The sequence below is a fragment of the Candidatus Symbiobacter mobilis CR genome, assembly GCF_000477435.1.
Classification (GTDB): Bacteria; Pseudomonadota; Gammaproteobacteria; order Burkholderiales; family Burkholderiaceae_C; genus Rhodoferax; species Rhodoferax mobilis.
The window spans coordinates 804999-860613 of the sequence record NC_022576.1 but is presented as its reverse complement, the minus strand read 5'-3'; the positions used below and the strand labels follow the sequence as shown (position 1 = coordinate 860613).

Below are 55615 nucleotides of genomic sequence, written 5' to 3'. Positions count from 1 at the left end.
GCGGCACGTTCGGTAGACGAAGCGGCTGCGCCATAAGGCTTGTTCGGGGTTTTTGGTGTCGGTCGCCAGATCGACGAGCCGTAGCAAGGAATAAAGATAGCCGTGGGACAAGTCGTAGTCTTGGCTCAGTCGATCCAATTCCTGCTGCATGGCTTGCACCTTGGGCCAGTCTGGCCAGCGCACACGTTGGCCAAACAGCACCATGGCGTTTTTGCGTTGGGCAGGGTCGGCCAGTCCGTTGCCTTTGGCGGTATCCAAAGCGTCCTCCGCCTGTTCGGCCAGCGCGTGGATCGGGATTCCCGGTTTGTTCATCACCATCCCTGCGGAAAACGTGATGCGGGGGTTGCGCGCCATGGCTATCTGAAATTGCTCTGCCATGCGTGCGGCCAGCTTTTGCGTGCTGCGCCACGGGCCGATCAGAAAAAAGTCGTCTCCCCCGGCAAAGACGGTGTACGTGTTGGGGAATTCCGTGGCGCATACCGCAGGCAGCCATACGGCAAAAAAGGCGTTCATCTGGCGCGATAGCGCAGCCGTTTTGGCAAAGCTGGGGCGCTGCAATCCTTGCTGAAACAGCGAGCCAAGGTTGTCCACGTCGCCTTTGAGCGTCATCAACGCCACTTGTCCGCGCCAACGGCCTTCGTTGTCGCAAAGTCGATCCTCGCTGGCGATGTGGTGGAAAGTCTTGGGCATTCCGGGGTGCCAGTCGGCGTCGTCTGCGGCCTCGCGTTCGGGGTATTTGTCGGAAAGGGCCGAATCCTGGTCGGTGTATCGGGGAACGTAGGCGTTGACGTTGCGGCGGGCGTAGCCGTTCCACAGCGTTTCCCCCATGCTTTGCGCAAGGCTGAAATCCCAGCAGCGGAGCAAAGTGCCCTCCCGCGCCCAGGGGCCGAATTTGCCGCTGACGTCTTCGCTGCTGGTGAAAAGCACGCGGTAGCCGAATACGGGTACTTCCAAGGCGGTCAGCGCCCCGTCTTCGCGAACCGGGGCCGATTCGGGAACGACGAGCAGGCGTTCTTCCCGGGTCAGCCGCGTGCCGAGCGCGATTTGGTCGCGGGAGAGGGCGGCGCTGCCCTGGTCTGTATCGGCAGGCAATTTGCCGTGGTAGACGCAGGCCCCGTGTGGATACGTCACGTCCAGCACCGGGCCGGCATGGCCCAGCAGGTCGAAGCGCCGGAGCTTGACGCTTTCCAGGCTGCGGAATAGGGCTTCCATCAGCTTGGCAAAACGCCCTTGCAGCAGGTCGTTGCCACTGGCGCTTTGCACGGCCAGCCCCAGCCCGGCCATGCCCAGGGTGTGTTGCAGAAACCATTGGTCGAGTTCTGCGCGAACCGCTGCGATGCGCGCCCGCACGGGTTCCGTGTTCGGGGCGACGATCAGAAACTTGCCTGCGGCGTTGACGATCTGGCTCGTCGAAGGCAACGACAGGGCTTCGAGCACCTTGAGCGCGGCCAGTTCCGTGAACACAGACACCTGAAAAGACCGCCCGCGCAGCAGCTTGGCCGCTTCCTTCTGCGTTTCGCTACCTTGGGAGAAAACGAAGTCCTGGATGCCGAAAAAGTCCCCCTGGATCAGCAGGAATTTCTTCTCGTCCCCATCCTTGCGGTCTTTCATTCTTGCGATGGCTTCCGCGCCCGTTTGCCCGTGGGCTTCGTGCCATTGCCAGAGGGCAGTGGCCAACGCGGCGGTGGCTTTGCAGTGGTCGTAGAGCGAGACTTCCGGCTTCGCGCCAAAGGCCGTTGCGGAGGGAATGGCTTGCGTATAGGCTAGCCATGCGGTATCGAAGTGGTCGAGCCACAACGGCCATTGCGACCGGTGCGATGCTGGAATTTTTTGCAGCGCGGCAAGGAATGCCTGCCACAACGCCCGGTATTCGGCCTGTGCCTTGGCATCGTCGCCGGGTTCGCAATCCTGCCTTTTTGCGGGGAACAGGGCCGATGCAGACATCGGCGCGAGCGGGTAGCGCCATTCGAGGCTGGCTTTCGTCGTGCTGGATGGTTTCCAGATTTGTTCCCACAACGAGAGCATGCGAGCCTGGTAGTAGTTCCGGCCTGTTTGGGCATCGGGGTCTTCTTCTTTGGCGCGGTTGTATTGCTCGAATTCCTCGCGCTCGAAGCCGCTGGCCATGCGGTCTGCCGTGGCGATGATCCATTGCAGAAAGGTTTCCGGCTTGTGGTGGGCGGCAGCGGCGTTGATCAGCGAATCGGGGTCGATGTTCTGCCCCTCCGTCGCCTGGAGTTGTGCCCGGTTGACGAAAGGCGACATCTCGCCTTGGATCAACTCGGGTGCCATCGGTTCGATCTGGTCCAAAGCAAACCCGGTGTACGCCGCGTGTTTGTGCGAGTGGTAGCCGTTCTTGCCCCCAGGGTGGTCGCTATGGAAAGGACAAAACTGCGTGATGTGCGCTTGCAGGGCATCAGCGGGCACGTCGATGCGTGCGCGTTCTGCGAACTTGCCCAGGTCATGCAGCAAGGCGGCAAATGCCACCCGGCATGAGGCTGCCAGTAGGTATTGCGGGCGTTGTGGGTGTTGTGGGTCTTGCGGTGTCATCGTGTGCATGGTGTTCATCGAAGTTCTCCAGTAGTTCCAAAATTCCGTCAGCCCGCATGGGCGCTTTCGCCGACATCCGCCGCATTGCATTCCTCGTCTGGCGGCATCACGCGCAACGCATACCCCCCCAGCCCCATCGTCGCGTTCTTGCCGACATGCAACCATTGCCCCAGCCATAGCCAAGGTGCAATCCGCGCAAGGGTGTCGGCATCGCCGAGGAGCGTCCAGCGGCCCATCACGCCGCCCAGGGTCATTTCCTGCTGCTGTCTGCCGGAATAGCGCGTCCAGTCGAACCAGCGCATATCGCGCTCTTCGTCAAGCTGGCTGCCCAGGTGGGCGATGTTTCGGGCTGCGTCGCCCCAGCCGGAAAGGCGGGCGTGGAATTCCAGCAGCAAGGCGGCGCGGCGCGCAACGGCTGCGATGAGGGCGCGGGCGGTCAATTCGCCCACGCCCAGCGGACGGCCCTGGTGTTGCAAGCGCAATGGCGTATGCAGGGTCAGCGCCAGCGAGGTGGGCTGCGCCGCACCGGGGGTGGGCCAGGGCAGGGTGGCAGGATGGTCCGCAACCGTGGGGTGGTCTGCCTGCCAGACGGGGTGCGGCTGGGCAGCTTGGTCGATCCACTCCACTTTGTCGAGATGGACAGGCGCCCGCGCTTTGGTCAGCCCACCGGCCAGCGCGCGTTGCCATGCAACGATCACCAGCGCAAGCTGGTCGATCGCATGGCCGACGAGCACCGTATGAAAAACCAGTTCCTCCTCCGGCTGGAGCAGCCGTGCGCCGGGCGCGGGCGGTTCGATCACATAGGGGTTGGGAATCTGGCTGAAATCCTGCAAGCCATGCGCGCCTTTGGGTGGGGCGGGGGCTTCAAAGATGCGGCTATAGGGGCAGGTTTGCCGTAGCGGGCAGCCAGGGCAGGTGGGTTGGCGCGTCATACACGCCAGTTTGCGCAACGCGGCGCCAAACTGGCCGCGCAACAGGGAACCGGCATAGTCCGGCAGCGTCAAAGGCTGTAAGGCATGGGCGGTGAAACGGTAGCGGGCAATGGGTAGGTGCTGCATGGCGTTGAGCAAGAAAGTACACGCCACGGCAGTCTAGGCACACTTTGGGGCCTTGACAGAAGCGGCAGGCTTGCCGATGCACGATTTTTTGTGCCAGGGCGTGCGATTGGGGTGAGGAAATACGGAAATCAAGTACCCCCTCGGGTAACCTGCCACTGGGCCATCGAATGCAGCAGGGACATTGATCTATCAGGCTCCTAGTGCGGAAAACCAAAATGCCGACTTCGGTCACTTTCTATAATTCGTGAGGGATGGGGTAATCGTGATAGTCATGCTGACAGTTGGCTGTTTCGTGCAAGCGCTGTAACCATTGTCACCATGGATTTATAAAGGAGCGCAATGATCAATATGTGGCCAATCAATTAGTACCCGCTTTCGGATAGGCAGAAACACTTCAGTGAAAGGATTGTTTGTGTTTCAATTTTCAATCTTTATAAGAAACAGGTGAACGCAAATGCCAAAAAAATCGATTCTTCATACATTGCTTGCAACGTCGGTCTTGGTGTCTGGCTCGAATGCTATTGCTTCAGAGGGATTGGAGATATTGGAGTTCAAGGGGTTCGGTACCGTGGCCGCAACACGTACAGACTCCGCTGACAACGGCTACAAGGCAACCCCTCAACCCGCTAGCTTGGCCCGTGGAAATTCCTGGTCTCTGCAAAATGATTCCTTAATTGGTGTGCAACTCGATATTGCTCCTCACAATGATTTGTCTGGCACTGTACAAGTGATTGGCAGAAATCGGGAACAGGGAGATTTTGAAGCAGACTTTGAATGGGCATTTATCAAATACAAAATCGACAATAATTGGCGGGTTCGTGTTGGCCGGGTGTTGACTCCCGCATTTATGGATTCTGAGTACCGCTTTGTGGGTTATGCAAATATCTATGCTAGGCCGGATCCGAATATTTATACCGTTTATCCATTGTCAACCCATGACGGACTGGATGTGACGTACCGACGCAATCTCGACGCAGGGGGTACGCTTACCGCCAGTTTCTATGGCGGAAAAGCCGAGCTGGAAGGGCCAGGTAATATCATATTCGAAGCGTCTCGTTTGACTGGGTTTTCTTTGAGGTACGAAAAAGACAATTTCATGGTCAGGGTATCCAATACACAGACCAATATGATTATGAGCGGTTCAGGTGCCGCAATGTTTCCGCCTTTTCTTGCGGCTGCGCAGACGGCAGTTACACAAGGTTGCACAAGCTGCATCAATGCTGTCAATGCAATCCGTAATGGCATTGAGGATACCGGTTTGGGTATCAGTAATATCGGATTTCGCTATAGCTTTGACGATTACACAGCATGGGGAGAGTACATAAAAGTACATCAAAATGAGATATTGAATCCGGTTGATGAGTCTTATTTGCTTGGTTTATCAAAAAGCATCGAAAAATGGACACCATACATCACTTATAGCGACAACAAGACAACATCGAATGCCAGCAAAATTGATCTGAGTGACATCATGAAGATTACGATACCCCCAATCAAGGGTGCCATGTTGGCTTATAACAGCCCTGCCATATTCTCCAAGAATAATGGACGACATACGTTTGCACTAGGGACCAGATACGATATTGCGAAGAACACCGCTATATTCATAGAGTGGGCTGAAATCAGCTTGGATGACAACGTGGATTCTTCTCCTCTTCCGTATCCGCGTCTTAGCCCTCAAGGGCAACCCCGTGACGGCAAATTCCATCTGTACACATTGTCTCTCTCCTTCGTATTCTGAAAGGCACAGCGATGAAAACACTGATAAAAGCGATGTTTACCGTCGTCATGGTCGGGTGCTCGGCCGTGTCCATGGGTCAGGTGGCTGTCGTGGTGGGCGCCAATAGTGCCGTCACAGCCGTCAATACTGAACAGGTTGCTGGACTATTCCTTGGCAAGTCAGATCATTTGCCAGGCGTTCGCTCAGGGTTATTGCTGGATCAACCTGAATCCAGTCCAACGCGAGAACTGTTTTATACCAAAGTGACAGGTAAATCGACCGCACAGGTTAGGGCAGCATGGTCACGTCTGGTGTTTTCCGGCCAGGCCGTTCCGCCCAAGGTGGTAGCCAATTCCGAAGCCGTCAAAAAGATGGTGACTACCAACCCCAATGCTTTGGGCTATATCGAAAAATCCGCAGTGGATGCAACGGTAAAGGTCGTGTTGACGGTTGATTGAACCGATACCGTGCTGTGTGGGGAAACATCCCTACCTTAGCGCTACCCCCTTGCCATTGCATCCTGCACCCGCAGCGCGGGCAGGGGGGAGCGATACCACCAAGCGATGCCTGCTGCTGCAAATGGAGCGGGGTGCGCAGGGTGAGCGTCAAGTGAGCGTCAAAGTAGGCACACTTTGGGGCCTTGAAAGAAGCGGCAGGCTTGCCGATGCACGATTTTTTGCACGATGTTTTGCGCAAGGGCGTGCGGTTTTTGCGGGTGGCTATGGCTTGTTTTCCGCATCACCGCACCACGGGCTGGGGTAATCCATCGGCTATATTCCTTCGGCTTTACTGCAGCGGCTTGCCACCCATGGCTATCGATGATTGGTGGCAATCCGCCCCACAGGCAGACACCCCCTTTTCCACCTCACCCCAACATCCTCCACGACAACCCGGCCTGCAGGCCGGGGTCACGGCTTACCGCCTTGTAGGGCGGGGTTTCCAACCGGTGTTAGTTTTTCGATGAATACGGTCAAGGAAGAACTGCTTGCAGCCCTGCGACGGGCCTTGGATACCCTCTCCCCCGGCGCGGGGGAGGCCACCTACCTGGAATCTCCCAAGATTGCAGAACATGGGGATTACGCCACGACGGCTGCGATGCAGCTTGCCAAACCGTTGCGCCGCGCCCCCCGCGCCATTGCCGAAACCCTGCGCGCTGCCTTGTTGGCAGACCCCGCATTCCAGCGATGGGTGGCGTCGGTCGAGATTGCCGGGGCCGGGTTCCTGAATCTGCGTCTGCATCCCGCTGCCAAGCAACAGGTGGTGCGCGCCATCCTCAAACAGGGCGCTGCTTTTGGCGCACGCCCCCCTTGCGGACAGCGGCTGATGGTCGAGTTCGTATCCGCCAACCCCACCGGGCCGCTGCATGTGGGCCATGCGCGGCAGGCTGCGTTGGGGGATGCGCTCTGCAATCTGTACGCCACGCAAGGGTGGCAGGTGCATCGCGAGTTCTACTACAACGATGCCGGCGCGCAGATCGAAGCCTTGGCCCGGAGCACCCAGCTTCGCGCCCAGGGTGTACGCCCTGGCGATGAGCGCTGGCCCCTTGATACGGATCACCATAGCGACCCCCTCGCAACCAAAGACCTCTACCGTGGCGAGTACATCGCCGATATTGCGAGGGACTTTCTCGACCGCAAAACAGTCACGTCTGGCGATGTGGAATGCACGGCTTCGGGCGATGTCGACAACCTCGGAGATATGCGCCGTTTTGCCGTGGCGTACCTGCGGCGCGAGCAAGACCTGGATTTGCAAGCCTTTGGCGTGCGCTTCGATCATTACTTTCTGGAAAGCAGCCTCTACAGCACGGGCCAGGTCGCCCAGACCGTCGAACGATTGCAGCGTGCCGGGGCCACCTACGAACAGGATGGGGCGCTGTGGCTCCAGACGACGCAGTACGGCGACGACAAAGATCGCGTCATGCGCAAGCGGGATGGGAGCTATACCTACTTCGTCCCGGACGTGGCGTACCACATCAACAAGTGGAACCGGGGGTTCCAGAAGGTCATCAACATCCAGGGTACCGACCACTTCGGCACCATCGCCCGGGTGCGTGCAGGGCTGCAAGCTGCTGGAGTCGGCATCCCCCAAGGCTTTCCAGACTATGTGCTGCACACGATGGTCAAGGTCATCCGTGGAGGGCAGGAAGTCAAGATCAGCAAGCGTGCGGGCAGTTACGTCACCTTGCGCGATCTCGTCGAATGGACGAGCGCGGACGCCGTGCGGTTCTTCCTGCTCAGCCGCAAACCGGATACGCCGTATGTGTTCGACGTGGATTTGGCGATTGCGCAAAACAACGACAACCCTGTGTACTACGTCCAGTACGCCCATGCGCGGATCAGTTCCGTGCTGGCAGGGTGGGGTGGTGACGTCAATGTCTTGGCTACTGCCGATCTGGCGGCCCTCGACACCCCACCAGCATTGACGCTGCTGCAATGCCTGGCTGGCTACCCGGACATGCTGCGCGGCGCGGCGGAACACTTCGCGCCGCATGACGTCGTGTTCTACCTACGTGACTTGGCAGCCACGTACCACAGCTACTACGACGCCGAGCGCATCCTCATCGACGACGATACGGTGCGCCATGCTCGCCTGGCGCTCGTCGCGGCCACGGCGCAGGTGCTGCGCAATGGGCTGGCGGTGCTGGGGGTGGGCGCCCCTAGCCGGATGTAAGCGGTACTGGCATAGCGGGTAACACGATTTTCGACAGGACTATGGATATGCTGGATATGCATCGGTATTCCCCAAGGCACAGCGGCGGAACCTTGCTCGGGTTCGTATTCGGGCTTGTCGTGGGCCTGGGGGTGGCGCTTGCCGTGGCGGTGTACGTCACCAAGGCACCCATTTCTTTCGTCAACAAGGTCTCGGCTCCCAGTGCCGAACCCGATGTCGTCGAGGCCGAGAAAAACCGCAACTGGGATCCCAACGCTCCCTTGCATGGCAAGAAACCCCAGCGCTCGGCGGCAGGTGCGGTGGCAGCTTCAGAGAGCCAGGGTGATGTTGCTGCTGTGGTGGCAACGGTGGTTCCCTCCCCCGCCAAGGCCCAGCGTGGGGCAGTCGAACCTACTGCAGCAGATCCACTGGGGGACTTTGCCCACATCCACGCTGCCCGGGAACCCCAAAACGCCCAAGTTGCCAAAGTCGCCCCAGTCGCCCCAGTCACCAAGGTGGACACTCCAGCGCAGCCCACGCAGGCCAGTGCATCGAAACCCGCGACGCTGTTCACCTATTTCGTGCAATTGGGGGCGTACCGCACCGAAGACGAAGCAGAAAACCAGCGGGCCAAGTTGTCGCTAGATGGCCTCGAAACCCAGGTGTCCCATCGGGATCAGGGTGGCAAAACGGTGTACCGAGTTCGTATGGGGCCGTACGATGATCGCGAACAGGCAGAACGGGTGAAGTCCGATCTCGAAGCCCGTGGGATGGACACTGCATTGGTTCGGGTACAGCATTAGGGCCACCGGGGCGCCCAAGGTGGCAGAGATACTGGGCCATGACACCGGCACAGCGCCGATATTGCGGGATAGTGAGGCAATCATGACTGCACGCAGACAATTCATCGCAGGTTCCGCTGCATTGGCGGCATCGCTGCTCTCTCCTGCCGTTCGTGCGGTAGAACCAGAGCCTATCGAGGGCGTGCATTACGTCCGCATCGACCCTCCGGCGCCGGTGGGGATAGCCGCTCCCACCATCGAGGTGGTGGAATTTTTCTCGTACGGATGCACGCATTGCTTTGCGCTGGATCCGACGGTATCGCAATGGGCGCGTACCTTGCCATCCGATGTGCGCTTCGTCCGCGTCCCCGTTGCCTTCCGGGACGATTTCGTGCCACAGCAACGGCTGTATTACGCGCTGGAATCCCTGGGGCTGCTGGATTCACTGCATGAGAAGGTGTTTGCCGCCATCCACCGGGAAAGGCTGGCGCTGGCGCGGGGCACGGCCATCGAGAGCTGGGTTGCTGCGCAGGGCGTCGATGCGCAAGTGTTTGCGAAGCACTTCCATTCCTTTGACGTTGCCACGCGGGCCAGCCAGGCGTACCAGTTGCAAATGGCGTACCGCGTCGAAGGGGTGCCTTCCCTCGGCGTTGCCGGGCGCTTCTATACCGATGGGCAATTGGCTCGATCCAACGTGCGTATGCTGCGCGTTGCGGACTTTTTGATTGCACAGACCCGCCGTCAGCCTGCCCATCAGCCTGACTAACTTTCATGCCAGTTTTGCCACCCCAAATGATGAAATACGCCTGGGAGCGCGGGTGTCCCACCCGCCAAATGCGGGCAAGATGCCCGCGCTCCCAAGAGTGGCGCTATGATTTTTGAGGTATTTCACGTTAATGCTCTCAACGTCGCGAATGTCGCAAACTACGCTCCAGCGCATCCGCAAGCTTTGCCGCTTAGGGGGGTATGCGTTCCTGCTGGCCGGGTTGGCGCCGATGGCCGGGTTGCCTGCGCTGGCTGCGCCGCCCCAGCAGGCAGAACCGGCGCCTGTAGCAGCTCGTGGCAGCGACGATCGTCGCGATGCAACGCTCCCCCGCCAGACACAACCGCTCCACATTGAAGCCCAAAGCCTGCGCTACGACGAACGGCAGCGGCGCAGCGTTTTCTCCGGTTCCGTCGTCATGACCCAAGGTCTGATCGTGCTGCGTGCCGACCGCATGGAGTTTCACGAGGACGCCCAAGGTCAGGTGCATGGCACGATGCATGGTCTCGATGGCAAGGTGGCTTCGTTCCGGCAGCACCGCGAAGGGGGCGACGAATTCGTCGAAGGCGAAGCGCAAACCATCACCTACGACGCCGTAACGACAACGGTGACGCTACGGCAGCGAGCACGCCTGCGCAAGTACCGTGGCGCCGTGTTGAGCGATGCCTTTGAAGCACAGATGATCGTCTACGACGGGGAGGCAGATCGCTTCGAACTGGTTGGGCAGCCCGCCGCTGGCCCTGCATCTGCCGTCGGATCGGGCCACGGAACCCGGGTGCGCGCCATGATCTCCCCCCGTGCTTCGGCGCCCGCCACGCCCACCCAAGCCCCCATCCTGCTGCGCAGTAGCACCGGCATCGACGCGCCGGGCCTGTAGCCACTAGCTATGGAACACACAGCTAGCGAGATGGACAGGGCAGGCGCCCATGATGCTACGCAACGTGATTCCCAGCCTTGCCGGGGACGCTTGCAGGCAGAGCATCTGCAAAAGTCCTACGGCAGCCGCAAGGCGGTGCGTGATGTGTCCTTGACGGTCTGCGAGGGCGAAGTCGTGGGCCTGTTAGGCCCCAATGGGGCGGGGAAGACGACGTCGTTTTACATGATCGTCGGGCTGGTGCGAGCCAGCGCCGGGTCCATCCGTATTGATGGGGTGTCGATCGAACGCTTGCCCATCCACCGCCGCGCGCGGCTGGGGTTGAGTTATTTGCCCCAGGAGGCATCGATCTTTCGTCGGCTCGACGTGGGGGACAACATCCGTGCGGTGCTCGAATTGCAGCACGATGCAAAGGGGCAGCCGTTCGATGATGCGACGATTGCACAGCGACTGGGCGCGTTGCTGCATGATTTGCGCATCGAACACCTCGTCGATACCCCGGCGATGGCACTGTCTGGCGGGGAACGGCGGCGCGTGGAAATTGCCCGTGCGCTGGCCACCCAGCCCCGGTTCATCCTGCTTGACGAACCCTTCGCGGGGGTCGATCCGATCGCCGTCATCGAGATACAACGTATCATCCAACTCCTCAAAAGCCGGGGAATTGGCGTGCTCATCACCGATCACAACGTGCGAGAAACGCTGGGGATTTGTGACCACGCCTACATCATCAGCGAAGGCTGCGTACTGGCGCAAGGAACCCCGACCCAGATCGTCGACGATGTCGAGGTGCGCCGCGTGTACCTGGGTGAACACTTCAAGATGTAAATGCAGCAAGGGCTTTCCCTGCGGGTGTCGCAGCATCTTGCGCTCACGCCCCAGTTGCAGCAGTCGATCCGCTTGTTACAGCTTTCGACTGCGGAGCTGGAGCAAGAGGTCGGGCAGATGCTCGAAAGCAACCCTTTCCTGGAACAGGCTGCCTCGGACGAAGCAGAGCCTGCCTCCGAGGGCGAAGCAGGGTCCCGCTCGGGTTCCAGCCAAGATGTACAGGGAACCGAGGCTCTGCCCGACGCACCCCCCAGCGATACACCAGACATTCGCCGGGACGAAGACAACGCGCTTTCCGGCACTTCCGAAGAACTGGACTGGGGAGAGGGCGCTTCCGTCGCGGTCGAAGACGGGGATTGGGGGGCTGCGGTGCATTCTGGCGACGGCGACACCGAAGCCGGGGAATGGGCCGCCAGCCTGCCCACCTTGCGGGATCATCTGCACGAGCAAGTGCTGCGGTTGCGCATCGGGGATGCAGACCGTGCAGCGCTGGGTTTTTTGATCGATTCGCTCGACGACAACGGCTACCTGGAAGACGATCCCGACGTGCTTGCGCAATCCCTAAGCCAGGGGGATGCCGATGTGGCAGAGGCACTGCGCCACCATTTCACGGTCGCATGGAACTTGTTGCGCCACCTTGATCCCATCGGCGTTGGGGCGCGCAACTTGGCGGAATGCTTGCGCTGGCAGTTGGAGGCTTTGTGGGAAGAACCCGATGAGCCGGATCGATCGGTCGTCAACGTGGCGTTGCGGTTGTGTACACAACCACTGGAATGGCTGGCGCGCAAGGATCTCAAGCGTCTTGTTGCCACAAGCCAGGCCGGGGAAGATGCCGTGCGCGCAGCCTTGGCACTTATCGCCAAGCTGGAACCCCAGCCGGGGCGGCGTTTTGCCGATGTGCGCCGAGCAGCGATCATTCCCGATGTGATCGTCGTTCGCAAAATGGCGGAGGGAACGGTTGCGGGGTCGATCCGTTTTGAAGTGCAGCTCAACCCGGAAGTCGTGCCGCAATTGCGCATCCATTCCTTGTATGCCCAGGCATTGCGCAGCCACAGGACGGGGGTTCGGGACGATGGCGGCGTGCGCGGCCTGGAAAAATGCCTGCAAGAAGCACGCTGGTTCGTCAAGAACGTGCAGCAGCGTTTCGAGACGATCTTGCGCGTTAGCCGGGCCATCGTCGAACACCAGAAAGGGTTCTTGTTGCACGGGGAGCTGGCCATGCGCCCGCTGATCTTGCGCGATATTGCCGATGAACTGGGCCTGCACGAGTCGACGATCAGCCGGGTGACCAATGCCAAATACATCGCCACCCCCCAGGGCACCTTCGAGCTGAAGCACTTTTTCGGCTCCGGGCTGGGAACCCAATCGGGGAGTAGCGCTTCGAGCACGGCCGTGCGTGCGCTCATCAAGCAATGGATTGCCGAAGAAAACCCCGCCGCACCGTTGAGTGACGGCCAAATTGCCGATCAATTGCAGGAACGGGGCATTGCCTGCGCACGCCGCACGGTCGCGAAGTACCGCGAAGGGCTACACATTCCCCCAGCGCCGCAGCGCAAGCCTTGGTAGAACTGCAGGGGCGACGGCAGTCGCGATGGCTGGGTTGCGCGCAACCCAGGTAGCTCAACCCAGACGGGCTTGGGCCTGGGCAGACGGATGGCTGGCCGTGCCGGTGTTTTCCAGCCAATGGCGTACCCGCGCCGCATCGCCGATCCGCGACAGTTTGCCTGCGGAATCCAGGAACACCATGATCAATGCCCGCCCGGCGACTCTCACTTGCATGACCAGGCATTGGCCTGCTTCGGCGATGTACCCGGTCTTTTGGAGTCCGATGTTCCAGGAAGGGTTTTTGACCAGGCGATTCGTGTTGTGGTACTCCAGCACGCGGTTCCCCACTTCCACATAGTGGCGGGGGGACGTGGTGAGCTGCCGCAGTAGCGGCTGCTGGTGCGCGTTATCGACGAGCTTGACCAGGTCATGCGCGCTGGATTGGTTCCGGCTGGAGAGACCCGTAGGTTCGACGAAGCTGGTGTCACGCATGCCCAGTCGCTGCGCTTTTTCGTTCATCTTGACTACGAAAGCGGGGACACCACCGGGGGTAGTACGCGCCAGCGCGTGGGCCGCACGGTTCTCGCTGGACATCAACGCCAGGTGCAGCAGCTCGCCCCGGGTGAGTTCCGCGCCCACCACGAGCCGGGAAGACGTACCTTTTACCGTATCGTTATCTTCTTCGGTAATGGTGATTCGTTCTTGCATGGGCAAGTGGGCATCAAGCAGCACCAGTGCAGTCATCAGCTTGGTCAGCGATGCAATGGGCAATACCGCTGCATCGTTTTTGCGCAGCAGGACTTCATTCGTGTGCTGGTCAACGACCAGAGCGACCGAGGACTTCAGCTCGGGCACCATCGAGTCCACGACGGCATCGGTCACGGTCACCAAGTGCGCTGTGTCTGGAGGGGGGGCGGCTGCGGGGGCCACCGGCAGTGCAGGCGCCGCCAGCGCGGGAACCTGGGGTGTCGTCAGGGTGGCTGGCTTGGGCTGGGCCATTCCCTTGCGGGCGGCTGCGGCAACCATGGGAGCGCGGGCAGCAGCGGGACGACGCACTGATGTATGCACCGACGTCTGTACCGCAGGCCGCAACACGGCGGCTGCCTGCGGCACCCGTGCCCGCTTGGCCACGAGGGGTTTTTTGGACGCCGCCACCGCAACGCGAACAGCATGGTTGGGCTTGTTCTGGGCTTGGGCGAGGGTTTTTTTTGCCGTCTTTGGGCCTATTTGTTTGCGTGTCTGTGGAGTACTCGTCTGTGGAGTACCGGCCAGTTTTTTCCCAGCCAGTTTTTTGCCTGCAAGATTGCGTGCCTTGGTTTGGGCCAATGCCTGGGCTTTGGCTTTAGCCTTGGTTCCTGCCGTAGCTTTGGCTTGGGGTTGCGCCTTAGCCTTCTTTGCCTTGGCAGTGCCCGGGGCAGGCACGGCAGACTTGCTGGCGGACTTGTGAGCAGGGCGCGCAGAGGGGTTTGCAGCCAGGGCAAAACCCTGCGTGCCACAAACCAGCCCCAGGATGAGCAACCAAACCCGGAAGCAGCGGCTCCACGATCGCGCGAAAGTGTTGGTCATTGCCGTATCCCATACAGAGTGTTCCCAGATTGTAGCGGTAACTTTATCCCAATAAAAACAGCTACTTAGCTGCAATTTCTCGCGCAATGCTTCAAGCTCGCTCTGCGCCCTTCACACTTGCGCGCCGATGTGTTCCGCCTGCCCCACGAGTTTGTTGAGCGCGCACAAATAGGCCTTGGCCGATGCCACGACGATGTCGGGGTCGGCGCCCACGCCGTTGACGATGCGCCCGCTGCGTTGCAGTCGCACAGTCACTTCCCCCTGGCTTTCTGTCGATCCGCTGATGGCATTGACGCTGTAGAGCACCATCTCCGCCCCGCTTTGGGCGTGGACTTCGATGGCCTTGAGGCTGGCATCGACGGGGCCATTGCCCTGCGCGGTCGCAGTCACTTCCTTTCCGGCCATGGCCAACACCACGGTGGCTTCGGGCGTTTCTCCCATTTCGCTGTGCTGTGACAGCGCGACGAGGGCAAAGTGCTCGGGATGCTTGGCTGCGTTTTCCTCCGTCACCAGCGCGAGGATGTCTTCGTCAAAAATTTCGCTTTTGCGGTCGGCCAAATCCTTGAATTTGGCGAAGGCTGCGTTGATGTCCAACTCGCTGTCGAGCTGTACGCCCAATTCGTGCAAGCGCTGTTTGAAAGCGTTGCGCCCACTGAGTTTGCCGAGAACGATTTTGTTGGCAGACCAGCCCACGTCTTCGGCGCGCATGATCTCGTAGGTGTCGCGCGCTTTCATGATGCCGTCCTGGTGGATCCCCGATGCGTGCGCAAAGGCATTGGCGCCAACGATGGCCTTGTTGGGCTGGACGACGAACCCCGTGGTCTGGCTGACCAGACGGCTGGTGGCGAGGATTTGCGTGGTATCGATGCGCGTGCGGATGCCAAAGTAGTCGGCGCGGGTACGCACGGCCATCACTACCTCTTCCAGGCTGCAATTGCCTGCGCGTTCACCCAACCCGTTGATCGTGCATTCCACCTGCCGGGCACCGCCGATCTTGACCCCGGCAAGAGAATTGGCTACAGCCATGCCCAAGTCGTTGTGGCAATGCACGGACCAAATGGCCCGGTCTGCATTCGGAACCCGTTCGCGCAAGCGGCGCAGAAAGTTGCCATACAGCTCTGGAATGGCGTAGCCGACGGTATCGGGGATGTTGATCGTCGTGGCCCCTTCGGCAATCGCCAGTTCGATGACCCTGCAGAGGAAATCTTCTTCGCTGCGGTAGGCGTCTTCGGCGCTGAATTCGACGTCGTTGACGAGTTGCCGGGCCAAGCGCACGGCAATCTTCGTCTGGTCGAGCACCTGTTCGGGGGTCATCCGCAGTTTCTTCTCCATGTGCAATGGGGAGGTTGCGATGAAGGTGTGGATACGTCCATGGGCTGCGGGTTCCAGGGCTTCTGCAGCAGCGCGGATGTCGCGTTCATTGGCGCGTGCGAGCGAACAGACTGTCGAATCCTTGATCGTGGACGCTATCGAACGAATCGCTTCGAAATCCCCACGGGAACTCGCGGCAAAGCCGGCTTCGATGACATCGACTTTCAAGCGTTCGAGCTGGCGGGCAATGCGCAGTTTTTCTTCGCGCGTCATCGATGCGCCGGGGGATTGTTCTCCGTCACGCAAGGTCGTATCAAAAATCACCAAGGTATCTGTGGAGGCCACAAAGGCTTCAGAGGCTGGGGCTACGGAAGAATCGGCGGTCGTGTTATCCATGAAAGTCTCCTTAAAAAAGGTGTGGCACGAAAGGGAAAGAATGAAAAAAGCCCGTAGCACTATCGGTGCATACGGGCCTGGAGGGGAACGGAACGGAAACTACAAAAAGCCTATGCTTTGCTTAGGTTTTGGCGAATCGGCGTTCCCAATACCACAATGGGGAAATGCGGGAAACAATACATTCCGGCATTCCAGCATTCCCTATCGGCCCGAGGAATTGGGGCGGACATAGTCGAAAAGCGTGTGACATGAATTCAATGTACCACATGCACAGCAAAAAGCCTATTCGCGCATAGGCTCAACGGTGCAATCCGCGTTCTTCGGGTTCCTCGGTCGATACGCTGATGATGCTCGTCGGCAGGTCGCGCATCCTCCGGTACACATGCAAGGCATAACCACTAAGCCCATACACGACAAACATGCCAAACAGCACGACGGCAGGAGCCAGATTGACAACGGCGATGGCGATCGTCATGACGACCAGCGCAATGAAGGGCACGCTACGCTTGAGCTGCAAATCCTTGAAGCTGTAAAAGGGGACGTTGGTCACCATCGTCAACCCTGCATACAGGCAGACGAAGAACATGAGCCACGCAACCCGGCTGCCGGACACTTCCAAGTCTGTCATCACCCATACAAAACCCACAACAAGCGCAGCGGCGGCAGGGGAAGGCAGCCCCTGAAAGTACCGGGTATCGACCACACTGGTATTGACGTTGAATCGAGCCAGGCGCAATGCAGCGCAGGCACAGTAGACAAAGGCGGCAATCCACCCCCAACGGCCAATGCCCTGGAGCGCCCACACATAGGCAATCAGCGCCGGGGCGGCACCGAAAGAGACCATGTCAGAGAGCGAGTCCATTTGCTCGCCAAAGGCGCTTTGGGTATGGGTCAACCGGGCAACGCGCCCATCGAGGCTATCGAACACCATCGCGCAAAAAATCCCCGCTGCGGACAGCTCGAAACGCCCGTTGATCGCCATGACCACGGCGTAAAACCCGCCGAACAGCGCAGCCAACGTCAACAAATTGGGCAGCAGGTAGATGCCTTTGCGCCGTTGCCCTGTTGGGGCGGGTCTGGCACGCATTCTGGCGGGAACGCCCCAGCGGTTCATGGGGCGGGCCTCGTGAAGGCCAACATACGTTCGATGGGAATGCGAGCGCGTTCGGCCAGACCGGGATCGACTTCGATGGCAGAAGCCCGTGATTCCAGAACACGAACCAGGCTCGCCAACCCGTTGGCGGACATCCACGGGCAGCGCCCGCCATGCACGCCAAGGGTCGGCGCACCGACGAACTCCTTGCCGGGATAGGCTTGGCGCAATCGGTGTAGCAGCCCTCCATCGGTAGCCACGACATACAACGCTGCATCCAAGGTTGCCGGGGCACGCAAGATTGCCGTGGTCGATCCGACCATGTCTGCCTGCTCCAGCACGTCGGCGGGGGATTCGGGGTGGGCCAGCAGGCGCGCTCCCTCGCGGCGTTGCAGCAAGGATCGCACCGAGGCGGCGTCGAATTCCCGGTGGACGATGCAGGACCCGCCCCAGACGAGCATGTCCGCTCCCGTCTGGCGCTGGACATACGAACCCAGGTGACAGTCCGGCGCCCACAAAATCTTGTGGCCTTGGTCGGCCAGATGGCGCACGACGTGTACTGCACAGCTCGATGTGACGACCCAGTCCGCACGGGCTTTGACTGCGGCACTGGTATTGGCGTAGACCACCACGGTGCGATTCGGATGGGCATCACAAAAGCGCGAAAACGTCTCTGGCGGGCAGCCCATGTCCAGCGAGCAGTCTGCATGGGGATCTGGCATCCAGACTTCTTTGTCCGGCGACAGGATCTTGGCTGTTTCCCCCATGAATCGCACGCCGCATACCACCAGGTTGCGTGCAGGGTGCTCTTGCCCATAACGCGCCAATTCGAGGGAATCCCCCACGAACCCTTGGGTTTCGATGGCCAGATCTTGCACGTCGGCGTCCACGTAGTAGTGCGCCATCAGCACCGCAGAGCGCGAGGCCAACAATTCCCGGGCACGAGCGCGCAATTGGGCGCGGGCCGCCCCGTCGGGCGTAGGCTCGGGAATCCGCACCCTGGTGGAACATGCTGTACACCGCAATTCCCCACCCGGCAAAGGCTGGGGCAAATCGAACGAGAACTCGCGAAAGGGCGCTGTGAAGGGCGCTGTGGACGCTGGCGTGGCCGGGCTGCGTGCAGGGTTGTCGATAGGGTTGGCTGTACTCATGGTCATGCGGGGGAAACCGGGACGAAGCGCATCGAGAAATCGATGGCCCTGACGTTTTTGGTCAGGCTGCCGATGGAGATGCGGTCGACTCCGATGGCTGCGATGGCCTGAATCCCCGAAAGGGTTACGCCGCCTGACACTTCGAGCGATGCGCGTCCAGCATTGATCGCCACGGCAGCGGCCATCTGGGCCAGGCCCATGTTGTCGAGGAGGATCATGTCTGCGCCGGCGTCCAAGGCTTCCTTGAGCTGTTCGATGTTTTCGACTTCGATTTGGACGAAGCGGGCTTTGTGGCCGACAGAGCGCGCCTTTTGTAGGGCTTGCATCACCCCTCCAGCGGCAGTGATGTGGTTTTCCTTGATCAGAATCGCGTCATACAACCCCAAGCGATGGTTGATGCCCCCACCGACGCGCACTGCGTACTTTTGCGCCAGACGCAGCCCGGGCAGGGTTTTTCGGGTATCGACGACTTGGGTACGCGAGTTTTGTACTTCGGCCACCGCACGAACGTAGTCGCGGGTTTTGGTTGCCACGGCACTGAGCAATTGCAAAAAATTGAGCGCAGTGCGTTCCGCGCTGAGCATGGCGCGGGCAAGGCCGTCGAGTTCGAGGACGACCTGATCCGCAACGCAAGCCTGGCCTTCCTTGACGTGCCAGACGATTTGCATTGATGGGTCGAAGTGTCGGAATGCCGCCTGGGTCCAGGGGGTTCCGCAAATGACAGCGGCTTCGCGGGCACGGATGGTGGCGTGCGCTCGCTGTTCGGGTTCGATCAGGCAGGCGCTGAGGTCACCCACGCCGACGTCTTCCGCCAGCGAACGTTCCACGTCGGCTTGCGCCAGCTTGGCCACGGACTCTTCCGAAAAATCGAAGTACTCGTCCATATCGATCCGTCCTATTCTTGCGTCATGCTGAGGTCGAACACGCTGAGGCAGCAACACGGGCTTGCTGCGGGAAAGGTTTTTGACTGCGCTATGGGGCGCCAAGCGGGTGGCAGAGTGGCATTGCTCATGGTGTCAGGCTGTCACGCTGTCATGGTGGCACGATGGCACGGTGCGAAGGTGGCCCGGGTGGTCAACTCACCGGGCTGCCACCATGAAGGAGACTCTTGCACAGGGTCGCGCTCCATGAGCACGGCAGGCGCCTGCTGGGGAGCAATCGCCCCTTCCAATACAGCCAGCACGGTTTGTGCAATCGGCATATCCACATGGATATGCCTGGCGCGTTCCACCACAGCACGTGCGCAGAACACGCCTTCCGTAGGCTTGCCGATGATGGCGAGAACTTCCGCCAAATTTTTGCCTGTGGCGAGCAGCAGCCCCACTTGCCGGTTGCGCGACAAGTCCCCGGTCGAAGTCAGGATCAAATCTCCCATCCCGCTCAGCCCCATGAAGGTGTCCGCACGGGCGCCGAGGGCCACGCCAAAGCGGGCCATCTCCGCCAGCCCACGGGTGATGAGGGCAGCGCGGGCATTCAGCCCCAACCCCAAACCATCGCACAACCCGGCGGCGATGGCCAAGATATTTTTGACTGCTCCAGCCACTTCGACGCCGATGAGGTCATCGTTGGTATAGATACGCAGGGCGTGGCTATGCAACGCAGCAACTGCCGCATGCAATACCGGCGCGTGGATGCTGGCAGCTACCAACGCCGTAGGGCAGGCGGCGGCCACTTCTTGGGCAAAGCTGGGGCCACTTAGCACACCGGCCTGCACGTTGGGGGCGACTTGGGCCAACACTTCATGCGGCAACAGGCCTTCCAGCAGAGCGTTGCCATCGGCAATGTTCCCGGAAACCGTTTGCGCGGAACCTGTTCCACTGCCCATTCCACTGCCCATGCGGGTCGATTCCAACCCTTTGCATAACCATATCAGGGGAATGGACACATTCCGCAAAGGCAACAGGCTGGCGCGCAAGCCTGCAACCGGCGTGGCCAAGACAATCAGGTCACAGCCTGCCTCCGGCAAGGTGGCGAGTGCATCTCGCGCTAAGGCCAAGGCAAGCCCGTCAGGCAGCGCAAAACCCGGCAGATATTTGCGGTTCTCCCGTGCGTCGCGCAAGCTACGCAAATGGAAAGCATCCCGCGTGCATAGCGTCACCGCAGTGCCATTGCGCTGCGCAGCCAAAGCCAGTGCAGTCCCCCAGGCGCCGGCGCCGAGTACCAACGCCTTCATGGCGCCCTACGACGGCAAACGCCCGAGGCATCGGGCGCGGACAAGCCTTCTTGCATGGCTACACACTTGCATGAATACCGTGGAACGGCATCTGCGCATCGACCTGAGGTCAGGCCGTTGCAGTGGGTTGGGATTCCGAAGACGCTGCCGTAGAAGCAGGGGCGCCTTCGGGATTGCGTGCCTGCGCCTGCTGTTGCGCTTGTTGCTGGGCATACAACGCCTGGAAATTGATCTCGGACAAATGCACCGGCGGAAAGCCACCGCGTTGGATCAGGTCAGCCACAGTAGCGCGTAGGTAGGGGTAGACGATTTGGGGGCAGGCGATTCCAGTGATCGGGCCTACTTGCTCTACAGGAACGTTGCGAACTTCAAAAATGCCAGCCTGGGCGACTTCAGCCAGGAACAACGTTTTGTCTTGAATCTTGGCATGTACCGTGGCCGTGACGGTGATTTCAAAAACAGCATCGGCCACCGTGGCGGTATGGACATTCAAATGCAAATCGACCGCAGGGGCTTGCTTTTCCAGCAGGATGGCCGGGGAGTTGGGCTGCTCCAACGAGGCCTCCTTCATGTAGATGCGTTGAATTTGAAACACGGGGTCTTGAGAATCTGCCATATTGGTCTTCCAGTTTTGAGGGAGGGAACGTTTCCGTGACGGGAACGCTGGAGCCACTGATTGGGCGGCGACATCTCAGGCCCCGTGGGATATCGCCGGTTGCAAAGCGTTGTTTGCCAAGTCGGTGTGGACTAGATCTTCCCTACAGCTTCCCTACAGCTTCCAATCCCGTACAGACTCCGATGGAGACCTGAGGCGAGACTGGCGAATACAGGGAAAAACCTGCAAGGGACTCAGGCTCGGTCAATGGGAAGGTTGGCGTTGCGCCATGCCACAACCCCACCGCGCAAAGACATTGCGCGCTCATACCCCAGATGCTGGGCCATGGCAACGGCGCGGCGACTGCGGATACCGGACTGGCACACCAATATCAACGGCAGCGACTTGTTTTTGACCGTAGTGGGGAGTTTCTTGTCGAAATCGTCGAGAGGAATGTTTTTGGAGCCTTGGATGTGGCCCGCAGCGAATTCCGTTGGTTGGCACACATCCACCACCACGGCCTTCTCGCGGTTGATCAGCATCACGGCAGCATCTGGATCGACCACGCCTTGACCTGCATCAAGCAAGGCCGGGTACAGCAACATGCCCCCCGACACCGTAACCATGGCAATCCAAATCCAGTTGTCAATAACGAAATCCACCAGAAATCCTCAAAAAAATAGGTACCAGGCTACACAAAAGCCCAAAATGTGCGCCTGCAAGCTGCATTCTAGAATGCGTGAAAGGGTTTTTTACGCCGACTTGGGAAGCCCCTCAGGCTGACCTGGGCCAACCATGGGAAGCAGCGAAATTTCCCTGTTCTTTCATTCGCTTGTCCACTCGTTCCCTTACCAACATTCCCGTACCTTATTACCATGCATAAACTTGTTCTCATTCGTCACGGCGAATCCACTTGGAATCTCGAAAACCGCTTCACGGGGTGGACGGACATCGATCTGACCCCCACGGGGGTGGAACAAGCCCAGTCTGCGGGCAAGTTACTCAAGGCGGAGGGATTCGACTTCGACATTGCCTACACCAGCGTGCTCAAGCGCGCCATCCACACCTTGTGGCATGTGATGGAGGAGATGGATTGCGTGTGGCTGCCCGTCGTCAATGACTGGCGGCTCAACGAACGGCACTACGGTGGTTTGCAAGGTTTGAACAAGAGCGATACGGCGCAGCGTTATGGCGACGCACAAGTGCTGGTATGGCGGCGTAGCTACGACACGCCCCCCCCCGCGCTGGAACCGACGGACCCCCGTTGCGAACGCAACGACCGCAGGTATGCGGATATTCCTAAAGACCAGTTCCCGTTGACGGAATGCCTCAAAGACACTGTCGCGAGGGTGCTGCCGTGCTGGAACGATGTTCTCGCGCCCACCATTGCCAGCGGTAAGCGCGTCGTCATCGCAGCGCATGGCAATTCGATCCGTGCGCTCGTCAAGTACCTTGACGGCATTTCGGATGAAGACATCGTCAACCTCAACATTCCCAATGGCGTGCCGCTGGTATACGAGTTCGACGAAGCGATGCAGCCGCAACGCCATTACTACCTGGGCGATCAGGACGCCATTGCGAAGGCTGCTGCTGCCGTCGCTGCCCAAGGCAAGCGCTGATTCCTGCTTTCTCCCCTGTCCCCGCAGCCACCCTTGGCTGAGGGGTTCGAGACAACCCCATTGCTGGAACGCCGCATCGCCGGAAAGTTATGACCCAAAAATTCCATACCGTAGGCTGGGTATGCGCTGGAGCAGTGGCCGGTGTCTTCACTGGCACCGCGCTGCAAAGCTATGCATACAGCACGAGCACGCTACCCCTCGAAGAATTGCAGCAACTGGCTGCGGTCTTCAGCATGATCAAGTCGAACTATGTCGATCCCGTCGACGACAAAAAGCTGATCAGTGATGCGATTGCTGGGATGGTCTCTGGCCTCGACCCCCATTCCACCTACCTGGACAAGAAGGCGCTCAAGGACTTCAACGAAGGCACCTCGGGCCGGTTCGTTGGCGTCGGCATTGAAATTTCGATGGAAGATGGCCTCATCAAGGTTATTTCTCCGATCGAGGGTTCGCCCGCCTTTCGGGCAGGAATCAAGCCCAACGACCTCGTCGTCAAAATCGACGACACCGTCGTTCGCGGGCTGACGTTGAGCGAGGGCGTCAAACGCATGCGCGGGGAGCCCAACACCAAGGTGGTGTTGAGCATCTTCCGCAAGGACGAGAACCGTACTTTTCCGGTAACCATCGTCCGGGAAGTCATCAAGACCCAGAGCGTCAAGGGGAGCATCGTCCAGCCGGGATTAGGCTGGATTCGCATCAGCCAGTTTCAGGAACGCACCGTCGCGGACTTTGCCCACAAGCTGGAGGAGCTGTACAAAGCCGAGCCTCGGCTCAAGGGATTGGTCCTCGATTTGCGCAACGATCCCGGCGGTTTCCTTGATGCTGCTGTCGCCGTCTCGTCGGCATTTTTGCCAACGAATGCCGTCGTCGTATCGTCCAATGGGCAAACGCAGTCGCTGCAATCGGTCTACAAGGCGCACCCGTCGTACTACCACCGCCGTTCTGGCCGCGATCCGCTCAAAGCCCTGCTTCCAGCAGTGCGCAATACGTTCAAGACAGTTCCGCTGGTCGTGCTGGTCAACGAAGGCTCGGCGTCCGCCAGCGAGATCGTCGCTGGGGCGCTGCAAGATCACCGACGCGCCAAGTTGCTGGGCAGCCAGACTTTTGGCAAAGGGTCGGTGCAGACGGCGGTCTGTCTGGATCCTTCCTACCGCATCGACAACTGTCCTACGGCAGGGGTCAAGCTCACGACAAGCCGGTACTACACGCCCAACGGTCGCTCCATCCAAGCCAAGGGCATCGTTCCCGATTTTCTTGTCGACGAAACTGCCGAAGGCAATCCGTTGGCTGCGTTGCGGATGCGTGAAGCCGATCTGGATCGGCATCTGTCCGGTGGCCCGGAAGAAGCCCGACTTGATGCAGAGCGCGAAAAAGAACGCGAGATTGCCCGCAAGAAATGGGAAGAAGAGCGCAAACAGCCTGTGCCGGAACGCAAGCCCCCGGAATTCGGAACGCCGGAGGATTTCCAGCTTGCGCAAGCCTTGCGCTTTCTCAAAGGCGAGTCTGTGGTTGTGAGCAAGACGCAAGTCGTTCGCAACGAAGATCGCGACAAAGCCCGCGTGCAGGATAACGAATAGGCGATAAGCCTATTGGGCCTATGTCGGATGCGGTGGATGCCCCAAACCGGGCTGATACCATCCCACGCCTTTTTTGCTGGAACACCATGCCTCCCGTCGATCCCACGCTCCCCACCACGCCCCACCCCACGTTTCCTGTATCCCAACGCATTCGTCAACGCTTGCAGGCTGCCCAACAACGCTTCCACGCCAACGACAACATCGCGGCTTTCATCGAACCAGGCGAGATCGAAGAACTGGTCGATGAAGTGGAGGGCAAGTTCCAGGACGTCCTTCGCAGTCTGGTCATCGATATCGACCACGACCACAACACCGATGCCACCGCGCGTCGAGTGGCCAGGATGTATGTCCAGGAAGTCTTTCAGGGGCGGTACGTGCCTGCGCCGGTGGTCACGGAGTTTCCGAACGTCGAACGTCTCAACGAGATGATCCTCGTCGGGCCGATTACGGTGCGCAGCGCGTGCAGCCACCATCTGTGCCCGATCATGGGGCAGTTGTGGATCGGCATCCTGCCCAATGAGTACACCAATGTCATTGGACTATCGAAGTACGCACGGCTGGCGCAGTGGGTCATGTCCCGTCCCCAGATTCAGGAAGAAGCCGTGGTGCAGTTGGCAGACCAAATCATGCAAAGCACCCGGCCCGATGGCCTGGCGTTGGTCATGCAAGCCACGCACTACTGCATGAGCTGGCGGGGGATCAAAGACGAAAACAGCAAGATGGTCAACTCCGTCATGCGCGGCAGCTTCCTCCAAGACGCCAACCTGCGCAGGGAATTCCTGGCGCTGATTGCCCAGGCTACGGATCGATAAATCACAGGGAGCGGCGGATTGCAGGGGTGGCCCCAAGGTTGTTGCCTTGCTGCTGCATTGGGGTGCTTGGGCCTGTGCTGACCCTGTGCCGATACCTGCTCTACCTGTACTGGCTCGGACTTGCTGTCACGCAGCCTTGCCGATCAGAAAGTCTTCCACCTTGGCTGCAAGCTGTGCAATCGCCAGTGCAGCCTGACAACCGGGCATGTGCTGCACCAGTAGTTGGCGCTTCATGATCGTCTGGCGCACGGCCACATCGGCGGGAATGTCCCCGACATGCACCAGGCGCACCTTTTCCCCGGGTTTGGAGACGACAAAACGATCCAACACTTGCTGTAACTGCGTTGTGATGGCGCGGCCATCGCCCATGCGCGTGGTTTGGTTGACCACCATCCGCACGATGCGTCGGTGTTGTTCCCCGACGAGTACCTTGATCGTGGCGTAGGCGTCGGTCAGCGAAGTAGGTTCCGGGGTTGCCACGACGAGTACCTCGCTGGCCAGCGAGACGGCAAACAGCACGACATCGGAAATCCCGGCGCCGGTATCGAGTAGCACCATATCGAAGCGGGGAAGCAGGCTACCGATGATGCGCAGAAAGTCTTCGCGCACATTGGGCGTAAGCCGGGAGTATTCGACCATGCCAGACCCGGCCAGCAGCACCGAAAACCCGCCTGGCGCGCGAACGATTGCATCGTCGAGCGCGGCCTTGCCAGTGAATACATCGTGCAACGTGACCTTGGGATAAAGGTTGAGCACCACGTCCAGGTTGGCCAGCCCCAAGTCAGCATCCAGCACCAGCACCTTGTGGCCCCGCTTGGCTAGTGACGCTGCCAGATTGGCCGAGACGAAAGTCTTGCCCACGCCCCCTTTCCCGCTGGTGACGGCCATCACCTTGCCGAGAGGCTTCAAGGGAACTTCGGGCGAGGGCGCCTCTACACGGACGGGAGACGGGGATTCGCTCATCGCTTTAGTTGACTCTTGTAATGGTGCTACCGGTAGACGCAGCACTGCCCGCTCCGGCAGGATCCGCCATCATCCCATCCATCCACGCAGCAGGCTCTTCCAGGGACAGGGATCCAAACAGTAGGCTTTTTTCCTCGGCACTGACGGAAAGCAGTGGCTGGGGTTCGATGCAGACGCGGTTACGCCCTTCCGACTTGGCCCGGTACAGCTCAATGTCCGCACGATCCAGCCATAGTTCCGGCGTCGAGCGCACCCAACGAGGCGCAAACGCCCCACCAATGCTGATGGTGACTTTCAGCGCTACTCCACTGCTAGTCATGATATTCATCGCCGCGACGGACTCGCGGATTCTTTCGGCCACCTGGATCCCGAAATGCCCTTGGCAACTTGGCAGGATGATGACAAATTCCTCGCCACCAAACCGTGCGACGGTATCCATCGGACGAACGCAGCCGGCCAAGGTTTGCGCTATGGATCGAATGACCACATCGCCCACGGGGTGGCCATAGGTATCGTTGATGCATTTGAAATGGTCGATATCGAGCATCAACAGCAGCGCGGGTTCTCCGGAGCGTGTGACAACTTCGATTTCTCGGCGCAGTGCTTCGAAAAAATACCTTCTGTTGGATAAGCCCGTCAGAGGGTCTTTCAAGGACAACTCGCAAAGCCGATCGATCACAGCCTGCACATAAGCCTGATCATCCTTGGCGGAATCAGGCAGGGCAGCAGCCCCATGCCCCAGCAAAGCGAGGGCATCTTCCAGGCGCAATTCACGCAAATCAATCATCGAAAGACCCTACTGAGCCTGCAGACTCTGCCCCCGAACGCATCATTCCAAAGAGTCTAGCAGGTTCACTTTCATGCCATATCCGGGAATAAGGCCAGTGTATTAGCACTAGTTTTCGGCACGATTGCTGTGCGAAACGGAGGGGGAGGCTGGCCGTGTGTACAGCACACTGCGCATCAACGGCGGCAGTATCCTCGCCCAGATTCCTCTGTGGTGGGTTTTTCCGGAGTCTTCGCGATGTGGATGCCAATGTTTTTGAGGCCATGCAGCATGCACCAAGTGGTTGCCAGCATTGCGGTGCTTGCTTTGCCTGTCGTCTTTTTTGCCGTACTTTTTCACGCGGCTCCTCTTGCTGCCGAAACAGTGGCTGCGAAGGCTTTGCGCGTGGCAGACGGAGACACACTCTGGGTACAAGTGGATCGCACCCCACGCAAGATACGCCTGCTGGGTATCGATGCGCCGGAGCTATGCCAAAGCGGCGGAGTGGTTGCACGGCAAGCGCTGTGGAACCGGGTGAAAGGCAAAACTTTGCGTATCGACATCCGCACGTACGACGACTATGGCAGAGATTTGGCATACGTGTTTGTGGATGGCGCTGGGGGCTACAACGTCAACGCCGCCATGGTGCGTGACGGCATGGCTTGGGCTGCACGCTGGCGGGGCAAGGTGCGGGAGTTTGGCGCCGAAGAAGCACTTGCCCGCAAAGAGCGACGTGGCATTTTTGCCGAGGCGAACCCGGAATGGCCCTACGACTTTCGCAAGCGCCACGGCAGTTGCCACAGGGGGCGTTGAGCAGCACGCGCCTGCTGCAAACCCAGAGTACGCGGTATACATGGCATACATGGCATACCGAATTACGCGGGTACATGTGGGTACACGGGGCATATCTGAGTATCTCCGTGCATCGTCCCTATAGGCTACCGTGCAAGTTTGTAGGCCATGGCGCTCTCTTCCGCTGTGCTCGCGTTACAGCGACTTCGTCGAGAAGTACCAGTCGGTCGTCTTGTAGCCTTCCCCGGCACGCTTGGCGGCGGCATCGCTGGTTTTGGGCGGAGGGATGATCACGTCGCAGCCCGGCTGCCATCCTTCTGGTGTCGCAACCTGGTTCTTGTCGCTCGTCTGCATGGCACGCAGCAAGCGCACGAATTCGTCGATCGAACGGCCATTGCTCATCGGGTAGTACACCATCGCGCGCAGGATGCCGTTGGGGTCGATGAAAAAGGTGGCACGGACGGCTTGGGTGTCTGCAGCGCCGGGATGCACCATGCCGTAAGCCTTGGCTACTTCCATCTTGATGTCTTCGATGATCGGGAACGTGATCTCGACACCGAATTTTTCCTGGATGTTGCGCGTCCAAGCCAGGTGTGAAAACAAGCTATCGATCGACAGGCCCAGCAGCTCACAGTTCATAGACCGGAAGGTTGCGGCAGCCTTGGCAAAGCCCATGAATTCCGTGGTGCATACCGGGGTGAAGTCCGCTGGATGCGAAAAGAGAATCAACCATTTGCCCTTGTAGTCCGACAGGCTGCGGTCGCCATGCGTGGTCTTGGCCAAAAAATTCGGCGCGGGTTCATTGAGGCGAGGGAAAGAGGTTTCCATACCGTTATGTTCCAAAAAGTTGAGCAGAAAAACGATCATCGCCAACACCAAAGCAGTACGCGATGACCACCACCAGTCCGCTAGATACCAACAGACTGCGCAGAATCATAGTGCCCGTCGCATCTATCTTCGAGACTGCACAATCACCCCCGGTCCCAGGGACTGCGCCGAACGCTGTACGCCATGCAACACCTCAACAAGTATCCCCACATCGTCAAAAATATTGAGAAGATGTGGGGTTCCAAGAATTGCCGGGATTACATCCTTGACTTGACGAATGACACGCGAGGAGGTACCCGGAAGGGCTTTACGCTTGAGCAGGGCCTCGAACTCGTGAACCTGCTGAATAAGCATGACGAAGAGTATCCAGAATTTATCGGAGATATCTCTCAAATTGATGTCTTTGCAGGCAGCCGTCCGCCAGTAGTGGTTCGACCGCCCAAGCGCGATATCGATTTCCGCATCAAAATCATCTTGGCAATCGGCTTGGTTTACGTTTTTGCCAAGCTCGTGCAATTCCTGCATACGAACGCGCCTGTAAGCGCGATCCTGGAATATCTGGAATATCTTGCGCCGCTGTGGAGTTGAAGTGTGGGGGGAATGCATAGTCCCCCACCGTTCCTATGACTTGCGCAGACGATCTTGTTGTAGAGGAGCTCTGGGAATCGCGATGGCAGCGCTGCCTTGGGTCATCCGCTTTGCATATTGAGCGCCAAGCGCGACTACCACAGCCCTTTCGCAGCCATGGCTACGCCGCGCTTGCGCCAAAGCCTAGATCACGCCCTGCGCCAACATGGCATCGGCCACTTTGACGAAACCGGCGATATTGGCGCCATCGACATAGCTGACCGAGCCATCGCTGTGGCGCCCATGCTCCAGGCACACCTGGTGGATGCTGCGCATGATGCCGTGCAGTCGGCCGTCAACTTCTTCGCGCGGCCAAGATAGGCGCATGGCGTTCTGGCTCATTTCCAGGCCGGACGTGGCTACGCCGCCTGCGTTGCTGGCCTTGCCGGGTGCGTAGAGCACCTTGGCTCCTTCAAAAACCTTCACAGCATCCAAGGTCGAGGGCATGTTGGCCCCTTCAGCGACGCACTGGACCCCATTCTTCACCAGCATGGCTGCATCGTTGCCGTCGAGTTCGTTTTGGGTCGCGCAGGGCAGGGCTACATCGACCGGCACAGCCCAAGGCCGCACATTGCTTTCAAAACGGGTTTTGGTGCGCTGGGCGTAGTCGCTGACACGGCCGTACAGGTGGTTTTTGACCTCCATCAGTTCTGCCAACTTCTCTGTGGTGAAGCCGTCCTCATCAATGACGGTACCGCTAGAGTCCGACACAGTGATGACCTTGGCACCCAGTGCCATAGCCTTTTCAACGGCGTACTGGGCCACGTTGCCAGAGCCGGAAACGCTCACCCGCAGGCCATCGAAGCGCATGCCTCGCTGCTTGAGCATTTCTTCGGCGAAGTACACGGTGCCGTAGCCTGTGGCTTCGGGGCGGATCAGCGAACCGCCAAACGACAAACCCTTGCCGGTGAGGACGCAATCTGCACGGTTGGTGAGCTTTTTCACCATCCCGGCCAGGAACCCTACCTCACGGCCCCCAACGCCAATGTCTCCCGCTGGAACGTCGGTATCCGCGCCGACATGGCGAAACAACTCGGAAGCAAACGTCTGACAAAACCGCATCACCTCCGCAGGGCTTTTGCCTTTGGGGTCGAAATCCGAACCACCCTTGGCGCCACCCATGGGCAGGGTGGTGAGAGCGTTTTTCAGGGTTTGCTCGAATGCCAGGAATTTGAGAATCGACAAATTGACCGAAGGATGAAATCGCAAACCGCCTTTGTACGGCCCGATGGCCATGCTGTGTTGAATGCGATACCCCCGGTTGACTTGCACATCGCCATGATCGTCCACCCAGGAAACGCGAAACAGTACTACGCGCTCGGGTTCGACCAGTCGATCCAGCAAACCATATTCCGCGTATTTGGGATGGGCGGCAATGAACGGCCATAGGCTTTCCATGACCTCCGTGACAGCCTGCAAGAACTCTGGCTGACCGGGATTGCGCTGGGCCACGTCGTTCAGAAAAGCGTTGACGGAAGTATGTTTCATACGCAATGCTCCAAAAAAGTGCGTAGCATAGTGCAAACCATCACCATCAAGGTGCATACTGGACACGGTACTGGGTGTAGATGCACCATGATGATGCGCAGGCAGTGGCAGTTGCCTAGGGGCAATGGTGTGTAGGGCTGTCAGGCTACCCGCTGCCCTGCAACCCGGAGTCACCGCAGTGGGAATGGGACGAACCAGGGGGCGTTGTCGGGCGCAGCACCCTACGCCAGCAGATTCTTTGCTGCTTGGCAGGGATCGGAGGCAGCGCAGATGGCGCTGACGACGGCGATGCCGTCTGCGCCGGCCTCTTGCACTGCATGCACGTTGTCGGCGTGAATGCCGCCGATGGCGACGAGGGGCAGGGTGGTCAGTGCCCGTGCGGTACGCAGCCCATCCAGCCCCCAAACGGTGCGGGTGTCGGTTTTGGTTGGGGTGGCGAAGATCGGACTGACACCGAGGTAGTCCACGCACCCAGCGGGTACGGCGTGAAGGTCTGCCATCGTTTCTATCGATAACCCGATGAAGACGTCCGGCGGGAGCTGTTTGCGCGCCAGATGCACCGGGGTGTCCGATTGACCAAGGTGTACACCGTGCGCCTCGCAGGCGAGGGCGACGTCGATGTTGTCATTGATCACCAGCGGAACCCCCGTTGGGGCCAGCCATGCCTTCAAGGCACGCGCCATCGCAACAAAGTCGGCCAAGGGCAGATGCTTTTCGCGCAACTGCACGCATCGCACCCCACCTTGCACCGCAGCCAAGACGACCTCTGCCAAGGGTCGTCCGCCCATGCATCCACGGTCGGTCACCAAATACAGCCAGGGCCGCTGTGGCCCCACCCACCCCATGCGGGGGGGCGTGATGTCTGCCATTTGTCCGTTCTAGTCGTCGTTCAGACCGACAGCACAGACAGCTTGAGGCGTTGGGCAAATTCTTCCGCGCCCAGCAATTGCAGGGTATCGAGCATGACGGCTTGCATGCTCCCCACCCCCTGCTGCCGACGCTGCACGGCTTCGGCAGCCAGTTCCCCGACGATGCCCCAGCAGGCCATCGCAGAGATGGTGGCGCGCCAGGCATCCTGCTGCACGGCGCCGAATGCCCCAATGAGCGCCGTGGCCGAGCAGCCCACGCCCGTAATGCGGGTCATCCAAGGGTGGCCATTGGCAAGAAGCGCATGGCGGCCGAGAGGATCGACGATGTGGTCGGTCACCCCACTGATGCACACCACGCAACCCAGCCGTTGCGCCAAGTCTTTGGCTGCGACCAAGGCATCGTCTGTATGCGCTGAGCTGTCCACACCCCGGGTATTGCCAGCCTGGCCCGCCACGCTCAGAATTTCCGAAGCATTGCCCCGCAGGATCGTTACGCCAGGTTGGGCTAGCAGGGCAGCGATGGTGCGATCCCGGTAGGGGGTGGCCCCTGCACCGACGGGATCAAGCACGACACAGATTCCCCGCTTGCTTGCTGGCTCCATCGCTAACTGCATGCTCTGCACCCAGTACGGGTCGAGCGTGCCAATATTCAGGACCAGCGCTTGGGCCACGCTGGCCAGATCGGCCACTTCTTCGTGCGCATGCGCCATGATGGGCGATGCACCAGCAGCAAGCAAGACGTTGGCATTGAAGTGGGTGACTACCAGGTTGGTGATGCTGTGTACCAGGGGAGCATGGGTGCGAACGGCCTGTACATCGGCCCACAGGTCATAGACGGAAAGAGAAGTCATTATTGAATGCGGCGAAGGAAATAGATACAAAAGGCATGATGCCCCCAAGACGCTCCGCTCTGGCCAGCACCTCGGGCTATCTACCGTGGCAAAGCAGGGAGGAGCAACAAGACCGATGCACGCCTACCGGGATCAGCAGCCTATCGAATCAGCCGCCTATCGAGATACGCAGCGTATCGGGATTAGCAGCCTGGTGCGATAAAGAGCCTGTCGGCGGCACGTTGCACGGATCGCGTATGTCGAAACACATCATCAGTACGTGAGCGTATCCGACTGTTCTGCAGACGGCGGTGGCTGGCTGTGGCCACGGCGGGCACTGGATACGCAAGGCTCGTTATGGAGACGGTGCAACACAGTTTCGAGTTGTTTGCGGTCGCGCACGCCAACGATGAAGTGAATGCGCGTGGGGCCTCGCACGGAGGCATCAGGCATGTTGACGCGATGGATGTCCGCCTGCGCTGCAGAGAGACAAGCGGCAACCTTGGCAAAAACGCCTTTGCCGTTTCCCACCGTGACGATGATCTCGGTCTCGAAAGAGCGGACCGGCTTCGGCCCCCATTGCACAGGGATGAATCGATCCCGATTGCGGTGCTGGAGTTTTTGGGCGACGTTGCAACCACAAATGTGGATGGTGAGGGACTCCCCGCGCCCGAGGTAGCCCAGGATGTCATCGCCTGGAATCGGCCGACAGCAGGTGGCATAGCGTACGGCTGTACTTTCGCCGCCATTGATCGTGACCATTCCACTGTTCACCTCTTCTTGGGTAGGCGGGGGCTCTACCGAGAGCAAGGAGGGATTGGGGGCATGGCCGCTATCGACAAGCAGCTTGGCCAGCCTCTTGGCAATGACGTGGGCCAGGCGGCGACCGGAACCGATCTCAGCGAGCAACTCTGTGCTGGATCGCGTACCCGAAAAGCGCAGCAGCTTGTCCCAAACGCTGGCGGCACTTCCCTGTTCTCCAGGTACATTGTCAAAGCCTTCGGAACGCAAGGCCCACAACAGCAACCGCTGGCCCAGCGTCTGCAATTCGGGGGGGTGGAGGGTTTTGAGGTGCTGGCGAATTTTGGTACGCGCCTTGGGGGTATGAACGAATTCCAGCCAACTCGGATTGGGGGTGACGCTGCTGTCCCGATGAATATGGACGGTGTTGCCGTTGCGCAGCTCGGTACTCAGGGAAACGGTCGCGTTGTCGATCACGCCATAGGCTGCATGATTGCCCAGATCACTATGCACGGCGTAGGCAAAGTCGAGAACGGTGGCCCCACGGGGCAAGGCGTGAATCTTGCCTTGCGGGGTGAAGACGTAGATGGCATCGGTGAACAGCCCAACCTTGATGTGCTCCCAGAATTCGACACTGTCTTGCACGGCTTCTCCGACTTCGAGGAGCGACTGCAGCCACGCCCACTCGGTCTGTCCCTTGGGGTCGAAACCGCGCTGTTTTTTGTACATCCAATGGGAAGCCACCCCCGATTGCGCAACGAGATGCATGGCTTCGGTACGCAACTGAAATTCGATGCTTGTTCCAGAAGGGCCGATGACTGTGGTGTGCAGTGACTGGTATCCATTGCTCTTGCATATGGCAATGTAGTCCTTGAACCTGCCCGGAATGGGTTTGTAAATTTGGTGGAGCAGCCCCAGCGCGGTGTAGCAGTCCAACAGGCCGGGAACCTGGATGCGAAAGCCAAAAATGTCCGTGACGTGCGCAAAGCTGAGGTTTTTCTCGCACATCTTGCGATAGATCGAATACAGGCTTTTTCTGCGCCCGGTAATTTCCACCTTCATCCCATGCGTATGGAATGCCCGCTCCAAGGTCGATTGCACCGTGCGGAATAGGTTGCGGTTGCGCTTGTGCGCACGTTGGAGTGCCTTGCTAAGCACCGTGTACCGCCAGGGCAGCAGGTATCGGAACGCCAGATCCTGCAAGTCGAGATAGGTCTGGTTCAACCCCAGACGGTGGGCAATGGGCGCATAGATTTCGAGGGTTTCTGTCGCGATCCGCACTTGCCCCTCGCGTGAGAGATTCGCCAGTGTCTGCATGTTGTGCATACGGTCTGCCAGCTTGATGAGGATCACGCGCACATCGCGCCCCATCGCGAACAACATCTTGCGAAAAGATTCGGCCTGGTTTTCTTCTCTGGTGCTGAATTTCAGCTTATCGAGCTTGGTCAGCCCGTCGACCATTGCCGCGACGGGAGAACCGAATCGGCTCTGCAACACCGTCTTGTTCACTGCGCAGTCTTCGATCACATCATGCAGCAGCGCGGCCATGATGGCTTGCGCATCAAGCTTCCACTCGGCGCATTGCGAGGCAACGGCGATAGGGTGTGTGATGTAGGGCTCGCCGCTGCGGCGGGTCTGCCCAGCGTGTGCGTCGCAGGCAAACTGGCACGCTTCGCGGACACGAACCAACTCGCCCTCCGTCAAGTACTGCAGTTTTTCAGCAAGCGCCAGGCACAGGGCCTCAACCGCAGTATCCCGGGGATAAGCAGGAGTGCCGGGGGAGGGGGATTCCTGGGAGGACGTCACTGCGGTGGGCTGCGGGCCGTTCATGCAAGGCAATATAGCGCAGAACCCGAAACCCGACGAAAGTTGCGATTCAGCCGTGCCAAGGCAAAGCCAAAAAATGTATGCACACCCAACCCTAACCCCAACCCCCTGGGATCACCGGGGGTTGCCTGGCCTTGGTTCCTAGAGCGGAACCTTCTGCAGCATCTCAATGCCGACTTTGCCAGCGGCAATCTCCCGCAGCGCTGTCACTGCGGGTTTGTTTTTGCTTTCGACGCGGGGAGGGTTGCCGTGGCTCAACATGCGTGCACGGTACGAAGCAGCCAGCACGAGCTGGAACCGATTGGGAATCTGCTGCAAGCAGTCTTCGATGGTGACACGAGCCATGGCAATGCGAACGAGGACGCTGAAGTAAGGGAATGGGGGAACGACGTAGAGGAAAAGGCCTAATGCCCATTCCCCCACGAGAACGAATTCATCATTCCAAAGCAAGAGCTTGGAATACTTCCGGTTTGGAACGTCGCTGGGAAAAATACCGCAAGCGTTGCGTTTGGACGACCATTCCCAGCTCGGACAAAGCCTGATCAAAAGAACCATTGATGATAACAAAGTCGAAATGTCGGGCATGCCCGACCTCATGCATGGCATTGCGCAGCCTTTCCTGGATGCGCTGCGGCGGGTCTTCGCCCCGATTTTCCAGGCGGCGACGCAATTCTTCCCAACTGGGTGGCAGGATGAAAATCAGCACTGCCTGGGCAAAAAGATTGCGAATCTGCAAGGCCCCCTGGTAATCGATTTCGAGCAGCACGTCCTCGCCCTGTTCGATACGATCCGCAATCGCGGGTTTGGACGTGCCATAACGATACCGATGCACGTGTGCCCATTCCAGAAATGCATCGTCGCGCACCATGACGTCGAACTCGTCATCGGATACAAAAAAGTATTCGCGACCATGCACTTCCTGCCCACGCGGGGGGCGAGTGGTGTGCGAAATACTCAGATGTACACGACTGTCCTGTGCTAGCAGTGCGCGCACCAAACTGGACTTTCCGGCCCCGCTGGGGGCTGCCACTACAAACAAATTGCCGCTGGTTTCCATCACGATGATGCGCATCCGTCTTGATCGAAAAATTCATTGTAGGAGGCGCTTGGGAGCTGTTTTGGAGCGGTTTTGGCGCAACTTTCCCAGCCTATCTTGGCCTGGTGATTCCCCATGCCTTTGCCCCCATGCCCTTTCCCCACCCATGTAGGAACCTTGCCAAGGACTTAGAACCTATTCCAGTAGGGGCTGCGCCATCGCATTGCACGTGGCGGCGGTGCTCGGAATCCTCATGTACTGTCAGTACATTCCGGTTCCTGCGCTCCGGCGCCACGCACACTGCTTCGGCTCGCCTGCCTACTGAAATAGGTTCTTACCATGACTGACTCGTTGTGGATCGTGACCACCACTGTCGCAACCCAGGAAGAAGCCCGCAAGCTGGCCCGCACCATGGTGGAAGAACGGCTGGCAGCGTGTGCGCAGTGGGAAGACATCCGAAGCGTATTCCGCTGGCAAGGCGAGATCGAGGATGCCAGCGAAGTGCGCATCGTATTCAAAACGACTGCGCAATGCTGGCCAGCGCTGCGGGATCGCATCCTGCACCTACACCCCTACGAGGTACCGGCTCTGTATGGCTTCCCCGCAGTGGGGGTACACCATGGCTTTGCCGAATGGGTGGCGCAGAACACTGGCGATGCAGGACCCTGCATGGAATCACGCCTTGCACCGCAAACATAGGGTGCAGTAATAGGTAGGTGCTGTATCTACCCCACACGGTGGGGACTGTGTAGCGGTGCGTTGGAACTTGGCGCATATAGCGCCCTGCGCAACGCCAACCACTGTTTCGGCGCATGGGAGCGCTGTAGCAATACCCACCGGCAGACATTGCCGGCAGAAGCGGGCGGACAGCTACGCAACAACACGACCAACGCCCACTGCACGTCCAGAAGGATTTCCGGCTGCACAGCGGCTGGTTCCTTTGTGGTGTTCCAGATCCAGCGTTGTCTATCCCAGTGCAAGAACCCTGGCGGAGTGCGCCACCATTGCACCAAGGCCGAGGCACTTGCTACAGCCCAGATTCCCAGCCCATACCAGGCACTCCCTGCTGCGTGATGTATCCATGCAAGCACCGGTGCCGCGCCCAGCACTATCACCCCCAGCAGTACCCATCCTTCCGCAGCCGCACGCTGGACGGGATACCGCAGCGCAGGGGCAGGGTGCATGGGGAATACCGCCTAGGTGCGTAGAGACGAGGTGTATAGAGACGTGGAAAGCAGTGTGGGCCTTGTGAGGAGTTCAGATTCGACGGAACACGAGGGTTCCGTTCGTCCCACCAAAGCCGAAGTTGTTTTTGAGCGCAACGCGAATATCCAGATCCCGTGCGGTGTTCGCGCAGTAATCAAGGTCGCACTGGGGGTCGGGGTTGTGCAAATTGATCGTTGGCGGGCTTTTGCGGTGGTAGATCGCCAGCACGGTGATCAACGATTCCAGCCCTCCGGCTCCACCTAGCAGGTGGCCTGTCATCGACTTCGTCGAATTGACCACGACACGCGAAGCATGGTCGCCCAGCGTAGCCTTGATCGCGAGGGTCTCATTGATATCACCCAGCACCGTGGAAGTACCGTGGGCATTGATGTAGTCGATGTCTTCAGGATGGACCGCAGCATTGCGCATGGCGTTGACCATTGCTCTGCGCGGGCCATCCATGCTTGGCGCAGTCATGTGGCCTGCGTCGGCACTCATGCCAAAGCCTGCCAATTCGGCATAGATCCTGGCGCCTCGGGCACGAGCGTGTTCGTATTCTTCGAGCACCAGCACACCGGCGCCTTCGCCCAGAACGAATCCGTCGCGGTCTTTGTCCCAGGGGCGGGATGCCGTAGCGGGGTCATCGTTGCGCGTACTCAAGGCCCGCATGGCAGCAAAGCCCCCCGTACCCAACACGGAAACAGCAGCTTCCGCACCCCCGGCAACGATGACATCGGCGTCTCCGTATTCGATCAACCGGCCGCCCTGCCCGATGCAGTGCAGCCCCGTTGCGCACGCAGTCACCACCGCCAGATTGGGGCCGGTGAAGCCATGGCGGATCGACACATGCCCGGAGATCATGTTGATGATCGTCGAAGGGACGAAGAACGGGGAAATGCGCCGGGCGCCACGCTGCAAGAATTCCCCGTGCGTGGCTTCAATCATCGGTAGCCCGCCGATTCCCGAACCGATGATGCAACCGATGCGCTCGGCCATTTCGGGGGTCAACGCATTGCCGGTGGGCAGCCCTGCATCCTGAACAGCCTGTGCTGCGGCAGCAATGCCGAAGTGGATAAACGTATCCATCGTGCGTGCTTCCTTGGCGCTGAGGTACTCTTCCACGCGGAAATCGCGGGCCTCCCCGGCGATTTGGCATGCAAAAGTGGAAGCGTCGAAGCGGGTGATGGGAACCACCCCAGACTGACCTGCGAGCAAATTGCTCCACAGGGTATCGACCGAACAGCCCAAGGGACTCACGCAACCCAGACCGGTTACGACTACACGGCGTCGAGACATGAAGAACTCAGCAGGAATAAAGCAGGTTATGAAGCAGGTTCTGCCCACTACCCTCGCTGTCAAGGGGCATGCACGAACCCAAGTGAAAAAACCAAGTCACTGCGCCAAGTCACTGCGCAGGACGATAACGCAGTGGAAACGTGGGGAAACAAGAACGCAATACAGCACAAAACCAGGCGCAAAACCAAGTGCAATAGTGCGCAAGGACGCCAGCCAGATTCCGAAGCAGAACAGGGATTGCACGGCTACAGGCTGTGACAACCTGCAGCGCGTACCCGGCAATGCGTACTGGAATTTCCCTGCAACACACCACAGACAGCACACCCACAAAACAGGCTTTGTAGCTGCTTGTCTGCGTGAACTATTTGGTTACGGGGTTGCGCCAACCCAGAGAAAGTACCCATCGAGAAAATGCTCATCGAGAAAGTACTACTCAAGCAGGCACTACTTGATGAGTACCTGTCCGATATGCAACAACCCGGTATTTCGTAGGCGCCGGGAACCCAAGGGGAAGGGATTATTTGCTGGCATGCTCCAAAGCGTAATCGATGGCATGCTGCACAGTAGTGATTTGCTCGGCATCCTCATCTGGAATCTCGATACCGAACTCGTCTTCAAGCGCCATGACGAGTTCAACGGTATCGAGCGAATCGGCACCCAGATCGCCCACGAAGGCTTTGTCATTGGTGATTTTGGATTCGTCAGTACCGAGTTGCTCGGAAATGATTTTCTTTACACGTGCTTCAATATCGCTCATGAACGGGCCTCAGAGAGGTGTTGAAAGTCCGCCATTCTAGCCAGCACCCTATTTTGGCGGGGGATAAAAGGGTGCATTCCAAAAAAGTGCAAGCGCCTTGCCTTCCTGTCATGGAGGAAGTGTCGGCTTCATTCTGTATAGCGGCAGCGTGTGTAGTACAAATCGACGGCATACACGACATACACGGCAGTCTCGCGCAAAGCTGCTGGTACAGGGGCTTACGCCATGTACATCCCGCCGTTGACATGCAATTCCTGCCCGGTGACGTATGCGGCGTGCTCGCTGGCCAGATAGGCCACAGCATGTGCAATGTCCTGCGGCGTGCCCATCCGTCCCATCGGAATCGAGGGCAACAGACGTTCCCGCTGTTCGGGGGTCAGCACTGCCGTCATGTCGGTGTCGATGTATCCGGGTGCGACGCAGTTGACGGTAATCCCCCGGGATGCCACTTCGCGGGCCAATGCACGCGACATGCCAGCCACGGCTGCCTTGGCTGCTGCGTAGTTGGCCTGCCCTGCATTGCCACTGGCGCCGACTACGGAAGTGATGTTGACGATGCGTCCATAGCGCTGCCGGGTCATCGTTCGCAGCACGGCACGGCAGAGACGGAATACGCCGGAAAGGTTGGTCTGCAACACGGCGTCCCAGTCTTCGTCCTTCATACGCATCGCCAGTCCGTCCCGGGTGATCCCTGCGTTGTTGACCAAGATGTGGAGCCCATCGCGGGCTGCGACGACCCGATCGACCAGGGTGTGGACTTGCGTAGCATCGCGGACGTCAAGCATCTCCCCACAACATCCGGGCCATGAGGATAGAGCGGAGGAAATCTGCATCGCTCCTTCTGCCGTGGTGGCTGTACCAATCACCTGTGCCCCACAGCGCGCCAATTCTTGCGCGATGGCTGCACCAATGCCACGCGAAGCGCCGGTGACCAAGGCCATCTTGCCAACGAAACTTGGGCATGTGGGGGCTGCGGTTTCCATGTCGTGGTTCCTCTTGATGGGGGGAGCAGGGCAGGGGCCTATGCCGATGTAACAGAAGACGGCATGGAATCGGAAGCAGGGGCCGAGAGCGCGGTGCGTGTTTCGGTCAACGTCGCGGGGTCGAATAGCGCCAGGGCTTGCAGGCTGGGGTCGATACGGCGGGTCAGGCCGGTGAGTACTTTGCCAGGTCCGCATTCGACGATGGCCCGCACACCGCGCCCTGCCAAGGCATGAATGCATTCGACCCAACGCACGGGGTGGTATGCCTGTTTGACGAGCGCTTCGCGGATCGATTCGGCACTACTGTGGGGCTGGGCATCGACGTTGTGGAACACGTCGATCTGCGGCATGGTGAACGGCGTTTCCTGCAAGCGGGTTTGCAGTTGGCATGCTGCCGGATACATCAGACTCGAATGGAAGGGCGCTGACACCGGGAGCAACACGGCGCGTTTGGCGCCGCGAGTCTTGAGCATTGCACAGGCGCGGTCGACGGCATCCTTCGTCCCCGCAATCACGGTTTGCATGGGGTCATTGAAATTGACCGCTTCGACGATGTCGCGGGCATCGGCCTCTTGGCTCGCGTCTGGATGCATGGGCTGGGCGCTTTCTGCGGATGCTTCCGCGCATACCTGTGCCACGACATCGCCTCCGATGCCCAGAATAGCCGCCATCGCGCCGACCCCAGCGGGAACCGCCGATTGCATGGCTTGGGCGCGAAAGCGAACGAGCCGTACCGCGTCAGACAACGACAAGGCGCCACCAGCCACCAGCGCGGCATATTCCCCCAACGAATGCCCAGCCAACGCCGCAGGGGCGACACCGACTTCCGCCATCCATACCCGGTACGCCGCAATGTCCGCAACCAACATTGCAGGCTGCGTGTTGACGGTCAGCGCCAAAGCCTCCTTGGGGCCTTGGCGGATCAACGTGGTCAAGTCTTCGCCCAGGGCGTCAGAGGCTTCTTGCAGTACATGCCGGACTTCGGGATGATCCGCCCAGCCGTCGAGCATGCCGACGGACTGCGATCCTTGTCCAGGAAATACGAAAGCAAAAGGCAAAAAAGACGTGCTAGCCATGGGAAGTGGGCCGAAAAATGGGTAGGGAAGGTGAGTCGTGAAGTCAGAGCAATGCAAGCGGGGCTATGCAAGAAAGACCCTAGATGCGCAGCAGTGCGGCACCCCAGGTGAACCCACCGCCAACGGCTTCGAGCACGACGGTGTGGCCCTTCTGGAGCCGTCCGTCACGCATGGCCACGTCGATGGCAAGGGGAATCGACGCCGCAGAGGTATTCCCGTGGGCATCAAGGGTGACGACAACTTTCTCCATCGATAAATGCAGTTTGCGCGCCGTGCCTTGCATGATGCGCAAATTGGCCTGGTGGGGGATCAGCCAGTCGATGTCTTTGCAGGTTTGCCCCGCCTTGGCCAGCACACTCTGGGCGGCTTCATCGAGCAACCCCACGGCCAGCCGGAACACTGCCTGCCCATCCATGCGAACGAAAGGATGCCCGAGCACGCGCCCTCCACTCAATTGGGCCGGGGCCTGAAGGATGTGGGTGTGTCGGCCATCCGCGTGGATTTCTGTGGCCAGGATTCCGGGTTCTGTGGAGCGGGCAAGCACCACGGCACCAGCACCGTCACCAAACAGTACGCAGGTGGCGCGGTCGTCGAAATCGAGCAAACGGGAAAACACCTCTGCGCCGATGACCAGAGCCGTTTTTGCGCTGCCACTGCGAATCATGGCGTCGGCCACCGTCAATGCATAGACGAACCCGGCACAGACAGCCTGTACGTCGAAGGCAGGGGCGCCGACGATGCCGAGCTTGCCCTGCACGATGCACGCCGTAGAGGGAAAGAGCATATCCGGCGTAGACGTCGCGACGATCAGGAGATCGACATCCTGGGGCGCCAAGCCCGCTGCATTGAGCGCGTTACGCGCCGCTTCCACGGCCAGATCACTGGTCGCAGCGCCGGTTTCTGCGAAATGGCGCGCACGAATGCCCGTGCGTTCGACGATCCATGCGTCGCTCGTTTCCACGCCCCGGGCTGCAAGTCGGTCTACGAGATCCTGGTTGGTGATTCGCTGGGGAGGCAGCGCACTGCCCGTACCGACGATTCGGGAAAACAGGGGGGAAAACTGGGACATGTCGATCCTTTCGCGTAGCCGCCACGCGCAAGCAGTACGTACTCAAGCCACCAAAGGGGATTGGCTGGCGGCACGAGTGGCGGGCGACGTATCCAACCGGCCCAGAAAAGGCGTAGCCTGTGCGATGTGCTCCGTTAGCCGTTCGAGCAACTGATTCCGGGCTGCGTGGTACGCCTGCAAGAGTGCGTTGGTGAAAGCGAAGGAATCCGCGCTGCCGTGGCTCTTGAATACCAGCCCACGCAAACCCAGCAAGGGGGCGCCGTTGTAGCGGCGATGGTCTACACGTTGGCGCAGGGAGCGCAGCACGGGGTAGGCCAGCGCCCCGGCAAGGCGGGTATAGACGTTGCGCGAGAACTCGGCACGCAGCGAATCCGAAATCATCCGCGCCAGCCCTTCACTGCTTTTGAGGGCGACATTCCCGACGAAGCCATCGCACACCACGAGATCGACTGTGCCACGAAAAATATCGTTGCCCTCGACGTTGCCGTGGAAGTTCAAAACCCCTGCCGCAGCGGCCTCGCGCAGCCATTCCGCTGTTTTTTTGATGACTTCGTTGCCCTTGATGGCCTCTTCGCCAATATTGAGCAACCCTACCGTGGGATGGGTTTTCCCGCTGAGTACGGAAACGAGCGCAGCACCCATGATGGCGAATTGCAGAAGATGTGTAGGCTGGCAATCGACATTGGCCCCCATGTCCAGCACGGTGGTCGCTTCGGAACGTGCATTGGGAATCAGCGCAGCAATAGCCGGACGATCGATGCCTTCGAGGGTTTTGAGCACATAGCGCGCAATCGCCATCAGCGCTCCGGTGTTGCCTGCGGAGACGACCGCTGCCACCTTGGCCGACTTCAGTAGCTCCAAAGCCACCCGCATCGAAGAATCTTTCTTCCGCCGCAACGCCACTTCCACAGGGTCATCCATGGCGACGACTTCGCTGGCGCTGACCCAGGTTGCACGCGGGTGAACCAAGCGAGCACTGTGCGCATCCTGGCCAACCAACATCAACGATGCATCAGGGCATTGCGCGAGGAAGCTCTCGCAAGCAGGCAAAACGACATCGGGACCGAAATCCCCACCCATACAGTCCACGCCAATCGGGATCATGTCAGTACGCAGCACCCGAAAGCGGTGATGAAAGAGAGCAAAAACAAGGCCCGAGGCATCAATGCGACGCCTCGGGCCGAAATGCTATGCAACGATTAGTCCGCAGCCCCGTCGGCACCGAATACCCGGCGACCGCGATACATGCCGGTAGGGCTGACACGGTGACGCAAATGCGTCTCATTGGTCGTTTTGTCTACGGCCAAGCCGGGAACGCGCAGGGCATCGTGGGCACGGTGCATACCACGCTTGGACGGTGATTTTTTGTTTTGTTGAACAGCCATGAACCACTCCTGATGGGGACTGCCCACAAGCCGAACGCAGCAAAAAACGCTGTGCTGGACATGGGGCAAAAAAAGGGGATGCAGTGTAACCCGGCAATTTTTGATCAGATGTTTTGATGTTTTGCCCCAGTAGCACCCCAACCGAACGCCACGTTGTCGGGCTTACAACAGGATGGGTACCGTGGAAAACCCTACCACAGAAAACGCTCCGAAGCATCGGATCATCGGGGCAAGATCGAACAAGGGCGAGAGCAAGCAGCAGCAAGCGGGGGCAACAAAGTTACCGCATGACTTGAACCCAGATAGTCCATGAGACGCCCCTTCGGTGCTGTTTGCGTGCAGGCGGCGCATTGGCGGCCATTTTTGCCCTTCTTCGTTGTTCATAGCGCAAGCTATGTACGCCTCAGCCCAGGCCAAAGCTCAGGCCAAAACTGCCTCGCCACTGCATCCACCTGCCCTGCAAACCCTCATGGACTATCTGGGTTGCAATGACTCAGCGAATCAAATGCTTGAGCTTGTCAGTTTTGTCTTTCCATTCTTCCGCTTCCGGAAGCGGGGCCTTGCGTTTGGTGATCGTCTGCCAATTTGGCAACTTGGCCACTTCTGCATTGAGCTTGATCATGTGGCGCTGGTTTTTGGGGACATCTTCCTCGGCATAGATGGCATTGACCGGACATTCCGGAACGCAAACAGCACAATCGATGCACTCATCGGGATCGATCGCAAGGAAATTCGGGCCTTCCACAAAGCAATCCACGGGGCAGACATCCACACAATCCGTGTATTTGCACTTGATGCAGGCCTCGGTAACGACGTGAGGCATACCAATTCACCACAATAAAGCAAAACGGAGATTCTAGGATGTCTATCCGGGCCTCAAGAGCGGGCTTGACCGCTACACCTATCACCCGCTACGCAGACCCATGCGGCGCAGAGGGAGCGCATCTGCTGCTCTTGGAGCGCAACCCGCATGTTCCCTGGGAACAAAAGCTTTACCACAGCGAACACCACCACACACAGGCAAAGCAGTGATGGTGTGGGGGGATGTATGCCTTCCAAGGCGCAACAGCCGTTCCCCCACGGCTATGTCGTTGGCAAAAACAAGCTTTGCAGGTCGCTGAGGAAATCCAGCCCACGGCGCGTAGGCTGGGCCTGGGTACCGTCGTAGACCATCCATCCTTGGCGGACGGCTGTTTCCAGTTGGGGTTCGATGTCCCGGATCGAATGCCCTGTGCAGTGTTCGAACGAGGCCACCGCAAAACCTTGGGTCAGCCGCAGCGCATTGAGCAGGAATTCAAAGGGTAGGTCGGCTGCGGGGACGATGCGTTCCTGCGCCACGGCGCGGCCTTGCAGGGCATGTTCCATGTAGCGTTCGGGGTTGCGCAAACGGGTCTGGCGCACTACGTGGTGGCCTTGGCTGCGCTTGCCATGCGCACCGGCACCGATGCCCAGATAGTCGCCAAATTGCCAGTAGTTGCGGTTGTGTTGGCACGCATGTCCATCTCGGGCGAAGGCGGAGACTTCGTAACGATCCAGCCCCTGGGCGCCGAGCAGGTCGATGGCCAGGTCGTGCATGTCTGCGGCCCTGTCCGCATCGGGCAGCGTGGGCGGATTCTTGGCAAAAGGCGTGTGGGCTTCGATGGTGAGCGTGTAGACCGACATGTGCGGCGCTCCCCATTCCAGGGCTGCGTGCAGGTCGCTGCGCACCCCGTCAAGGCTTTGGCCGGGCAGTGCGATCATCAGGTCGAGGTTCCACGTCCCAAAGGTGCGTGCGGCTTCAGCGGCGGCATCGCGTGCCTGGGCTGCGTCATGTACGCGGCCGATGCGTGCCAGTAGGGTGTCGTCGAAGCTCTGCACCCCCAAAGAAAGGCGGTTGACCCCCGCCGCACGAAAGTCCCGCAGGCGCTGCGGCACGCCGACCCCGGGATTGGCCTCCATCGAGATCTCGCAGTCTTGGGCGACGGACAACACGGTGTGCGCGTGCTCTAGCAGTGCGCCCAAGGCGTCTGGCGCCAGCAGATTGGGCGTGCCTCCACCGACGTAGATGCTGGAGATCGTCCGCCCTGCAGCCTGGGACGCTGTGGCGTCGAGATCGGCGCGCAGGGCGTCGAGGTACCGCTGCTGAGGTACGAAGGTACCGTGCAAGGCTACCGAGGCGAAATCGCAGTATGGACATTTGCGTACGCACCACGGGATGTGGACGTACAGCGCCAGCCCGGTTGGTTGGGGGACGCAATGGCTGCAAGGGGCGCAGGCCCCAAAGGCAGGAATCACTGCGGGATTGCTACGGAACCTTTGCGGAACGGGCTACTAGTCACGGCAAGCCGGGTAACCAGCGCTCGCGGATCAACGCAAGCATCGTCCGTGCGGCCTGCCCCCTGTGGCTGTGCGCGTTTTTCACATCCGTGGGGAGTTCGGCAAAGGTTTTGCCGAATGCAGGAAGAAACATCACGGGGTCGAATCCAAAGCCCTGGTCGCCCACAGGTGTACGGGTGATCAGCCCCGTGACGCGCCCGGTGGCAACGAGTGGTTCGGGATCCGTTGCCGAACGCAATGCGACGAGGGTGCAAACCATTGATGCCCGGCGGTCTTCCACCCCCTGCATTTGTTCGAGCAAGGCGCGCACGTTGTTGGCATCGCTCTTGGGGTAGCCAAAGCGCGTGGCGTAGTCAGCGGTGGTCACCCCAGGCTGCCCACCGAAGGCATCGACGCACAAGCCTGCGTCGTCGGCAATCGCGGGCAAACCGCTGTGCGCGCTGGCATGGCGGGCTTTGGCCAGGGCGTTTTCCAGAAAGGTGTGGTGGGGTTCCTCCGCTTCGGGAACGCCTAGCGTGCCCTGTGCGATGAGTTCGACGCCCAGCGGCGCCAGCGTGGATTGCAATTCCGCGAGCTTGCCACGGTTGCCCGATGCGAGAACGATTTGCATGGTGGAGTCACCGGGGCTGCATGGGCAGCGATTCGGCTTGGGGGGCGGCTTTGGGGTCGGTTTGGGAATCGGCTTTGGAGTCGATTTTGAGGTCGTGCTTTTTTTCCGCAGAGCGGCGGATGGCGGCGTTGATTTCGGTGATCGAACGTTCAATGGCCGCATCGTCCAGGTCGTCGGCGTGGGGGATATCGACCCAGGTCGATTGGACGGTGGAGGCAAACATGCCGTCGCTGGTGGAGGTTGCGGGGCTTTCTGAGGGCGTGACTTCCGGCGAATCCGGCATTTCCCACGCAAAGCCGATGCAGGTGACGTTGTCGCTTTTGTCGCCCGCCTTGCGCAGCGCAAGCTCGACCATGTCCGGCACTGCATGATCGACGGCTTTGCAGGTGAGTTCGGAGATGATTTCTGCCTCGCTCAGGCTCGACCACAAGCCGTCCGAGCAGAGCATGAGCTTGTCCCCCTGCTGTAGAGGCATCGAAGGGCCGATCTGGAAGACAGGCTTGGTGGGAGAACCCAGGCAGGTGAACAGGGCATTGCGGTTGATGCGCCTGGGGTCCACCGTGGCAGCGGGGTGGATGTTGGTCTGTTCTACAAAAGAATGGTCGCGGGTACGGGTGAGCAGGTCGCCCTGGCGCACCCAGTACAAGCGTGAATCCCCGCAATGCGTCCACCACACGTGGCCGGACTGGATGACGGCGACGACGACCGTCGTGCGTGGGGAATCGCTCATTCCGCGCTTGTCCGCATATCCCAGGATTTGGCGGTGCGCGGTCATCAGGGCGTCAGCCAAGAACACGGGCACGTCCTCAATCCGGGGTACGGCGGTTTTTTGGAACAGCTCGACGATGGATTCGAGCGCAAGCTGCGCAGCGACCTCTCCTTGCGGGTGGCCACCCATCCCGTCCGCGAGGACGAACACGGCGGAATCCCGCGTGTAGCAATAGCCCATGCGGTCTTCGTTGTTGCTACGACCGCCCTTGCGGCTAACCTGAAAGACAGAAAACCTCATCAACGCAATGACCCCAGTAATTCCAAAAATAACGGTGATTTCATCGAAAAACTAACACTGCCCTAACACGGGTTTGAAACCCTGCCCTTGCAGGGCGGTACACCGTGCCCCTGGCCTGAGGGCAGGTTCAGGATAGTGGCTTCAGATTTCCTACCGTGGATCGAGCACGGTGGCTTGATCCGCAGACTTTTTGCCCCCGTCGACGATCGTGCCGATCTGCATACGCATTTTGTCCCCAATGCCGAGCTTGGTATACCGGCGTGCGCCTGCACGGTTGAGTTCCTTTTGCAACGCAAATACCGACTGCGGGCGCGCCAGGGGATCGAGCGCCATGCACCACTGCACCATCTCGATGATGTCGTCCGAGTAGATGCCGCGCAGACGCTTGAGGGCGGACACCATCTTGTCCGCAGTCTGGCGCTGCGGCGCCTCGACGGGAGGGTAGCCCTGCATACAGGCGTAGATGCAAGCGCCGATGGCATAAATGTCCGTCCACGGGCCCATGGCGGTGTCGCGGCGGTACATCTCCGGCGCGGCAAAGCCGGGGGTATACATCGGGCGCACGAAGTTGCCTTCCTTGCTCAGCACTTCCCGCGCTGCGCCAAAGTCGATGAGCACGGCGCGGTTGTCGTCGGTGATAAAGATGTTGGCTGGCTTGATGTCCAGATGCAGCATCTTGTGCTGGTGGACGATGCGCAGGCCACGCAAGATTTCGTCGAACAGCGAGCGGATCGTCGATTCGCGAAACACTTTGGATTGTTTGATGTCGCGTGCGACGAGGATGTACTCCTGCAGGCTGGCGCCTTCCAGGTAGTTCATCACCATGTAGACCGTTTCGTTTTCGCGGAAGAAATTGAGCACGCTTACCACGGAAGAGTGCGCAATCTGTGCCAGCGAGCGGCCTTCCTCGAAAAAGCTCTTGAGCCCGAGCCGGTAGAGGGAGAGTTTTTCCGGCTGCACTTGCGGCAGCAGGGCGCCGGGGTCGCGCGTCGTGAGCGAAGCGGGGAGGTATTCCTTGATCGCGACCTGCTGGCCGTCCGGCCCAATGGCCTGATAGACGACGCCAAAACCGCCAGCAGCCACCTTGCGTACGACGCGGTAGCCGCCAATCAGCGTGTTGGGGGGCAGGGGAGAAGGCTTGGGCTTGGACATGGATGCCACGGCACCCACAGCACCTGCAGTACTTGCAAAGAAGTCCCCGAGGCGCCGAGGGGGTATTCTCCCGGGGATAAACCACCCAGCGGGAGACCCAAAATGCCAGTGTACAGTATGACCGGATTCGCCAGTGTGCAAGGAGAATGCGCTTCCTGGGGGGTGCAAGCGGGCTTGCCGCCACACGGAAAAGAACGCCGCCTTGCCATCGAGATTCGCTCCGTCAACGGGCGCAATCTCGAAATGGTCTTCCGCCTTGCAGACCCCTTGCGCGCTTTCGAGCCGCTGCTGCGCGAGCGCGTGCAGCAGCGCTTGCAGCGCGGCAAGGTCGAGATTCGTGCATCAATCGACGGTGGCGACGCCACCGGGCTTGCTATCCCCTCGGAAGAATGGCTGCATCGGCTGGCCACAGCGCAAGACGCCATCCGCGCCCGGCTACCCCAGGCACGTGAGCTGTCCGTAGCCGAGGTGCTGGATTTTGCGCAAGGCGAGGCCACCAGTGGGCACGACTGGCGATACGACGTGCTCACGCTGATCGACAAAGCGCTCGACGCCCTGCTTGCTGCGCGGGAAAACGAAGGCAATCGACTGGCTGCGATGTTGCTCGACCGCACCCGGCAGATTCGCACCCTGGTCGATGCAGCGGAGCCTATGGTGCCGACCATCGTTGCCGACCAACGCCAGCGATTTCTGGATCGCTGGCGCGACGGGATGGGGTTGGTCGGCCACTCCCACACTCCTTCTGCCGTGTACGAGCGCGCCATCGCCGAGTCCACCGCCTTTGCCCTGCGCATTGACGTTGCCGAGGAACTCACCCGCCTGCATTCGCATCTCGAAGAAATCGAGCGCCTGCTGGCCGAAGGGGGAACGGTCGGCAAGCGGCTCGAATTCCTTGTCCAGGAACTGCAACGCGAGGCCAATACCCTGGGCGCCAAATCCTGCGCGGTGCAACTGTCCTACGTTGCCGTGGATCTCAAGGTGCTGATCGAACAGATGCGCGAACAGGTGCAGAACCTGGAGTGAGCGACGGCAGTCGCGATGGCGGCGGTTCCTTGCGCATCAGTCCGGAAGCCGCAAACCTTTGCCAGGGGGTGCCGTATACACCTCCACGTTGCAATCGCAGCCTTGGCCGGCGGCGATCCAGCGTTGTGCCAAGGTGCGCAGCAGTGGGGCCAGCCAAGGCATCCATTGGTACACGGGCCGTGGTAGCAGGGCAGGGGTGGCGACGAGCGCGCCGCAGCGGTATTGCCGATCCCCAGGGTGCCAGATCAGCAGAGGACATGCCCCAGTACGACGGCGCGCCCACAGCCGTCCCAAGGGGCAGGGTTCGAGCAGGCAACATACCCCGCATCCATTGCAGGGCGCGCCCACAGGAGGCTTGGGTGGCGCATCGGCTGCGCGGTGCATGATTTCCACGGGGAACCTACAATTTCTGAAGGATATTGCAGGCGAACAGGGCAGGCAGACATGGGGTCGGGCTGCCAAGCTGCCTGGGGGAAACACTGGTGATGTTGCGCCTGTGGTTATTGTTTTCGCAGTCGGTCACTGTGCTGCTGGCGGCGTATTTTGTCGTCGCCACGCTCAGGCCGGGCTGGTTTGCAGGTTGGTTGGCTACCCATAGCCCTCCCCCGGTTGCCGTCGCAATTCCTGCCCCCCACATCGCACCGCGTGTACCCACGCCGGGCAGTTTCCGGGAGGCCGCTGCGCGGGCTTCATCCGCAGTGGTGAGCATCAACATTAGCAAGACCGCCCGCCCGCACCCTCTTGCCGGGGATCCCTGGTTCCGCTTTTTCTTTGGCGAACAGCCAGACCAGACGCAGGTGGGGCTGGGCAGCGGCGTCATCGTCAGTGACCAGGGATACGTGCTGACCAACAACCACGTCGTGGAAAACGCCGACGAGATCGAAGTGATCCTCTACGATGGCCGACGTACCACTGCCCGGTTGATCGGCACCGACCCGGATTCTGATTTGGCCGTTTTGCGCATTGAGCCGGATCGGCTCCCGGCCATCGTGTGGGGCGATGCCGACCAACTCCAGGTGGGGGATCAGGTGCTGGCAATCGGGAACCCCTTTGGTGTGGGGCAGACGGTGACGGCGGGGATCGTGAGCGCGTTGGGACGCAATCGGCTGGGCATCAACACCTTTGAAAACTTCATCCAGACCGATGCAGCCATCAACCCCGGCAATTCGGGGGGGGCACTCGTCGATACCGCAGGGAGATTGCTGGGAATCAATACCGCGATCTATTCGCGTTCGGGCGGGAGCATGGGGATCGGCTTTGCCATTCCTGCATCGACGGCCAAGTCCGTACTGGAAGCCATCGTGCGCGACGGCCACGTCACCCGAGGCTGGATCGGTGTAGAACCCGCCGAATTGACGCAGGAACTAGCGCAGGCTTTTGGCGTGGAGTCGCTCCGGGGGGTGCTCATCACCGGGGTTCTGCAGGGTGGCCCGGCGGATCAGGCAGGGATACGGCCGGGCGATGTGCTGACTGCGGTGGGCGCACATCCCGTTGCCAGCGTGGCCGATTTGCTCACGCACATCGCCGCACTGGCGCCGGGCAAGGAGTACGACATCGATGTGCTACGCGCCGGGCAAACCTTGCGCATTTCCATCACTCCCGCTGTAAGGCCCAAAGGGCAGCGCACGCGGTAGCGATGTGCGCCGACATCCTGCCTACGGGGATCGAGTTCCTTTTGCCGTCCACCTGGCAGCAAGGATGCCGACTTCGTAGAGTACGCACATCGGCAAGGCCAAGGCAAGCTGCGACACCACGTCCGGCGGGGTGACGATCGCTGCGACGACGAAAGCCAGCACGATGAAATATCTGCGAAGTTGCCGCAGTTGCTCCACCCGAACCAAGCCCGTGCGTACCAGCAGCACGACCGCGACCGGAATCTCGAAAGCGATGCCAAAGGCTGTGAACATCGTCAGCACGAAGTCCAGGTAGGCGTCGATATCCGGGGTTGCCGCGATGCTCGACGGCGCGACGCTTTGGATCAAGGCAAAAACCCTGCCGAAGACGAAGAAATAGCAGAACGCCACACCCAGCCCGAAAAGTATCGTGCTGGATACGACCAGGGGGAGTACCCATCGCTTTTCGTGCGCGTACAGCCCCGGCGCGACGAAGGCCCAGAGTTGGTACAGCACCACCGGCAGGGCCAGCAGGAAGGCTGCCATCAGCAGCACCTTCAGCGGAACGAGAAAAGGTGATACCACCGAGGTGGCAATCAAGGTTCCCCCTTGCGGCAGATGCGCAAGCAGTGGCGCGGCAAGCAGGTCGAACAGCGCAGCAGGCCCTGGGTAGACGCCGAGCGCTATGGCGCAGACCGCAATCGCCAGCAGGGCCTTGAGCAGACGGGATCGCAGCTCGACGAGGTGCTCGACGAAAGGTTGCCCTTCGGTGTGCTCGGGGTCGTCGGGGGGTGCCGGTTCCGGGGGCGATACGCCGTCGCTCATGGGCCTACGCTGGTACGGCGGGCACGCAGGGCAAGCGCCGCATCGGACCGTAGCCGGGTGCGTTGCGGCTTGCGAAGCGAGGTGCGTTGCAAGCGTGCCGCAGTACGCGCAGCCATGGGTAGGGAGACTGGTGCAAAGGTGGGTGTCGCGACGGCGCCATGCGATGTGTGGGTGGCGTGGGCGCCCTCAAGGCCGTGCATATCCTGCATAGCGTGCTTATCGTTGGTAACTTGCAAGTCGTGCAAGTCATGCAAACCGTCGACGGCTGAGGCCACGGTCGTTTGCACAGCGCGCAATTCTTCGAGATACATGGAACGCTCGACCTCGGCCTGCACCGTTGCCAGATAGCGCCGCGCCCGGCCCAGCAGCGTTCCGGCAATGCGGGCGACATGGGGCAGCTTGTGCGGGCCAATGACGACGAGCGCCACCGTCGCGATCAGCAGCAGTTTGGAAATGCCGAGATCGACCATGGGTGGGATGGGCGTAGAGGTGCAGCGTCGAATCAGCGTCGAATCGATGTCCAGTGTCAGTGCCGGGCCGAATCGCTGGCGTTCTGCACGCTATTCGCCGCGTTCTGCGCTATGTGTCCAGACTGCGGGGGTGCATCGGCAGGGGCATCGCGCATTCCTTCCCGAAATCCACGTACTGCCGCGCCCAGGTCGGTGCCTACATCCTTGAGTTTTCTGGTTCCGAAGACCATGACGACGACAAGCAGAACGACCAACCAATGCCAAATGGAAAACGAACCCATGGTTAGCTCCGAGAGTAAGACAACACCAAGATCAAAAGACGAAGGCAAAGAGACAAAGGCAAGCGGGGTGCTGGACAGTCACCACGACTTGGGGAAGGAGTATGGCCACGGCTACGGCCGATTGCGACTTTCGTCGCTCCTGCAACGCTATTGCTTTCGTGCCCAGGGGCGAGGCCCGCCCATGACATGCATGTGTAGGTGATGCACTTCCTGTCCACCCTCGGTACCTGTGTTGCAGACGATGCGGAACCCCCCTTCGGGGTAGGGGCGGCAGCCTTGTTCGAGCGCCAGCCGGGGGGCCAGCGTCATCATCTGCCCCATCAGCGCAGTGTGTTCTTCGGTGAGGTGCGCCATCGATGGAATGTGGAGCTTGGGGACGATGAGGAAATGGATGGGCGCAGCAGGGTGGATGTCGTGAAAGGCATAGAACCATTCGTCCTCGTACACCTTGTGCGAAGGGATCACCCCGGCGACGATCTTGCAGAACAGGCAGGTGGGCAGTTCGGGTTGCTGGTCGGAGGAAGGCATGGCAAAAACTCGGTGGAGCGCTGATTTTGTGGGAGCGACGGAAGTCGCGATGACGATGATTCATTGTGCAACGAGCTTGCACATGGGGCGCTGATCGCGACTTCCGTCGCTCCTACACCCCTATGGATACGCTGCGCTGTTGTATTGCGCTGTTGTATGGGAACAATGGTGATCCCAACAAGGCCATGGAATTCCTGGGCATCAGGGCATCGGCATAGCCTGACCCCGGTTCATCCAGACGAACCCGTACACGATGCGGTACAGGAACCATAGGGACACCATGACCCACGCGATCCACCCGGGAGCGAGGAACAGCAGCCACAACGGCGCGGTCAGCATGTACCACAGTCCAGCGAATAGCACCGTGCGCAATCGCCAGCGAAAGTGCGAGGCATGCCAAGTTCCCTCGGCGTCGTCACGCTTGGCCAAATCCAGCACGAGCGCGACGATGAGCAGAACGGGGCCCCATTGCCCCCCGGGGATGACGGCCCCCACCGCGACGATCAAGTGCAGCACATAGCTGATGGTCCCGATGGTATTGAGCGCATCGAGCCGACGCAATTCGGCGGCTATCGCGGCCGCAGAGGGCTGTTGGAAGTCTTCATTCATGGTGTGGAGTCGGTGATCGTAGGCACGATGGGGGGAGCAGATCGGCGGGCTTTTTCTTCGAGTCCGCTTGTACCTGCGCGGCGCTCCAATTCGGCCAGCACGTCGTCGGTCGAGAGGCCAAAGTGCGCGAGGGCGACCATGCAGTGGAACCAGAGGTCGGCCACCTCGCAGACGATGCGGTTACGGTCTGCGCCGTGTTCGGCGTCCTTGGCTGCCATGACGACCTCGGCAGCCTCTTCGCCGATTTTTTTGAGAAAGGCGTCCGGGCCCCGGTGCAGCAGCCTTGCAACGTAGCTCGACTGCGGATCGCCGCCCCGGTCGGGCAGGCGGGATTCGATCACGCGCATCAACGCCAGCAAGGGGTCTGTGGGGGAGGATGTCATGCGGGGGAGCGGTAGATGGCGTCGGGGTGCTTCAGCACGGGAGCAGATTCCGTCCATGCACCGTCTTCGAGCACACGGTAGAAGCAGCTATGGTGGCCGGTATGGCACGCAATCGACGGCGTGTGCCCGAGTTGGGTGACGGTCAACAGCAGGACGTCCGCATCGCAGTCGATGGCAATGCGGTGTACCCGCTGCACGTGGCCGGATTCTTCCCCCTTGCGCCATAGGCGTTGGCGGGAACGGCTGTAGTAGCAGGCGTTCCCGGAGCGGATGGTCTCTTCCAGCGCATGGCAATCCATCCACGCGACCATCAGCACATCGGCTGTGTCTCGTTCCTGCACGACGACGGGGACGAGGCCGTTGGCGTCCCAGTGGATGGCGTCCAGCACGTCGGAGGGGAATGCGGGATGGGTCATGATCGAACCAGAATCCCGCGTTCTGCCATACGGGCTTTGGCTTGCGCGATGGTGAATTCGCCGTAGTGGAAGATGCTCGCAGCCAGCACGGCGTCTGCCCCGCCGACTTCGACACCCTCGCAGAGGTGGTCGAGCGTTCCCACTCCACCCGAGGCGATCACGGGGATGCCCACGGCGTCGCTGATGGCGCGGGTCAAGGGTAGGTCGAAGCCATTGCGCGTGCCGTCGCGATCCATGCTGGTGAGCAAAATTTCCCCCGCGCCAGCCTGTGCCATGCGCTGCGCCCATTCGATGGCATCGAGCCTGGTATTGCGGCGGCCGCCGTGGCTATAGACCTCCCATCCGGCGCGTTCGTCCGAGGCATTGCGTCGGCGTGCGTCGATGGCGACGACGATGCATTGCGCGCCGTATTTGCGCGAGGCATCGGCAACGAGCTGGGGATGGGCGATGGCAGCGGAGTTGACGCTGATCTTGTCCGCGCCTGCGTTGAGCAACCTGCGCACGTCGTCGACCGTTCTCACTCCGCCGCCGACGGTCAGCGGAATGAATACCTGGGCCGCGACGGCTTCGATGATGTGCAGAATCACATCGCGCCCGTCGCTGGTCGCGGTGATGTCGAGAAAGGTCAGCTCGTCAGCGCCTTGGTCGTTGTAGCGGGCGGCAATTTCAACGGGATCGCCAGCGTCGCGCAAGGATACGAAATTGACCCCCTTGACCACACGGCCTTGCGTGACGTCCAGGCAGGGAATGATGCGCTTGGCGAGCACGGAGCCTGGAGCCTCAAC

Annotated in this window: 58 protein-coding genes (2 of these 58 only partly in view); 16 read left to right on the top strand and 42 right to left on the bottom strand. The window is 60.0% G+C overall.

Annotated elements, in window-relative coordinates:
* Both cas10 and cas6 read right to left on the bottom strand, forming a co-directional pair.
* On the bottom strand, positions 1-2565 hold the 5' portion of the coding sequence (gene cas10, locus CENROD_RS03565) for a type III-A CRISPR-associated protein Cas10/Csm1 (RefSeq protein ID WP_022771730.1). 141 nt of this gene lie to the left of the window's left edge; the window shows 2565 of its 2706 coding nt (coding positions 1-2565); it begins with the start codon at positions 2563-2565; its stop codon lies beyond the left edge, outside the window.
* Positions 2566-2594: 29 nt separating this feature from the next.
* Entirely contained in the window at positions 2595-3605 is a 1011-nt protein-coding gene (gene cas6 / locus CENROD_RS03560) for a CRISPR system precrRNA processing endoribonuclease RAMP protein Cas6 (protein ID WP_022771729.1), read from the bottom strand.
* Positions 3606-4059: 454 nt separating this feature from the next.
* On the opposite strand from cas6, the gene CENROD_RS03555 reads away from it, so the two are divergent.
* From CENROD_RS03555 to rpoN, 8 genes are all read left to right on the top strand, one after another.
* Positions 4060-5346, top strand: a complete 1287-nt coding sequence (locus tag CENROD_RS03555; protein ID WP_022771728.1) for a hypothetical protein — start codon at positions 4060-4062, stop codon at positions 5344-5346.
* A gap of 11 nt (positions 5347-5357) precedes the next feature.
* On the top strand, positions 5358-5783 hold the full coding sequence (locus CENROD_RS03550; protein ID WP_022771727.1) for a type 2 periplasmic-binding domain-containing protein: 426 nt from the start codon (positions 5358-5360) through the stop codon (positions 5781-5783).
* A gap of 502 nt (positions 5784-6285) precedes the next feature.
* Positions 6286-7995, top strand: a complete 1710-nt coding sequence (gene argS / locus CENROD_RS03540) for an arginine--tRNA ligase (RefSeq protein ID WP_022771725.1) — start codon at positions 6286-6288, stop codon at positions 7993-7995.
* Between the two features lie 47 nt (positions 7996-8042).
* Positions 8043-8777: an SPOR domain-containing protein gene (locus tag CENROD_RS03535; RefSeq protein WP_238551818.1), complete on the top strand. Its 735-nt coding sequence runs from the start codon at positions 8043-8045 to the stop codon at positions 8775-8777.
* Positions 8778-8859: 82 nt separating this feature from the next.
* A complete protein-coding gene (locus CENROD_RS03530) occupies positions 8860-9522 on the top strand; it encodes a thiol:disulfide interchange protein DsbA/DsbL (RefSeq protein WP_022771723.1) in 663 nt (220 codons plus the stop codon).
* A 148-nt stretch (positions 9523-9670) separates the two neighbouring features.
* Complete coding sequence (gene lptA, locus CENROD_RS03525) at positions 9671-10396, top strand: lipopolysaccharide transport periplasmic protein LptA (protein WP_051360294.1); 726 nt, start codon at positions 9671-9673, stop codon at positions 10394-10396.
* Positions 10397-10426: 30 nt separating this feature from the next.
* The gene (lptB, locus tag CENROD_RS03520) at positions 10427-11218 is read left to right on the top strand and encodes an LPS export ABC transporter ATP-binding protein (RefSeq protein WP_041193979.1); all 792 of its coding nucleotides are present in this window, start codon (positions 10427-10429) and stop codon (positions 11216-11218) included.
* Complete coding sequence (rpoN, locus tag CENROD_RS03515; protein ID WP_022771720.1) at positions 11219-12784, top strand: RNA polymerase factor sigma-54; 1566 nt, start codon at positions 11219-11221, stop codon at positions 12782-12784.
* A gap of 54 nt (positions 12785-12838) precedes the next feature.
* On the opposite strand, the gene pbpG is transcribed toward rpoN, so the two are convergent.
* The 8 genes from pbpG to CENROD_RS03475 all read right to left on the bottom strand — a co-directional run bounded on the left by pbpG (position 12839) and on the right by CENROD_RS03475 (position 21710).
* A complete protein-coding gene (pbpG, locus tag CENROD_RS03510; RefSeq protein WP_420795896.1) occupies positions 12839-13918 on the bottom strand; it encodes a D-alanyl-D-alanine endopeptidase in 1080 nt (359 codons plus the stop codon).
* Positions 13919-14440: 522 nt separating this feature from the next.
* Positions 14441-16036 (bottom strand): 2-isopropylmalate synthase, encoded by a 1596-nt coding sequence (locus tag CENROD_RS03505; protein WP_022771718.1) that lies wholly within the window; start codon positions 16034-16036, stop codon positions 14441-14443.
* Positions 16037-16334: 298 nt separating this feature from the next.
* Complete coding sequence (gene pssA, locus CENROD_RS03500; protein ID WP_022771716.1) at positions 16335-17150, bottom strand: CDP-diacylglycerol--serine O-phosphatidyltransferase; 816 nt, start codon at positions 17148-17150, stop codon at positions 16335-16337.
* Positions 17147-18280: a quinolinate synthase NadA gene (gene nadA, locus CENROD_RS03495; protein ID WP_081699805.1), complete on the bottom strand. Its 1134-nt coding sequence runs from the start codon at positions 18278-18280 to the stop codon at positions 17147-17149. Before nadA ends, pssA begins: the two co-directional genes overlap by 4 nt.
* Before the next feature lie 2 nt (positions 18281-18282).
* Positions 18283-19164, bottom strand: coding sequence for a carboxylating nicotinate-nucleotide diphosphorylase (gene nadC, locus CENROD_RS03490; protein ID WP_022771714.1), 882 nt, complete (start codon positions 19162-19164; stop codon positions 18283-18285).
* 140 nt (positions 19165-19304) lie between these two features.
* Complete coding sequence (locus tag CENROD_RS03485; RefSeq protein ID WP_022771713.1) at positions 19305-20453, bottom strand: NAD(P)H-dependent glycerol-3-phosphate dehydrogenase; 1149 nt, start codon at positions 20451-20453, stop codon at positions 19305-19307.
* 109 nt (positions 20454-20562) lie between these two features.
* Positions 20563-21069, bottom strand: coding sequence for a protein-export chaperone SecB (gene secB, locus CENROD_RS03480; RefSeq protein WP_022771712.1), 507 nt, complete (start codon positions 21067-21069; stop codon positions 20563-20565).
* A 233-nt stretch (positions 21070-21302) separates the two neighbouring features.
* Positions 21303-21710 carry a rhodanese-like domain-containing protein gene (locus CENROD_RS03475; protein WP_022771711.1) on the bottom strand — a complete coding sequence of 136 codons (408 nt, stop codon included), beginning with the start codon at positions 21708-21710 and terminating at the stop codon, positions 21303-21305.
* A 213-nt stretch (positions 21711-21923) separates the two neighbouring features.
* On the opposite strand from CENROD_RS03475, the gene gpmA reads away from it, so the two are divergent.
* The 3 genes from gpmA (at position 21924) to folE (ending at position 25056) form a co-directional block, all read left to right on the top strand.
* The gene (gene gpmA / locus CENROD_RS03470; RefSeq protein ID WP_022771710.1) at positions 21924-22667 is read left to right on the top strand and encodes a 2,3-diphosphoglycerate-dependent phosphoglycerate mutase; all 744 of its coding nucleotides are present in this window, start codon (positions 21924-21926) and stop codon (positions 22665-22667) included.
* An 89-nt stretch (positions 22668-22756) separates the two neighbouring features.
* The gene (locus CENROD_RS03465) at positions 22757-24244 is read left to right on the top strand and encodes a S41 family peptidase (RefSeq protein ID WP_022771709.1); all 1488 of its coding nucleotides are present in this window, start codon (positions 22757-22759) and stop codon (positions 24242-24244) included.
* A gap of 86 nt (positions 24245-24330) precedes the next feature.
* On the top strand, positions 24331-25056 hold the full coding sequence (gene folE, locus CENROD_RS03460; RefSeq protein ID WP_022771708.1) for a GTP cyclohydrolase I: 726 nt from the start codon (positions 24331-24333) through the stop codon (positions 25054-25056).
* Between the two features lie 126 nt (positions 25057-25182).
* Here folE and CENROD_RS03455 read toward each other — a convergent pair whose 3' ends face one another.
* Together CENROD_RS03455 and CENROD_RS03450 are read right to left on the bottom strand one after the other, a co-directional pair.
* On the bottom strand, positions 25183-26019 hold the full coding sequence (locus CENROD_RS03455) for a MinD/ParA family protein (RefSeq protein WP_022771707.1): 837 nt from the start codon (positions 26017-26019) through the stop codon (positions 25183-25185).
* A 4-nt stretch (positions 26020-26023) separates the two neighbouring features.
* Positions 26024-26806 (bottom strand): GGDEF domain-containing protein, encoded by a 783-nt coding sequence (locus tag CENROD_RS03450; protein WP_022771706.1) that lies wholly within the window; start codon positions 26804-26806, stop codon positions 26024-26026.
* Positions 26807-27076: 270 nt separating this feature from the next.
* On the opposite strand from CENROD_RS03450, the gene CENROD_RS03445 reads away from it, so the two are divergent.
* Complete coding sequence (locus tag CENROD_RS03445; RefSeq protein ID WP_022771705.1) at positions 27077-27598, top strand: thermonuclease family protein; 522 nt, start codon at positions 27077-27079, stop codon at positions 27596-27598.
* 174 nt (positions 27599-27772) lie between these two features.
* On the opposite strand, the gene CENROD_RS03440 is transcribed toward CENROD_RS03445, so the two are convergent.
* On the bottom strand, positions 27773-28405 hold the full coding sequence (locus CENROD_RS03440) for a peroxiredoxin (RefSeq protein ID WP_022771704.1): 633 nt from the start codon (positions 28403-28405) through the stop codon (positions 27773-27775).
* Between the two features lie 183 nt (positions 28406-28588).
* On the opposite strand from CENROD_RS03440, the gene CENROD_RS13470 reads away from it, so the two are divergent.
* Positions 28589-28993, top strand: coding sequence for a hypothetical protein (locus tag CENROD_RS13470; protein WP_022771703.1), 405 nt, complete (start codon positions 28589-28591; stop codon positions 28991-28993).
* A 183-nt stretch (positions 28994-29176) separates the two neighbouring features.
* Here the strand turns inward: CENROD_RS13470 and gdhA are convergent, their stop codons facing one another.
* The 6 genes from gdhA to gmk form a co-directional block, all read right to left on the bottom strand.
* Positions 29177-30520: an NADP-specific glutamate dehydrogenase gene (gene gdhA, locus CENROD_RS03430; RefSeq protein WP_022771702.1), complete on the bottom strand. Its 1344-nt coding sequence runs from the start codon at positions 30518-30520 to the stop codon at positions 29177-29179.
* 221 nt (positions 30521-30741) lie between these two features.
* On the bottom strand, positions 30742-31389 hold the full coding sequence (gene thiE / locus CENROD_RS03425; RefSeq protein ID WP_238551817.1) for a thiamine phosphate synthase: 648 nt from the start codon (positions 31387-31389) through the stop codon (positions 30742-30744).
* A gap of 20 nt (positions 31390-31409) precedes the next feature.
* The gene (thiM, locus tag CENROD_RS03420; RefSeq protein WP_022771700.1) at positions 31410-32240 is read right to left on the bottom strand and encodes a hydroxyethylthiazole kinase; all 831 of its coding nucleotides are present in this window, start codon (positions 32238-32240) and stop codon (positions 31410-31412) included.
* Positions 32241-32492: 252 nt separating this feature from the next.
* The gene (locus CENROD_RS03415; RefSeq protein ID WP_022771698.1) at positions 32493-34790 is read right to left on the bottom strand and encodes a RelA/SpoT family protein; all 2298 of its coding nucleotides are present in this window, start codon (positions 34788-34790) and stop codon (positions 32493-32495) included.
* Positions 34791-34928: 138 nt separating this feature from the next.
* Entirely contained in the window at positions 34929-35132 is a 204-nt protein-coding gene (rpoZ, locus tag CENROD_RS03410) for a DNA-directed RNA polymerase subunit omega (protein ID WP_022771696.1), read from the bottom strand.
* 91 nt (positions 35133-35223) lie between these two features.
* Positions 35224-35844, bottom strand: coding sequence for a guanylate kinase (gene gmk / locus CENROD_RS03405; RefSeq protein ID WP_041193962.1), 621 nt, complete (start codon positions 35842-35844; stop codon positions 35224-35226).
* 318 nt (positions 35845-36162) lie between these two features.
* On the opposite strand from gmk, the gene cutA reads away from it, so the two are divergent.
* The gene (cutA, locus tag CENROD_RS03400) at positions 36163-36522 is read left to right on the top strand and encodes a divalent-cation tolerance protein CutA (protein WP_022771693.1); all 360 of its coding nucleotides are present in this window, start codon (positions 36163-36165) and stop codon (positions 36520-36522) included.
* Between the two features lie 26 nt (positions 36523-36548).
* Here cutA and CENROD_RS03395 read toward each other — a convergent pair whose 3' ends face one another.
* The 13 genes from CENROD_RS03395 to CENROD_RS03330 all read right to left on the bottom strand — a co-directional run bounded on the left by CENROD_RS03395 (position 36549) and on the right by CENROD_RS03330 (position 48682).
* Positions 36549-37007 (bottom strand): hypothetical protein, encoded by a 459-nt coding sequence (locus CENROD_RS03395; protein WP_022771692.1) that lies wholly within the window; start codon positions 37005-37007, stop codon positions 36549-36551.
* 73 nt (positions 37008-37080) lie between these two features.
* Positions 37081-38325, bottom strand: a complete 1245-nt coding sequence (gene fabF / locus CENROD_RS03390) for a beta-ketoacyl-ACP synthase II (protein WP_022771691.1) — start codon at positions 38323-38325, stop codon at positions 37081-37083.
* 517 nt (positions 38326-38842) lie between these two features.
* Positions 38843-39082, bottom strand: coding sequence for an acyl carrier protein (gene acpP, locus CENROD_RS03385; RefSeq protein ID WP_022771689.1), 240 nt, complete (start codon positions 39080-39082; stop codon positions 38843-38845).
* A 218-nt stretch (positions 39083-39300) separates the two neighbouring features.
* On the bottom strand, positions 39301-40065 hold the full coding sequence (gene fabG / locus CENROD_RS03380; protein WP_022771688.1) for a 3-oxoacyl-ACP reductase FabG: 765 nt from the start codon (positions 40063-40065) through the stop codon (positions 39301-39303).
* Positions 40066-40103: 38 nt separating this feature from the next.
* Complete coding sequence (gene fabD / locus CENROD_RS03375; protein ID WP_022771687.1) at positions 40104-41141, bottom strand: ACP S-malonyltransferase; 1038 nt, start codon at positions 41139-41141, stop codon at positions 40104-40106.
* Between the two features lie 79 nt (positions 41142-41220).
* Complete coding sequence (locus CENROD_RS03370; protein WP_022771686.1) at positions 41221-42210, bottom strand: beta-ketoacyl-ACP synthase III; 990 nt, start codon at positions 42208-42210, stop codon at positions 41221-41223.
* 42 nt (positions 42211-42252) lie between these two features.
* The gene (plsX, locus tag CENROD_RS03365; protein WP_022771685.1) at positions 42253-43314 is read right to left on the bottom strand and encodes a phosphate acyltransferase PlsX; all 1062 of its coding nucleotides are present in this window, start codon (positions 43312-43314) and stop codon (positions 42253-42255) included.
* Positions 43315-43409: 95 nt separating this feature from the next.
* On the bottom strand, positions 43410-43595 hold the full coding sequence (gene rpmF / locus CENROD_RS03360; protein WP_022771684.1) for a 50S ribosomal protein L32: 186 nt from the start codon (positions 43593-43595) through the stop codon (positions 43410-43412).
* A gap of 493 nt (positions 43596-44088) precedes the next feature.
* Positions 44089-44418 carry a ferredoxin FdxA gene (gene fdxA / locus CENROD_RS03350; protein ID WP_022771682.1) on the bottom strand — a complete coding sequence of 110 codons (330 nt, stop codon included), beginning with the start codon at positions 44416-44418 and terminating at the stop codon, positions 44089-44091.
* A 260-nt stretch (positions 44419-44678) separates the two neighbouring features.
* Entirely contained in the window at positions 44679-45869 is a 1191-nt protein-coding gene (gene hemW, locus CENROD_RS03345; RefSeq protein WP_022771680.1) for a radical SAM family heme chaperone HemW, read from the bottom strand.
* Positions 45870-45909: 40 nt separating this feature from the next.
* Positions 45910-46521, bottom strand: a complete 612-nt coding sequence (gene rdgB, locus CENROD_RS03340; protein ID WP_041193223.1) for an RdgB/HAM1 family non-canonical purine NTP pyrophosphatase — start codon at positions 46519-46521, stop codon at positions 45910-45912.
* A 7-nt stretch (positions 46522-46528) separates the two neighbouring features.
* Entirely contained in the window at positions 46529-47530 is a 1002-nt protein-coding gene (locus CENROD_RS03335) for a PP2C family protein-serine/threonine phosphatase (protein ID WP_022771678.1), read from the bottom strand.
* 150 nt (positions 47531-47680) lie between these two features.
* Entirely contained in the window at positions 47681-48682 is a 1002-nt protein-coding gene (locus CENROD_RS03330) for a serine/threonine protein kinase (RefSeq protein ID WP_022771677.1), read from the bottom strand.
* A 102-nt stretch (positions 48683-48784) separates the two neighbouring features.
* Here CENROD_RS03330 and CENROD_RS03325 point away from each other — a divergent pair, with 102 nt between their 5' ends.
* A complete protein-coding gene (locus CENROD_RS03325) occupies positions 48785-49705 on the top strand; it encodes a YicC/YloC family endoribonuclease (RefSeq protein ID WP_022771676.1) in 921 nt (306 codons plus the stop codon).
* A gap of 36 nt (positions 49706-49741) precedes the next feature.
* On the opposite strand, the gene CENROD_RS03320 is transcribed toward CENROD_RS03325, so the two are convergent.
* Positions 49742-50089 (bottom strand): hypothetical protein, encoded by a 348-nt coding sequence (locus tag CENROD_RS03320; protein WP_041193952.1) that lies wholly within the window; start codon positions 50087-50089, stop codon positions 49742-49744.
* 101 nt (positions 50090-50190) lie between these two features.
* Between CENROD_RS03320 and CENROD_RS03315 the strand changes: the two genes are divergently transcribed.
* Positions 50191-51339, top strand: a complete 1149-nt coding sequence (locus CENROD_RS03315; protein WP_022771674.1) for a S1C family serine protease — start codon at positions 50191-50193, stop codon at positions 51337-51339.
* A gap of 21 nt (positions 51340-51360) precedes the next feature.
* Here the strand turns inward: CENROD_RS03315 and tatC are convergent, their stop codons facing one another.
* The 9 genes from tatC to hisA form a co-directional block, all read right to left on the bottom strand.
* Positions 51361-52143 carry a twin-arginine translocase subunit TatC gene (gene tatC, locus CENROD_RS03310; protein ID WP_022771673.1) on the bottom strand — a complete coding sequence of 261 codons (783 nt, stop codon included), beginning with the start codon at positions 52141-52143 and terminating at the stop codon, positions 51361-51363.
* A complete protein-coding gene (gene tatB, locus CENROD_RS12365) occupies positions 52140-52613 on the bottom strand; it encodes a Sec-independent protein translocase protein TatB (RefSeq protein ID WP_022771672.1) in 474 nt (157 codons plus the stop codon). The genes tatC and tatB overlap by 4 nt, the downstream gene beginning before the upstream one ends.
* A gap of 56 nt (positions 52614-52669) precedes the next feature.
* Positions 52670-52894, bottom strand: coding sequence for a Sec-independent protein translocase subunit TatA (gene tatA, locus CENROD_RS03300; protein WP_022771671.1), 225 nt, complete (start codon positions 52892-52894; stop codon positions 52670-52672).
* A gap of 147 nt (positions 52895-53041) precedes the next feature.
* Positions 53042-53422: a histidine triad nucleotide-binding protein gene (locus tag CENROD_RS03295; RefSeq protein ID WP_022771670.1), complete on the bottom strand. Its 381-nt coding sequence runs from the start codon at positions 53420-53422 to the stop codon at positions 53042-53044.
* A gap of 201 nt (positions 53423-53623) precedes the next feature.
* The gene (locus CENROD_RS03290) at positions 53624-54031 is read right to left on the bottom strand and encodes a DUF4870 family protein (RefSeq protein WP_022771669.1); all 408 of its coding nucleotides are present in this window, start codon (positions 54029-54031) and stop codon (positions 53624-53626) included.
* Positions 54028-54414, bottom strand: coding sequence for a phosphoribosyl-ATP diphosphatase (locus tag CENROD_RS03285; RefSeq protein ID WP_022771668.1), 387 nt, complete (start codon positions 54412-54414; stop codon positions 54028-54030). Before CENROD_RS03285 ends, CENROD_RS03290 begins: the two co-directional genes overlap by 4 nt.
* Positions 54411-54830: a phosphoribosyl-AMP cyclohydrolase gene (gene hisI, locus CENROD_RS03280; RefSeq protein ID WP_022771667.1), complete on the bottom strand. Its 420-nt coding sequence runs from the start codon at positions 54828-54830 to the stop codon at positions 54411-54413. The genes CENROD_RS03285 and hisI overlap by 4 nt, the downstream gene beginning before the upstream one ends.
* The gene (gene hisF, locus CENROD_RS03275; protein ID WP_022771666.1) at positions 54827-55597 is read right to left on the bottom strand and encodes an imidazole glycerol phosphate synthase subunit HisF; all 771 of its coding nucleotides are present in this window, start codon (positions 55595-55597) and stop codon (positions 54827-54829) included. The genes hisI and hisF overlap by 4 nt, the downstream gene beginning before the upstream one ends.
* 13 nt (positions 55598-55610) lie before the next feature.
* Positions 55611-55615, bottom strand: the 3' end of a protein-coding gene (hisA, locus tag CENROD_RS03270; RefSeq protein ID WP_022771665.1) for a 1-(5-phosphoribosyl)-5-[(5-phosphoribosylamino)methylideneamino]imidazole-4-carboxamide isomerase. Its footprint extends 736 nt past the window's final position; 5 of the gene's 741 nt are visible here — the last part of the coding sequence; its start codon lies beyond the right edge, outside the window; the stop codon is at positions 55611-55613.

Coding starts and splice junctions, on each gene's coding strand:
- cas6 (WP_022771729.1), bottom strand. CDS start 3,605: ATGCAGCACCTACCCATTGCCCGCTACCGTTTCACCGCCCATGCCTTA.
- CENROD_RS03555 (WP_022771728.1), top strand. CDS start 4,060: ATGCCAAAAAAATCGATTCTTCATACATTGCTTGCAACGTCGGTCTTG.
- CENROD_RS03550 (WP_022771727.1), top strand. CDS start 5,358: ATGAAAACACTGATAAAAGCGATGTTTACCGTCGTCATGGTCGGGTGC.
- argS (WP_022771725.1), top strand. CDS start 6,286: ATGAATACGGTCAAGGAAGAACTGCTTGCAGCCCTGCGACGGGCCTTG.
- CENROD_RS03535 (WP_238551818.1), top strand. CDS start 8,043: ATGCTGGATATGCATCGGTATTCCCCAAGGCACAGCGGCGGAACCTTG.
- CENROD_RS03530 (WP_022771723.1), top strand. CDS start 8,860: ATGACTGCACGCAGACAATTCATCGCAGGTTCCGCTGCATTGGCGGCA.
- lptA (WP_051360294.1), top strand. CDS start 9,671: ATGTCGCAAACTACGCTCCAGCGCATCCGCAAGCTTTGCCGCTTAGGG.
- lptB (WP_041193979.1), top strand. CDS start 10,427: ATGGACAGGGCAGGCGCCCATGATGCTACGCAACGTGATTCCCAGCCT.
- rpoN (WP_022771720.1), top strand. CDS start 11,219: ATGCAGCAAGGGCTTTCCCTGCGGGTGTCGCAGCATCTTGCGCTCACG.
- CENROD_RS03505 (WP_022771718.1), bottom strand. CDS start 16,036: ATGGATAACACGACCGCCGATTCTTCCGTAGCCCCAGCCTCTGAAGCC.
- pssA (WP_022771716.1), bottom strand. CDS start 17,150: ATGAACCGCTGGGGCGTTCCCGCCAGAATGCGTGCCAGACCCGCCCCA.
- nadA (WP_081699805.1), bottom strand. CDS start 18,280: ATGAGTACAGCCAACCCTATCGACAACCCTGCACGCAGCCCGGCCACG.
- nadC (WP_022771714.1), bottom strand. CDS start 19,164: ATGGACGAGTACTTCGATTTTTCGGAAGAGTCCGTGGCCAAGCTGGCG.
- CENROD_RS03485 (WP_022771713.1), bottom strand. CDS start 20,453: ATGAAGGCGTTGGTACTCGGCGCCGGCGCCTGGGGGACTGCACTGGCT.
- secB (WP_022771712.1), bottom strand. CDS start 21,069: ATGGCAGATTCTCAAGACCCCGTGTTTCAAATTCAACGCATCTACATG.
- gpmA (WP_022771710.1), top strand. CDS start 21,924: ATGCATAAACTTGTTCTCATTCGTCACGGCGAATCCACTTGGAATCTC.
- CENROD_RS03465 (WP_022771709.1), top strand. CDS start 22,757: ATGACCCAAAAATTCCATACCGTAGGCTGGGTATGCGCTGGAGCAGTG.
- folE (WP_022771708.1), top strand. CDS start 24,331: ATGCCTCCCGTCGATCCCACGCTCCCCACCACGCCCCACCCCACGTTT.
- CENROD_RS03455 (WP_022771707.1), bottom strand. CDS start 26,019: ATGAGCGAATCCCCGTCTCCCGTCCGTGTAGAGGCGCCCTCGCCCGAA.
- CENROD_RS03450 (WP_022771706.1), bottom strand. CDS start 26,806: ATGATTGATTTGCGTGAATTGCGCCTGGAAGATGCCCTCGCTTTGCTG.
- CENROD_RS03445 (WP_022771705.1), top strand. CDS start 27,077: ATGCACCAAGTGGTTGCCAGCATTGCGGTGCTTGCTTTGCCTGTCGTC.
- CENROD_RS03440 (WP_022771704.1), bottom strand. CDS start 28,405: ATGGAAACCTCTTTCCCTCGCCTCAATGAACCCGCGCCGAATTTTTTG.
- CENROD_RS13470 (WP_022771703.1), top strand. CDS start 28,589: ATGCAACACCTCAACAAGTATCCCCACATCGTCAAAAATATTGAGAAG.
- gdhA (WP_022771702.1), bottom strand. CDS start 30,520: ATGAAACATACTTCCGTCAACGCTTTTCTGAACGACGTGGCCCAGCGC.
- thiE (WP_238551817.1), bottom strand. CDS start 31,389: ATGGCAGACATCACGCCCCCCCGCATGGGGTGGGTGGGGCCACAGCGG.
- thiM (WP_022771700.1), bottom strand. CDS start 32,240: ATGACTTCTCTTTCCGTCTATGACCTGTGGGCCGATGTACAGGCCGTT.
- CENROD_RS03415 (WP_022771698.1), bottom strand. CDS start 34,790: ATGAACGGCCCGCAGCCCACCGCAGTGACGTCCTCCCAGGAATCCCCC.
- rpoZ (WP_022771696.1), bottom strand. CDS start 35,132: ATGGCTCGTGTCACCATCGAAGACTGCTTGCAGCAGATTCCCAATCGG.
- gmk (WP_041193962.1), bottom strand. CDS start 35,844: ATGGAAACCAGCGGCAATTTGTTTGTAGTGGCAGCCCCCAGCGGGGCC.
- cutA (WP_022771693.1), top strand. CDS start 36,163: ATGACTGACTCGTTGTGGATCGTGACCACCACTGTCGCAACCCAGGAA.
- CENROD_RS03395 (WP_022771692.1), bottom strand. CDS start 37,007: ATGCACCCTGCCCCTGCGCTGCGGTATCCCGTCCAGCGTGCGGCTGCG.
- fabF (WP_022771691.1), bottom strand. CDS start 38,325: ATGTCTCGACGCCGTGTAGTCGTAACCGGTCTGGGTTGCGTGAGTCCC.
- acpP (WP_022771689.1), bottom strand. CDS start 39,082: ATGAGCGATATTGAAGCACGTGTAAAGAAAATCATTTCCGAGCAACTC.
- fabG (WP_022771688.1), bottom strand. CDS start 40,065: ATGGAAACCGCAGCCCCCACATGCCCAAGTTTCGTTGGCAAGATGGCC.
- fabD (WP_022771687.1), bottom strand. CDS start 41,141: ATGGCTAGCACGTCTTTTTTGCCTTTTGCTTTCGTATTTCCTGGACAA.
- CENROD_RS03370 (WP_022771686.1), bottom strand. CDS start 42,210: ATGTCCCAGTTTTCCCCCCTGTTTTCCCGAATCGTCGGTACGGGCAGT.
- plsX (WP_022771685.1), bottom strand. CDS start 43,314: ATGATCCCGATTGGCGTGGACTGTATGGGTGGGGATTTCGGTCCCGAT.
- rpmF (WP_022771684.1), bottom strand. CDS start 43,595: ATGGCTGTTCAACAAAACAAAAAATCACCGTCCAAGCGTGGTATGCAC.
- fdxA (WP_022771682.1), bottom strand. CDS start 44,418: ATGCCTCACGTCGTTACCGAGGCCTGCATCAAGTGCAAATACACGGAT.
- rdgB (WP_041193223.1), bottom strand. CDS start 46,521: ATGCAAATCGTTCTCGCATCGGGCAACCGTGGCAAGCTCGCGGAATTG.
- CENROD_RS03335 (WP_022771678.1), bottom strand. CDS start 47,530: ATGAGGTTTTCTGTCTTTCAGGTTAGCCGCAAGGGCGGTCGTAGCAAC.
- CENROD_RS03330 (WP_022771677.1), bottom strand. CDS start 48,682: ATGTCCAAGCCCAAGCCTTCTCCCCTGCCCCCCAACACGCTGATTGGC.
- CENROD_RS03325 (WP_022771676.1), top strand. CDS start 48,785: ATGCCAGTGTACAGTATGACCGGATTCGCCAGTGTGCAAGGAGAATGC.
- CENROD_RS03320 (WP_041193952.1), bottom strand. CDS start 50,089: ATGCACCGCGCAGCCGATGCGCCACCCAAGCCTCCTGTGGGCGCGCCC.
- CENROD_RS03315 (WP_022771674.1), top strand. CDS start 50,191: ATGTTGCGCCTGTGGTTATTGTTTTCGCAGTCGGTCACTGTGCTGCTG.
- tatC (WP_022771673.1), bottom strand. CDS start 52,143: ATGAGCGACGGCGTATCGCCCCCGGAACCGGCACCCCCCGACGACCCC.
- tatB (WP_022771672.1), bottom strand. CDS start 52,613: ATGGTCGATCTCGGCATTTCCAAACTGCTGCTGATCGCGACGGTGGCG.
- tatA (WP_022771671.1), bottom strand. CDS start 52,894: ATGGGTTCGTTTTCCATTTGGCATTGGTTGGTCGTTCTGCTTGTCGTC.
- CENROD_RS03295 (WP_022771670.1), bottom strand. CDS start 53,422: ATGCCTTCCTCCGACCAGCAACCCGAACTGCCCACCTGCCTGTTCTGC.
- CENROD_RS03290 (WP_022771669.1), bottom strand. CDS start 54,031: ATGAATGAAGACTTCCAACAGCCCTCTGCGGCCGCGATAGCCGCCGAA.
- CENROD_RS03285 (WP_022771668.1), bottom strand. CDS start 54,414: ATGACATCCTCCCCCACAGACCCCTTGCTGGCGTTGATGCGCGTGATC.
- hisI (WP_022771667.1), bottom strand. CDS start 54,830: ATGACCCATCCCGCATTCCCCTCCGACGTGCTGGACGCCATCCACTGG.